The sequence below is a fragment of the Bacillus sp. HNG genome (genome assembly GCF_003400205.1).
Taxonomy (GTDB): domain Bacteria; phylum Bacillota; class Bacilli; order Bacillales; family Bacillaceae_L; genus Ferdinandcohnia.
In genome coordinates this window covers 1-43,680 of record NZ_QUQV01000024.1, presented here as the reverse complement: position 1 = coordinate 43,680, position 43,680 = coordinate 1, and the positions used below count along the sequence as shown (strand labels likewise).

Genomic DNA, 43,680 nt, shown 5'->3' with positions numbered 1-43,680 from the left:
AAATCTAGCCCTATTCAAAAAAATGTAAATGGATAGGTCTATTTGTCATGTTTTCTTTTAATCCCCCAGCCACTAAAATATATATTATAAAACTTTATGGAATAACCACTTGACTAAACGTAAGAAATGTTTGTTTGAAAATAGGATTTCGCAAAAATGGCTGATTAGTACAGATTATTTTTAGAAATTTATCGGGTTGTATATGCTACGGAAGCATATTTAATTTATCGGAATAACGTTTTTCATTAAACGGAACTTGATTTTTTAAGATATCGTACATTTCTTCAACAAGTACCCTGCCTATCATTTCTTTAGATTCTATATCGGAGTAACCCATATCCATTAACCGTTCCATCGTTTCTTTTGTAATCTTTGGATCATTTATTTGGATTTGGTTATCTACAATTTCAAGGATTTTAGACTTTAATTTCAAATTGGCCAATTCTACCACTCCTCCAGTATTTCATCGTTACTCTTCTAGGACGAGACTTTCCACATCCTACAATTTTGTTATTTTAAAACTAATTTGGCTACTGCTTCGCAGTGAACCGTGTGTGGGAACATATCCACTGGTTGTACTTCAGTCGTTTCATATCCACCATCTTCTAGTATCCGTAGGTCCCTTGCAAGTGTTGCTGGGTTACAGGAAACGTACACGACTTTCCGTGGTTTCATTTTTAAAATGGTTTGTAATAATGCAGCATCACAGCCCTTACGTGGAGGGTCAACGACGATCACATCCGCTTTAACCCCATCCTTATACCAGTTCGGGATGACAACCTCAGCTTCTCCAACTGCAAATTCTGCATTATGAATATTATTTAGTGCAGCGTTACGCTTCGCATCTTCAATCGCTTCTGGAACAATTTCGACACCGTATACCTTTTTGGCTTTTTGAGCTAGAAACAACGAGATTGTCCCTATCCCACAATAAGCATCAATAACAGTTTCTTTACCCGTTAACTCCGCATATTCCAATGCTTTATCATAAAGCACTTTTGTTTGCTCCGGATTAACCTGATAAAAAGACCGAGCAGAAATGGCAAATTTGATATCACCAATATTATCGTAAATATACTCTTCGCCCCAAAGGACATTTGTTTCATGACCAAATATCACATTCGTCTGTTTGGGGTTGATATTTTGCACGATTGATTTAACTCCGGGTAACTCGGTGGTAATATCCGAGATGATATTATTTTTATGTGGGAGATCCTTCGTTCTCGTGATCAGAACGACCATTATTTCACCTGAGACAAGACCATAGCGTGCCATGATATGGCGAAGTGTACCCTTGTTGTTTTTTTCATCATAGGCTTGAATCCCATACTTCTCCAAGATTGTTTTTACGGTTTGCACAACCAAATCGTTCTTTTCTTGTTGGATAAGGCATGCTTCCATATCAATAATTTCATGGCTTCGCTGCTGGTAAAATCCTGCTACAAGTCCACCTTCCCTATCTGCTACAGGAACCTGTGCCTTATTCCGATAACGCCAAGGATTTTCCATTCCAAGAACTGGATGAACCTTGATATTTTGGAGCTTTCCAATTCGAGTCAACACTTGCTGGACCTGTTTGTGTTTTGCCACCAACTGACCCTCATAACTTAAATGCTGGAGTTGACAACCTCCGCATTCTTTATATATCGGACAAGGGGCATCGATTCGAAATTTGCTTTTCTCATAGAGCTCGATTAGCCGACCAAAGCCATAGTTTTTCTGCACCTTGATGACTTTGATTTTCGCTTTCTCGTCAGGAAGGCCATTTGGTACAAAAATCGGAAAGCCCTCAATTTTCGCCACGCCCGCCCCATCATGAGTAAGATCCTCAAATGTGACATCATAATATGTGTTTTTTTCAACTGGTGGTTTCAGTTTTGTCATTATGTATTCTTCCTTTGCGTTCAAAATGCTGAACTGATTGTAACATACTGGAGGGTAGTTGTGCCAACCGCTTCGTTATCTTCTAGCAGATACCCCATTTAAGTAATTTTCTTTCATCACAGGATACACTTTAGCCTTGATAAGTAAAACAAAGATAATAAAAGGAACACAAATTATCAGCCCTAGTAAAACAATTGGACATAAATAAACGAACCAATTATAATCGCAATTGAATAAAGAACCGGGATTAGATATACAGGTAAAAAGAGAATATTTACATATACTAACGTAAGGTATTTAGTCTTTTCAATTTTGGAGCCTGCACTCCTACTCTTTTGCTTACACACTTTTATTTCGTTTATTGTCATTTTCACAATATCTACAAACATATTAAGTGTCATTCTATCTACCTCCTTTTCAAAGAATAGATCCTCTATAACATTGTCTTTTCTACAATCTATATAAATATGATTATGGAAACCTCTCATACAGGGCTACAAATTAATAAATTCTATTATAACCTTCTTTTTCCATTATCAATATTGCTTGGTAAAAAGCAAAAAAACCTGACCTAAAGGCCAGATTTTTCTCTACTTACTCTTTATCCATTTTCTCTGCTTTTTCTTTCGATACCAATACATTAATATGCTGATACAAATTCACAAATTCGCCAGGTAGTAAGCCACCATATTCTCCATCCAGATTGATCTGCATCTTTTCTGTTGGGTTTACCTTAACGCGATTTGCTTTTGTGTAAATCACATGCGGGTCATTGATATGCTCTCCGCGTATCGCAAGTGTCGCCACCTTGATGAAATCGGCTAAGTTTGCCTTTTTTAAAATTAACAAATCAAACAATCCATCATTGAGCGATGAATCTGGTGCTAGCTTTTCAAAACCTCCAACAGAATTGGTTAAGGAAACGAGGAATAACATGATCTCGCCCTCATACAGCTTTCCATCATACTCAATGCTAACCTCGGTTGGACGTATAGACGGAAGCATCTCCATCCCTTTTAAATAATACGCAAGCTGTCCTAGCATCGTTTTCAGCTTACTTGGCACCTCATAAGTTAACTCGGTTAACCTTCCTCCGCCGGCAATATTGATAAAATATTTATCATTTATCCGACCTATATCAATCGGAACAGAGTTTCCTTCAATAATTACATCACAAGCACCCTCAATATTTCGAGGCACCCCAATTGCACGGGCAAAGTCGTTAGTTGTACCAACTGGAATAATACCTAAAGTTGGGCGGTATTCCTGTTCGGCCAGACCATTAACAACTTCATTGATCGTCCCATCTCCACCGGCAGCTATAACAAGGTCATACTTCCTTTCAACTGCGATTCGTGCAGCATTGGTTGCATCCCCCGCTCCAGTTGTCGCATGGCATGAGGTTTCATATCCTGCTCTTTCTAATTTCTCTAATACCTCAGGCAAATGCCGTTTGAACAACTCTCTTCCTGAGGTTGGGTTATATATAATACGTGCCCTCTTCATTCTCATCATCCTAAATAAGATAATCAATATCTATGTTACATGATAGCCTATCCAATCGATTTAATCAATTTTGACCTTAGCAAAAAAATCCATTTTTTCACAGTTGTCTCTTATTTCATATATATTCATAAATAGGGTACCCAGCTTGCCCAAATTCTTTTATTTAAAAATGCGCTTGGCCAAAACCAAAACGCACAATTTCCTTCATTCCTACATTTTTTCAACAAGGTTCACAGTCACCAGGTCACTATTAAAAATGGATAACTTATAGGTTCCTTCCCCTAGCTTTTTTGTGCCTCTGTACAATTTTTCTGTCGCGCTTTCCTCATAAACTTCGTCAATCTCGCCTCGTTCCGTTGTATCGATGGTATCCCATGCCATATTTCCGTTACCTAGCTCATTTTTAGAAATCGCAGATAAGAGAATGTTACTTTTTTCACTTACATGAACCGATACATTTGACGCTCCATCTACAACCCAGTTATTTTCAAGGGAACCAGGATAGAGTGAAACATGGTTATCTTGGCCACGAACCTCTAGATGTATTGAAATAGGCACAATAATCGTAGGCTCCATTGTCGTGTATGTAGAAAATGGCCCTGCCTGGTCAGCTGGCTCCTTCAAGGTCACGTACATTGTATCACCAACAGCTTTCGTAAATATATAATCACTTGTTTCCGAAATGATCGGATCAGCTTTTGGGTGAACCGTTGCCTGGTAAACTCCAAACACATGTAATTCATTTTTGGTGGAGCCTTCAATTTTACTAGTTACCCCATTCGTTTCAAGGACAACTCGTTTGATGTCACCTGATAACTTTTCCTCTACAACTGGCAAATCCATTGAACGATGCTCTGCCCCAATCACACCTTCAACCTTATCAACCAAACCTACCGATGACAACAGAGTAAATCCAATCCCAATCGTTCCAATAATCCCTACGAACATAATACTTAAAAAGTCATATTTTACTATCGGATTTTCCTGTTTTGACAAAAAGAGATATACGACAATCTCAATTCCTAAGACGATTAGTATGATTGGCCACCATACAAGGAGTGGCTCCATCATTGGCATTCCCTTAATTTGTGATACAAAAAGGAGAACACCAAGTAAAATCAAAGATAATCCCATCGACACAGAACCAACGCGCCATTTTCTCATTACGCATTCTCCTTCCGTTTTTTACTGCCTACCATGAGCTTCAAGCCACCACCGATTAATAGGATGCAGATGATTGTGCCCTGGAAGTACGTGTAGTAAAAGTATTGGATATCAAAATGAAATACTTTCGCAACCATGGGGCCAACCGTTGGTAAAACTACATTAACAAGCAAATAGTAAAGTCCTAATGCAATTAGCCCAAATCCAACCCATTTTTGGTGGTTTACAATGTAGGAGACCACGGGAACATCCTCAATCTCCTCTTCACCATGCTTTGACACCTTCTGAAGGGCATCGAAAAAGCTATAAAACCAAATGATTGGGATTAAAAACAGGAATAAGGAAAGGCGAAGCACATCTAAAATATAAATTGCGAATAGAAAGGCTGCCATCAGCTGTATTCCCCGTTTTTGTAAACCAAGATACAAGTGCCCAGCCCCTGGGAATATCGCAAGAACCGTTGCGAGCGTTTTGCTTTTACGTCCTTGCTCCCGTCTCGTTTCTTCGAAATCTTCTAAAATTGTCTTATCGACCAATTCTTCTCCACGCTGTTTCTTACTTACAAGCTGAACTGCATCAAACATGTTATATACCCAAATAACTGGGAGAATACCAAGAAACACCATGAATGCCCCTTGATCCGTAAATACCGAAATAAATACAACCATCGTTCCTAACCCAAAAAAACCAATTAGAAAAGTTAAACCACGGTTAATCAAGCCTAGCTGAAAATGCCCCAATCCTGGGATAAATGAAAGGATAATCGTATAGAAACGATCTGAGTCATCAGTTCGAACTGAAACGACTTGCCCTTCTTCTGTTTGGATCACTTGCTGATGTTGATTTTGCTTGTTATTTCGCAAAAGGAAGATAATCATATCGAGCACATTGATTACTCCAACGAAAAATGCAAATATCAGTCCAACGAAAAATGGCTCCTCATACCCTACCATAAACGTTCCGAAGATTCCTATTAAAATTGAGCCAACCGTTCCTGCTCCATAGAGAAACCCTCTTATTTTTCGATTCACATAAAAATGGCCAACACCTGGAATAAATGATAGAAAAAATGCAAGCACTGGATTATAACTCATTTTTCTCCCTCCTCATGTTTTGTTTCGATTATGTCAAACAGCGATAATGCTTTTTCCATTAAATGATTTGAAACAGATTGTTTTTGCTCTGAAAAATTAGATGTTTCAACTACACCGATAATTCCTGTCATACTCTGGAATACCCCGGTGGACATCAAGGTTAAGGTAACAACTGCAGCAATTCCATAATGAAAAATCGGACTTCGTAAAACCGACTCTTTTTGTTTTCCTTTTCTTACCGGAAGCTTTGTGACCACCTCATCTGTAAAGCGATCATTTTCAAGGTTAGGTATCTCCTTAGCATGGTCTTCTATTAACTCCATATAGATTTCTAAACATTGGTCACAGGAAAATAGGTGATTTTCGAGTTCTTCCCGCTTTGGTTCTTCTAGGTGATCCTTTATATACAACAACCACTCTTCATCGCTGAAATGCCTCATTTAAAAATCATCCTCCTTCCAATGTTTCTTCATCCAATTTCGGGCTCGATACAGCTTTGTTTCCACCGTTTTTGGCTCCACCTGCTGTTCCTGAGCAATTTGTTTATAGCTTTTTTCTTCTATGTAGTAGGCCTCAATCACCTTGCGATAATTCACTGGCATATCCTGTAGCCGATTTTTAACCAGTTCTCTTTGTTCCTTTCGTAAAAGTGGGACCACGACATTTTCCTCTGACGGAGAGAGTGCATGAAGAACTTCCGGCTCAAGAATCATTTCTTGTTGCCGCTGTTTTTTCCGTTTCACATCTATTGCATGGTTCACTGCAATCCGTGTAATCCATGCCTTAAAGCCCTGAGCACTGTATTGGGGGAGTGCATAATAGATTTTAAGAAATATTTCCTGAGACGCATCTTCGGCATCCTTTTCATGACGTAGAACCGGATAAATGGCTTTAAATACTAGATTCTTATATTTTTCAATGAATAAGCGAAAGGCATGCTCATCGCCTGCTTTTGCCTTCTCAATCAAAACCTCATCTTGAATCGCACTCTCCCCCTTTCTCTTCTGTCTACCCATATAGACGAACTTACACCTACTATACCCTACAGTTTTTCGAAAAAAATAGTTAAAAAGTTTTTAAGCATAAAAAAGACCCTCTAGAAAGAAGGTCTGCAAAACAAATTATTTATTTCGATGAACGATTTTATAAATTAAGGCTGCGATCAAGGTTGATGGTAAATTTATAGGGTTTCCTTGAAGATTGAATTGTAGTTGCTGTTCTTCAAAGGACATCTCTTCGTACGTTTCATTATGTGTTTTTTTCGTTTTCTTGAATTCTTCCTTCGTTGCCGCTATGTTTCGGTACTGAATCGGAATCATTACTAATACATAAAGAAGAAGAACGCCACCGATCACATAAAAAAGATAACCATCTTCCATTATCATTTCCCCCTTGGTATAAAAATCATATACCTAATTTACGAATAGCACCCTAAGAAGGTTTCATATAATGTCGTTTTTTTAATTTAAACACTCTTCTCTTCCAACCGCCATATTCAAACAAAAAATGACAAATTTATAAGGGAATAATAAGATATTATGTTAAAATATGTATGAGCTGGAGATTTTCATCACAGGAGGAGAGCCATACAATGAATAATTATAGAAAAAACTTAATCTCAATACTGACGGTAATTTTTGTGATTTTTTTGGTAGCTTGTCAAGACTCATCTGAGAAATCAAGTTCCGAGTTAGACAAACCATCTCAAGATAAGCAGACATCTCAAAACAATAATGACAATACTTCTAATGCGGCTTCAACAGAAACTACCTCAAAGACTGACAACATTGAAAAAGACCCCATTGATACAAGCAAAAATGATACAAACGAAAAAGGAGAAACAACAAACAATATACCCGAAAAAGAAGCAAAACTATCTTTAAATGCGACTGCAAGCTTGAAGGATGAGTATCTCAATAAATTAAATGATATTAAAACTGAAACCGATGCAATGGAAGCAACAGATACTTCAACCTTCGCTTTAAAAAAAGTGGAAAACGATCGATGGGAAGCTTGGGATGAATTGTTGAATGAAGTTTATGGAGTCCTAAAGGGGCAACTTACAGCAGAAGAGATGGATCAATTGAGAAATGAGCAACGTGATTGGATAAAATATAGAGATAATAATGCATTACAAGCATCGCAAAAATACAAGGGCGGTACTCAGGAACATTTAGAATATGTAGCTGTACTAGCGGATCTTACAGAAGTAAGATGCTATGAATTAGTTGAAGATTATATGTAAGTGATGAAAGGCATTGCTAGTCAGCAATGCCTTTGTGCTACCGCATATATAAAGTTACTACACTATTTTTGCATAGATACATGTATTTCTTAATTCATTTGTTTCAGGAGACACATCGTCATTTTTTAATATCGCTTCCAACGTAAAGCCTAACTTTTGCGGGATTGCTCTACTCTTCCTATTTTTTTCATCACACCTTATTTCAACTCTTCTCGCATTCAACTCATTGAAAGCAAAATCAGCAATACCCTTAACCGCTTCTGTCATGTATCCTTTTCCACTAAAACGACTATCAATCCAGTATCCTATTTCAAACTTAGGGACAGCCCAATCAATCCTATGTAATCCAGAAGATGCAACGAATTCTCCTGTTTCTTTTAAAAATACTAGTAATCTTAGATCCTCTCTTTTTAAAAAGGATAAATGTGATTCTCTAATATTCAATTCAACATCTTGTTCCGATTGCTCTTTTTGAGCGAAAGGCATCCACGGTTTAAGCTCATTTATCGAAACCTTAATGGCATCATGTACAACTTTCCCGTCTCCCGGTTTCGGCATTCGAATGATTAGTCTTTCAGTGGTAAATTCTTCTGGAAACTCTATAAGCATTGGGTTCATTCTTTTCTCTCCCTTTCCAAAATTAACCTTTTTGGTATCATACGTTTTTTTACCGTTAAAATCAATAATAAAAAGAGACCCACTCTTTTGTAGGTCCCCTTTTGCAATTACAGCTTATTCATTTCTTCAACAAGGATTTTGTTAACCATTTGTGGGTTAGCTTGTCCTTTTGTTTGTTTCATAACTTGACCGACTAGGAAGCCGATTGCTTTTCCTTTTCCGCTCTTATAATCATCAACAGATTGTGGGTTGTTTGCGATAACCTCAACGATGATCTTTGTTAGCGCACCTTCATCCGAAATCTGAACGAGTCCTTTTTCCTTCACGATTGCTTCGGCATCTCCGCCTTTTTCAATTAATTCTTTAAAGACCGTTTTCGCAATCTTGGAAGAAATTGTTCCGTTCTCGATTAGCTTGATCATGCCTGCAAGACTCGCTGGAGTTAAGGCAATTTCATGTAGTTCCTTCTGCTCTGCATTCAGGTAACCAGAAACCTCACCCATAATCCAGTTGGATGCTTGCTTTGCATCTGCACCGTTCGCAACTGTTTCTTCAAAGAAATCTGAAGTTTCTTTCGTAACAGTAAGTACAGCTGCATCATATTCCGGCAGACCAAGTTCTTCGATATAACGTTTTTTACGAGCGTCTGGAAGCTCAGGAATTTCAGCACGAACTCTTTCCATCCATTCATCGTCAATATATAGTTCCACTAAGTCCGGTTCAGGGAAGTAACGGTAATCATCAGAACCTTCCTTAACACGCATTAAAATAGTTGATTTTGACGATTCATCATATCGGCGTGTTTCCTGCTCAATCACGCCACCTGCAGATAATACTTCTGCTTGGCGAATTTCCTCATACTCAAGACCATTTTTAACAAATGCGAATGAGTTCAGGTTCTTTAACTCTGTCTTTGTTCCAAACTCTTTTTGACCGACAGGACGCAATGAGATGTTGGCATCACAACGGAGTGAGCCTTCCTCCATTTTACAGTCAGACACACCTGTATATTGGATGATCGATTTTAATTTTTCCAAATAAGCATATGCTTCTTCAGGCGTACGAATGTCTGGCTCTGATACGATTTCAATCAACGGTGTTCCTTGACGGTTCAAGTCGACCAATGAGTAGCCTCGACCAGAGTGAGTAAGTTTACCGGCATCTTCTTCTAGGTGAAGACGAGTAATCCCTATCTTTTTCTTTTCACCGTTCACTTCAATTTCAATCCAGCCATGCTCACCAATTGGCTTATCAAATTGAGAGATTTGGTAGGCCTTTGGATTATCCGGATAGAAATAGTTTTTACGGTCAAATTTTGTTTCCTGATTAATCTCACAGTTTAAAGCCATGGCAGCCTTCATTGCCCACTCAACGGCTTTTTTATTAATGACTGGAAGAACACCTGGGTATCCTAATTCAACGACACTCGTTAATGTATTTGGAGCAGCCCCGAATTCGTTTGGCGCGCTTGAAAATATTTTTGATTCGGTTTTAAGTTCGACGTGAACCTCCAACCCGATAACTGTTTCAAACTTCATTTTTATTTTCCCCCCTTACAGTTGTGGTTTTTGTTTATGATGATCGGTTGCTTTTTCGAACGCATCTGCAACTCGATAAATGGTGCTTTCATCAAAATGCTTTCCAATAATTTGGAGTCCTAGTGGTAATCCATTTGAAAAACCACATGGAACTGATATTCCAGGTACACCCGCTAGGTTCACTGGGATGGTTAGAATATCATTGGCATACATAGTAAGTGGGTCATCCATGTTTTCACCAATCTTAAATGCTGGTGTTGGTGTGGTAGGTCCAATGATTACATCGTATTTTTCAAATACATCTTCAAAGTCCTTCTTGATTAATGTACGAACTTTCTGCGCTTTTTTATAGTAAGCATCATAATACCCTGAGCTGAGCGCAAACGTTCCAAGCATGATACGACGTTTTACCTCGTCCCCAAAGCCTTCGCTTCTTGTTTGCTTGTACATTTCAATCAGATTTTCGGCATTGTCTGTGCGGTATCCATAACGAACCCCGTCAAAACGCGCAAGGTTTGCAGATGCCTCTGATGATGATAGTAAGTAATAAGTAGCAAGTGCATATTTAGAATGCGGAAGGGATACTTCTTCCCATGTTGCACCAAGTCCTTCAAGAACTTTTAAGGCATCCAGAACAGATTGACGAACTTCCTCAGTTACACCCTCACCAAGATATTCCTTTGGCACAGCGATTTTTAGACCCTTAACATCACCTGTGAGTGCTGATACATAGTTTGGTACGTCCACATTAGCAGAAGTTGCATCCATTGGATCAACCCCAGAAATCGCCTGTAAAAGATAAGCATTGTCCTCAACTGTGCGTGTAAGTGGACCAATTTGGTCTAATGACGATGCAAAAGCAATTAAGCCAAAACGTGATACTCTTCCGTATGTAGGTTTCAAACCAACCACACCACAGAATGCTGCAGGTTGACGAATGGAACCACCTGTATCGGAACCAAGTGAGAATAAGACCTCTCCTGCCGCAACAGCTGCTGCCGAACCACCACTAGACCCTCCTGGAACACGTTCGAGATCCCATGGGTTTTTTGTTGCCTTGAATCCAGAGTTTTCATTTGATGAACCCATTGCAAATTCGTCCATGTTCAGCTTACCGACCGTAACCGTTTGAGCCATCTGAAGCTTTTGGACAGCTGTTGCATCATAAATAGGATCAAAGTTTTCGAGAATTTTACTTGCTGCCGTGGTACGAAGTCCTTTTGTGACGATATTGTCTTTCACACCGATTGGCATACCAAATAGTAGCCCCAGCTCATCGCTGTTTCCAAGCGCTTCATCTAATTGCTTTGCATATCCTCTTGCATTTTCTTCATTTAATGTTAAAAAAGCTTGTACCTTTTCGTCAACCGCGGTGATTCGCTTAAATGATTCGTCCACAAGGTCTGATACTGAAATTTCTTTTTTATGTAAAAGTGAATGTAATTCTGAAACTTTATGATCAAAAAGTGACAACCTTTCTCCCCCCTTTATTCAATGATCGCTGGTACGCGGAATTGTCCGTCCTTTGCATCTGGTGCATTTTTTAATACCTCTTCAACAGGTAAACCTTCTTTTGCGACATCTTCACGCATCACATTTTTCACAGACAGAACATGTGAAGTTGGCTCCACATTTTCTGTATCTAATTCATTTAATTGCTCAGCAAACGAAATAATCCCATCCAGCTGTTGTTGGAACATCTTTGCTTCATCTTCCGTTACAGCTAAACGTGCTAAGTTTGCAACATGTTTTACTTCTTCAATCGAAATCCTCGACATTTCCCTTCACCTCCACCGTCCATACAATATACTGATAATATCAAAAATTACAGGCGTTCGGCAACACTTCCTCCCTCATTCTTCCCGAATTCGAAAAGAACCAACGCGAAAAATTAGGTCGGGCAGATTATTTTTCTTTTCGGTAAGGAATTTGTTATAGTAAGATTGCAATTATTGGATGTGGAGGGATAGAAATGGAAAGAATTACTTCTGTCGAACAATTTAATGAGATTATTCAATCTGAAGGGGCCATTATAAAATTCGATACAACTTGGTGTCCGGATTGCCGACGCCTAGAAGCGTTCATTGGTGAAATTCTTGAAACGCATAACAGTGTTCCTTGGTACAGCATGGACAAGGACGAGTTCCCTGAAATCGCTGAAAAATATAATGTCATGGGAATCCCAAGTCTCCTTTATTATAAAGGTGGAGAAAAGCTTGGCCACTTACATAGTGCGAATGCGAAAACTCCTGAGCAAGTAAATGAATACCTTGAAGGATTAGGGATCTAATATCGTTATAGAAATGCCGTTACTTGTTTGTTGATAATGAGTAACGGCTTAATTTATATGGGTTACATTTCAAATAACGTCTTTTCTCTCTTACATTTGGGCTCTCGTGTAGTTTTTCGAACTTAGGGTGTCCGAATTATCCTCGTATTTGGACTCATGTCAGGGATTTCTTGCTCGTCGTTTCAAAGTCAATGTCGCTTTTGGACTCACAACCTTGATTTTTTCGCTTGACTGTCCAATTCAGCCTTACATTTTGACCCATTAACCAGCTTTTCTCAAAGAACTGTCCAATTCAGCCTCACATTTTGACTCACGACCTTAATTTCCTCGCCAGACTATCTTATACATCAGTCATCTTTCAACCATAACTCAAAAATCCCTCATAATACTATGAGGGATTTTCAACTCAGTCTATGCGTTTTTCAGTTTATCTTTTACCTCGTCAAATTCATCTTGGATTTCTTGAGATGGTGCTTTTGTAACTAAGCTGACGACGATAATCGAAACTAGGGCAAGTAGGAAACCTGGAACGATTTCATACAAGCTAAATGGAATGACGGCTTCTTTTATAACCTCTCCAGCCTCATTCAATTTAGGTGTAGAAAGAATACTCCAGACAACGACTGTAACTGCTCCTACGATCATTCCGGCTAACGCTCCCCAACGATTCATCCGTTTCCAGAATAGGGAGAGAATGATAACAGGACCAAATGCAGCTCCAAACCCTGCCCATGCATAACCCACCAAATCTAATATTTTACTATCACGATCATAACCTAGGAAAATAGCAACTACGGCAATCACAAGAACAGCAATTCTACCAACCCACATTTCTTCTTTTGGACCCGCATTCTTTTTAAAGATTGCTTTATAGAAGTCCTGTGTCAGGGCACTTGAAGAAACAAGCAATTGAGAATCAACTGTACTCATGATCGCTGCAAGAATCGCAGCTAATAAGAATCCAGCCACCCATGGGTTAAATAATACTTGCGAAAATACGATGAATACCGTCTCTGCATTATCTAGTGGGGTATCAGCAAAGTACGCAATACCTGTAAAACCAATAAAGATTGCACCAAATAATGATAAGACCATCCATGTCATCCCGATAAAACGAGCTTTCGGAATTTCTTTTGTTGACTTAATCCCCATAAATCGAACAATAATATGTGGCTGCCCAAAATAACCTAGGCCCCATGCTAACAGTGAAATAATCCCTAATGTCGTCGCTCCAGACATGACATCTAAATAAGCTGGATCAATGGCCCCAATCTTATTTACTGTCTCTCCCCATCCACCTAATTCAAAGATAGTGACAATCGGAATAATGATTAATGCTAAGAACATCAAGATCCCTTGAACAAAATCGGTCCAGCTTGCAGCTAAGAAACCACCAAAGAATGTATAGGAAAGGATAACACCGGCCCCAACCCATAAGGCGAGTTCATAGTCCATCTTAAATGAGCTTTCTAAAAGAATTGCTCCACCGACAAGACTTGCAGAAGTATAGAAGGTAAAAAACACTAAGATAACAACCGCGGAAATAACACGTAGAAGTTTTGAATTGTCACGGAATCGGTTCTCAAAATAATCGGGTACCGTAATCGAGCCCTTTGATACCTCTGTATACACTCGGAATGGCTTCGCAATAAATTGCCAGTTCAAGTAAGCACCTATCGATAAACCAACGGCAAGCCAAATTTCGCCCATTCCACTAGCATACAATGCACCAGGCAAACCAAGCATGAGCCAACTACTCATATCAGACGATCCAGCACTTAATGCAGCAACTCCAGCACCTAGTCGTCTTCCTCCTAGTACATAGTCTGTTAGATTTTTTGTCATTCTTGCAGCCAGAATACCAATGACTAGCATCCCTACAAGATAAATAATAATGGCTGTTAACGTTTGTGGATTAATATCCATGTTTAGACATCCTCTCCTTTGTCAGTAAATAATGTGATTGCTGATAATACGATTAACGAAAGCATTGGCACGAACAACCAAAACCAGGTGGCACCTGTTAAACCATATTCCACACTTTCACCCCTCTTCTTGTTTTTTTCTATCCTTATGCAGCTATATACAATTTCATGATAATTCCTACTTTTCGATAATAACTGCACATCACAAAAATCACCAATTAATCGTAACACAATATCTTTTACTGAACAGATTGAATTTTTAGAATCCAAATTACTTATGTATAATTATTCATGTTTTTAGATTAAATTTGCAATATAAATCTAATAATCTAATATCTATTCATGAAAACTAATAAAATTAAATTGAGCTTTTTTCTAAAAAAAGCTATATATTTGTTATTTTTCAGAAATACTGAGAAAATAAGTAGTATAAAATTTTAAATTGGAAATGGGAGAATCAGGATGAACGTAAAAATTAATCGTAATGCGGCAAAAGTAATGCAGAAAATGCTCGAAAGTGACGAATCAGAAGGAAAAATGCTTCGTGTTATTATCACAGAACATCATGGTAACCACGCCCATTATGCCCTTCAATTTGATAACCCAACGGAGCACGACGAAATTGTTAAAACCGATAAAGGTGTTGAGGTCCTTCTTGATACGAGGGATGCAGAATTTTTAGATGGCATTTGGATCCAATTTTTCTACGTTCCTGAAGAACAATTTGTGATCACAAATCCGAAAAAAGGGCATCATCACCATTAAAAACAGCTAGAACCGGCGCGGAAATTTTCCACGCCTTTTTTGTTTGCTCTCATTCAGTCAAGAGACATTCCTACCAGTTTCAATGACGTTTTCATTATCATTTTCTATAAAATGTAAATAGTTTGTATATTTACTGTAAAACAAGTCTTTTACTGGATTGTCTGTTGTATATTGTATCTAGATTGGCAGCTTGGTCAGCCAATCAAAAAAATACTTATATTATCTGGAGGTAGAGTAACCAATGAAAAAAAACCTAATGTTTAAAATTGGAGCATCCCTACTAGCAATTTTCTTAATGACAGCATGTAGCAGTGAAGACACTGATACTGATCAAGAGCAGCCAGATACAGAACAAACCGATCAAACAGAAACAGAAGATGGAGCAGAAGAGGATACAGAATAAGCAAGTGAGTCCCTATTTAAATAACTCCCACTCTACGATAAGAGTGGGAGTTTCATTTTTACAGCATTTCTGAAGTTGTTTTTGCTTGCATATGCAGGATTAGGTAGTCTGGGCCTCCTGCTTTTGAGTCAGTTCCAGACATATTGAAGCCACCAAATGGTTGATAGCCAACAATGGCACCAGTACATCCACGATTGAAGTAAAGATTACCCACGTGGAAATCTTCCTTTGCTTTTTCGATATTAGCTCGGTTGTTTGAGATCACTGCACCTGTTAGTCCATACTCTGTGTTATTTGCAATGTCAATGGCATGATCGAAATCCCGTGCTTTACAGAATGCCACAACAGGGCCAAAGATTTCCTCTTTCATAATGCGCGCATCCTCGGCTACATCAGCGAAGATTGTTGGTTGGATGAACCAGCCTTTAGAGTCGTCCCCTTCTCCGCCATGAAGAAGTTTCCCTTCGTTCTTTCCAATTTCAACATAGCCCATAATCTTGTCATACGCACCTTGGTCATTTACAGGTCCCATATATGTTGCCTTTTGTGTAGGGTCACCTACTGTTAATTCTTTTGTTAACTCAACTGCACGATTTAGAACCTCATCATATACATCTTCCACTACAACTGCTCGTGAACATGCTGAACATTTTTGTCCAGAGAATCCAAATGCAGATGCAACAATTGATCTAGCCGCAAGTTCTAAATCTGCTTCCTTATCAACAACAATGGTATCCTTACCGCCCATCTCAGCAATGACGCGTTTTAACCAGATTTGGCCTTCATTTAATTTAGCAGCTCGCTCGTAGATTCGTAGACCAACATCACGTGAACCTGTAAAACTAATAAAGCGAGTTTTCGCGTGATCAACTAAGTAGTCACCAACTTCAGAACCACTTCCTGGGATATAGTTAACAACCCCTGCAGGTAATCCTGCTTCTTCAAGAACCTCCATGAATTTCGCAGCAATAACTGGAGTTGTACTAGCTGGTTTAAGTAATACCGTGTTACCTGAAACTAAGGCAGCCGTTGTCATGCCCGCCATAATTGCAAATGCGAAGTTCCAAGGCGATATGACAACCCCAACACCTAGTGGGATGTAGGTAAAACGATTATGCTCAATTGGACGGCTTTCTACTGGAATGCCATCCTTTAATTTCAACATTTGACGTCCATAGTACTCCATGAAGTCAATTGCTTCTGCAGTATCTGCGTCCGCTTCATTCCATGGTTTACCCGCTTCTTTTACAAGAATTGCAGAAAACTCATGTTTGCGACGACGTACAATCGCTGCAGCTTTAAAAAGAATATTAGCACGCATTTCTGGGCTTGATTTTCTCCATGTTTGGAAAGTTTCAAACGCAACCTGCATGGCCTTTTCAGCTAACTCGCGATTAGCTTTTGAAACTCGACCCACAACCTCTTCCTTGTTTGCAGGATTAACAGAGACGATTTTATCTTCGGTTGAAATGCGTTCACCACCAATGATTAAATCATAATCATTGCCTAAATATGCTTCAACAGTTTTAAGGCCGGCCTCAAACGCTTTCTTATTTTCATCAATTGAAAAATTCGTAAATGGTTCATGTTTATATGGTACTACCATTCTACTCCGCCTCCCTTATAGTCTTAAAATGTAACAATATCATTCTACTAAAATAAAGCGCTTTCTTCAAATGATATTCTGCCCTTATGGTAATTCGATAATTTTCGAGTAGTTTCAATAAATGACGACTACAAAACGAAAAAACAAGACCTACCGCAAATGGGTAGATCTTGTTTCATAGTTTAATTATAAACATGGACAATCGGTTCACTTTCACCTGCATCCCGAACGATGACACTTTCTGCACCACTTTCAGATTCGATATAAACCTGAAGTGATATATAGTTATCAAAGTGCTCCATAATGAGGCCTGTTACATATTGTGTAAATCCTATTACCTCGGCTTTTCCATAGAATTGCATCGGAATGGTTAACGTTAGCTCCTTTAATTCTTCATCCTTGTAAAAGCCTTTTCCGACAACTGCTGTGAAATTCGGGAAAAAATCTGCAATTGCATCTGAAAAGTTTTGGACCATTAAGGCATCCTCAGGATAATTGCTTTTTGCATCGTTTGATGGGAAGAAGTAATACTTTTCATTAATCGTTTCCCATTTCCCTATTTTGGAGGAATTCGCGTCTACTTTTGCCTTCATTATAAAATTACCCGGAGCAACGGAACTAGCCGCCTCCTGTTTAAATAATGCAACCACGATAGGAATATCGCGAATACTTTCATATTCTTTTTGGGTTCGAATTCGGTTAATAATCTCCTCGGCTGCTTTTTTACCTTCTCTTTCAATATCAGTATCTGAAATTTTTATATCTCTTGGATAGCCACCCATCGCGGCTGGGAGATTATAATAGTGATGAGAGTTCATCCCTATCCCAATCATAATCCCGCCAACCTCTAATTTATCCTCGTTATTTTTAATTAAATAATTCTGCTCCGTAATTGCCCCAATATAAATCGGGCTCTTCTGCATCGCCGCTTCATATCCAGGATCCTCATTTGATGTATCAAAAATCGGGTTTAGCCCTTCGTTTGGCAATGTTTTTGGGTTTTTCGGGTTTTTTGCCACTTCATACGCTTTTTGCTGAGCATCGGATCGTTTTCTTTTTAACCAATCTTGTACCGTATTTTTTTCTAAATACTGACCTTCCTGAAAAAAGTATTTATCCGATGGGAATGAATCCTGAGCGATTCGCATCAACCCCGTCTCAAATTCATCAATATCCAAACGATTGTTAATATATGCTGAGACAATCCCTCGTGCTTTGCCTGTTTTATAAGGGATGACCGCCTTATAGTAGGAATCTGAAATATTATATCTAGGTATAATCGCCTTTTCCGCTTTTTTGTCTGAATCCTGAACGACCTCTGTCTCTTGTCCAAATTTCGGTGCACATCCAGATAAAAGAAGCAGCATCGCCAAACCTAGAATGTATAGGTTTCTCACGTTCGAACACCTCTTACTTCCTTAGTTCTTGTACCAGTCTGTCCTCGTCCCAAATCTCAATTTGCAAGTCTTGCGCTTTTGTAAGCTTTGATCCTGCTGCTTCACCTGCAACTAAAAGATCTGTGCTTTTACTTACGCTACCTGTCACTTTTCCTCCAAGGGCCTCAATTTCTGCCTTTGCTTCATTTCTAGTTAATTGCTCAAGCTTACCTGTGAGGACGATGGTCTTTCCAGCAAAGTAGGAATCACTATCCTCCACTGATACAAGCTTAGGGCCTTTATACTCCATATTTATTCCATATTCACGCAGTTCATTCAAAAGTTCATGAACCTCTGGTTGCTCGAAATAGGTGACAACTGCATCTGCCATTTTTTCACCAATTTCGTTAATGGATGTCAGTTCTTCCCGAGTTGAAATTTGTAGCTTCTCCATTGTTTCAAAATGCTGTGCCAAGGTCTTTGCAGCCTTTGCCCCGACATGGCGAATTCCTAAACCAAATAAAAGCTTTTCTAAAGAATTTGATTTCGATACCTCAATAGCCGCTAGCAAGTTATCAGCTGATTTTTCACCCATACGCTCAAGATTGATTAGCTGTTCCTTTGTCAATGTGTAGATATCAGCTACATCGGTGATTAATTTTTCATCAAACAATTGTGAAATAACCTTTTCTCCTAGACCGTCAATATTCATCGCATTACGAGATACGAAATGAATCAAGCCTTCCCTAATCTGGGCAGGGCATTTCGGGTTAATACAGCGTAAAGCGACCTCTTCGTCTAAGCGGACTAACTCACTATCACAGTCAGGACAATGTGTCGGCATGAAGAATTCTAGCTCTTCACCACTCCGTTTTTCAACAAGAACATTCACAACCTCCGGAATGATGTCTCCCGCTTTTTTCACAACAACATAGTCCCCAATTCGGATATCCTTTTCCCGGATTAAATCCTCATTATGAAGGGATGCCCGCTGAACAGTTGTACCCGCAACACGAACAGGCTCTAAGATGGCTGTTGGCGTAATGACTCCCGTTCTCCCCACACTTAATTCGATATCAATTAATTTTGTAACAACCTCTTCTGCCGGAAACTTATAGGCGATCGCCCAACGTGGACTTTTTGCTGTAAAACCGAGCTCATCCTGTTGGTCGAATGAATCAACCTTTATTACAATTCCATCAATATCATACGCAAGGGATGGACGCTTTTCTGTCCATTCTGAGATGTATTCAAGAACTTCCTCGATAGTCGCACATTTTCTGCGTTCTGGATTTGTTTTAAAGCCTACTTCATCAAGCATATCAAGCCCTTCACTATGTGAATCAACGCCTAAATTCGTAGTGTCCGCAATAGCATATAAAAAGATATCGAGATTCCGACTTGCGGCAGTTTTTGGGTCAAGCTGCCTTAATGAACCTGCTGCTGCATTCCGTGGATTAGCAAATGGTTCCTCCTCGTTTTCAAGTTTTGCAGCATTTAGCTTTTCAAATGACTTTCTAGGCATGAACGCCTCCCCGCGCACCTCAATATCAAGTGGCTTCTTTAAACGAAGAGGAATAGAACGAATGGTCTTTAAGTTAACGGTAATGTCTTCTCCAATTGTTCCATCACCACGTGTTGACCCTTGGACAAAGCGCCCTTGTTCATAGCGAAGTGACACTGCAAGACCATCAATCTTTAGCTCACACACATAGGAAATTGAATCACCAACTGCCTGTCTGGCACGACGGTCAAAATCACGTAAATCCTGCTCATTGAAGGCATTTCCTAGACTTAGCATCGGAATACGATGCTCTACTTTTTGAAAGGATTCAAGAACCTGTCCACCGACGCGGACTGTAGGAGAATCCCCCGTCTTCAATTCCGGAAAATCCTCCTCAAGCTGAATCAATTCCCGCATTAACCGATCATATTCCGCATCCGGTACAGAAGGCTTATCCAACACGTGGTATTCATAATTGTACTGATTTAAAAGCTCATGTAGTTCATGAACTCTGGTTTGTGCTGCTGTTGTGTCCATTCACCCTATCCTCTCTTTCATCAAATTCGCCTTGGCGTATTTGCGCCCAGATTTTTTCGAGCTTGCTCGAAAAGTTTCCTTTGAAAATCTGTGGCATCCGCCGGAGGCTTTAATTTTAATCAGCAGAAGTTTAGGACTTTTGCTGTTTAAAGTTAAGACTTTGTAATTGGAGCAAATTTTGCAAGCAATCGTTTGATTCCTGTTGGACTAGGGAATGCAATGTCCAATTCCTTTGATTCCCCTTCTCCTTTTACACTAACAACCGTACCAATTCCCCATTTTTTATGTTCAGCCTTGTCGCCAACCTTCCAGCCTATTTCATCTCCACCCGTTGACTGTGCAATTGGTTTTGAGAAAACTCTTCGTTCAGGTTGTCTAGTAGGTGAAGATGAGGAGGAAAACGGAGTACGCATTTGCTGTTTACGTTGTGCCCCCAAATCTTCAAGAAGATCTTCCGGAATTTCCGCAATAAATCGTGATACAGGATTCATTGAAGTCCGACCATATAAAGTTCTCATTTGAGCATTCGATATATATAGCTCTTCTTCTGCCCTTGTGATCCCTACATAAGCAAGTCGGCGCTCTTCCTCCATTTCAGCCTCTTCCATTAGGGAGCGACTGTGTGGAAATACTCCTTCTTCCATTCCCATTAAAAAGACAACTGGGAACTCAAGTCCTTTTGCTGAGTGCAAGGTCATGAGAACAACTGCATTATTTTTATCATTTTCATCTTCTTCAAGCTTATCAATGTCTGCTACCAATGCTAAATCGGTTAAGAACGCCACGAGGCTCTTATCATCGTTTGCCTTCTCAAAATTTTGGGTAACAGATAAAAATTCTTCGATGTTTTCGATTCGACTTTGAGATTCAAGTGTTTTTTCTGTCTTTAATGCTTCTAAGTAACCGGTTTTCTCTAACACACTTTCAACCAATTCAGTCACTGATAAATAATCCTGCATTTGGTCCCAATTATTAATTAAATCGCGAAACTCACGTAACGAATTGGTTATTTTCGCGCTTAAACCAATTTGCTCAACCTCTTGCAATGCTTGGAAAATAGAAAGGTCCTGGGCAATTGCATAGTTAGCAATTTTATCAATAGAGGTCGCACCAATTCCACGCTTCGGCACATTAATAATTCTCGTTAAACTAATATCATCATCTGGATTTGCAATAACGCGTAAGTACGCCAAAATATCCTTGATTTCTTTGCGGTCATAGAACTTAATACCACCGACGATTTGGTAGTTGATATTTGATTTGAGTAAAACTTCCTCCATTACACGGGATTGTGCGTTGGTTCGATATAAAATCGCGATATCTTTATAGGAACGTTTTCCGCCATCTACAAGCTCACGTATTTTTCCTGCCACAAACTGGGCTTCTCCTGACTCGCTGTCCGCACGGTAATAAAAAATCTTATTCCCTTCATCATTTTCAGTCCAAAGATTTTTTGCTTTACGATTCATATTGTTTTGAATGACTTTGTTTGCGGCCTTTAGGATTCGTTGCGTTGAACGATAATTTTGTTCAAGAAGAATCACTTTTGCATTTTTGTAGTCTTTTTCAAATGAAAGGATATTGGCAATATCCGCGCCACGCCAACGATAGATTGACTGATCAGAATCACCTACTACACATAAGTTCTTAAAACGTGATGCAAGGAGCTTAACAAGGATATACTGGGCGCGGTTTGTATCCTGATACTCGTCCACATGAATATATTGAAACTTACGTTGATAGAATTCGAGCACTTCCGGAACCCGCTTGAAAAGTTGAATCGTCGTCATAATGAGGTCATCAAAATCGAGTGCCTGGTTTTTGCGAAGTCTTTTTTGATACAACTTATAGACATCACTTACGATTTGCTCGTACATACCACCCGCTGTTTTCTCATAGTCCTCAGGTGTTTGCAATTCATTTTTGGCACTGCTAATTGTACCCAGAATCGAACGTGGATCAAATTTCTTCGGATCGATGTTTTTCTCTTTTAAAATATTTTTGATAACCGAAAGCTGGTCGGTTGTGTCCAAAATTGAAAAATTACGATTGAACCCCAAACGGTCGATATCTCTTCGTAAAATTCGAACGCACATAGAGTGGAACGTTGAAATCCAAATGTCCTCAGCTGCACCGCCTAAGATCCCTTGAACACGCTCCTTCATTTCTCTTGCTGCCTTGTTTGTGAAGGTAATCGCTAAAATATTCCAAGGCGCTACTTGCTTTTCCACCATTAAATATGCAATACGGTGTGTCAGAACCCGTGTCTTTCCACTTCCCGCACCTGCCATTATTAGGAGTGGACCATCAGTTGCTTTAACAGCTTCTTGCTGTTGTTCGTTTAATCCTGCTAATAATTTATTGCTGATAAATTGCAATTTCTTCACCGTCCTATAATCAAATACGCCTTGGCGTATTTGCGCCCAGATTTTTTTGAGCTCGCTCAAAAAACTTCCACTAAAAAATCTGAGGCATCCGCCGGAGGCTATAACTTTATTCAGAGGGAGATAACTCCATCTGAATAAAGTTATATCGTACATACGTTCTATTTTAGCCGATTTTTAACTAAATTTCCACGTTTATCCCTTAACAGCATGTACTGTTTTTAAGGCTTTATTTATATCTTCATAAATAATATTTCCAACGACAACGGTGTCTGCTCGCTCGGCCATTTCTTTTGCCTGTTCAGGTGTCTTGATCCCACCGCCATAAAACAGTTTTGTTGTTTGTAGGTTATTTTTAACGGACTCGACGATATCCTTATCGCCATAGGTCCCGCTATATTCTAGGTAAAAAATAGGGAGCGAAAACATTTTTTCCGCCATTGTCGCATAGGCTACAATATCATCCTTGCTTAAGGCTGTATTGGCACCCGTTTGCTTAGCAGCCTTGCAGTCTTCGTTGAGGATGCAGTATCCCTGCATAATCATTTCATCCCAATTCATAACATCTCCATATTCCTTAACTGCCTCATGGTGCAGGCCCATCATCCATCTTGTGTCGCTGCAATTCAAAACAGTTGGAATAAAATATAAATCAAAGCCAGGTGTGACTGACTCTATGTTCGAAATTTCTAAAACCACAGGGACAGTATAGCGTCGGATTCGAGACATTAGCTGAAGGACATTGTCTAGTGTCACTCCGTCAGTTCCGCCCACGATAATCGCATCTGTACCAGATTCACAAATTGCATCTAAATGTTCCTCGCTGATTTCCTTATTCGGATCCAGCTTAAAAACATGTCTCCATTCTCTAAAATCATACATGAAGATCCTCCATTCATCATTCCATTCCTCCATTATAACAAAACTACACGCATCTATTAATACCTAGGTGTATTTCATTAAAAATGAGTTTTTATGGGTGATTTTCAGGAGAAAAACATTATTAGATACGACTTTTGGATAATGCTGGTAACACCCTTGTCTTAAACAATGTTTATGAACACGCCTTTGGATATTGTTGGTAATACCCTTAACTTAAACATCAAATATGACTACACTTTTGGTTAATACTGGCAATACCCTTAACTTAAACATCAAATATCACCATACTTTTGGATAAAAACGGTAATACCCTTGTTATAATCCTCACTTATGCACTGAAATTTTCATCAATTTGGTAATTATTCTCCAAATATAACAGCTTATTTGAATAATATCGAAAATACCTTAACAAAAGCAAAAAAAACCTCTTATACCCTTCTAGTTATAAAAGAAAAAAGCCGAAACCCCAAGGTTCCGACTTCCCTATCTTTATTGTTTTTCCACTTCTTTTACACGGTCTAATGCCATTTGATAGGCATCATTCCCATAGTTCAAGCATCGCTTGACACGAGAAATCGTTGCTGTACTAGCTCCTGTTTCCGTTTCAATCTTATGGTACGTGTTACCCTCTTGAAGCATTCTTGCAACTTCAAGGCGTTGAGCCAATGATTGAATTTCATTTACAGTACATAAATCATCAAAGAATCGATAGCACTCTTCAAGATCTTTTAGTGAAAGGACTGCATTAAATAATTGATCAAGTTCTTTCCCACGTAATTTATCAATTTGCATATAGATTGTATCTCCCTTTTTAAGATGTTCTTCTACTAATTACCAAACGAAACGGCGCCTGCGATTCCTGGTGATGTTGGAATAATATTAATCCACGTTTTTCCTGGAACAAAACCTTGTTCTTTGCCATTCACAAAAGGAACAATTCGTCCATCAACATTTCTCCATTCGATTTCTTGCGCTTTACCTTTTTGAAGTAAATAGCCTTTACCTCCAGAGGTCACATCGATGGCACGTCTACCATAATCATCAATAAGGCGATGATTCATTTCAACAATTAACACATTATCGAGTAGCACTGGCGTATTCGTTTCTCGGTCCACTGTTTGATCGCCACCACTATAACGCTCATACTTGCCTTTTTCTTGATTATAATCATAGACAGCAGCAAAAATATCTCTTGATGAATAGGACACTCGAACATGTTCAGCTTGTGTTCCTTCAATTCCATTTACTTCGTCTTCAGATAAAAATACAAAGCTTGGAACCTCTTCTTCCATTGAATATCCTTGTTTATCTGCCCCTTTTACGATATTTTCAAAGGAAATATATGAGTTATGGGGAGCAACATTATGGTCAGCTCTCCAAAACAGACTACCATCATAGACCATACCATTTATGTTGTCGACCTTGCCGCTGTTCAATATTTGTTGGGCCTCAGGACTCCATCCATGTGCTACATATAGGGCATCAAAGCCTTTGCTCAACTCAATATAATAATCTCTCGCACTACGAACAGGTCCAATAATTTCGGGTTTTTCACTTTGGAACACCGCGAGGAAGCGCGTAACATCGCCCTCAGCTAACACTTCATAGACAACATCTGCCATGTGTAAACCGGATTGGGGCCTTGCTTGCGGATGATTATTAACCATTACCGCAAACGGACGATTGTTTACGTCATCATTTGTCTCCATCCCCGTTAATGGGAAAACATGTTCAAACTCTTGGCTTGGTCCTTCTTTAGCAACCGGCTCGGTTTGTTTTGGTTCATGCTCATCCTGCTGTTTTGAAGCTTCTTCTTTATTACTACATGCTGCGGATAGAAGTAATAGGGCAATTCCTAGAATGTATAAAGTCTTTTTCATTATCGAGCACACAACCTTTGTTAAGATTAAATCACAAGCGCCTTAGCGTATTTTGATAAATCCTTTTATATTTTAACGCATTATTGACGGAAAGAGTACTATTTTATTCATGACATCATAAATCCCTTGAGGTGTGATGCGAATATATGGCAAATGGGTAGACGATAAAAACGTTAATGTATAGATTGGATCACTATGACGATATCCGCGTTCCCGCACTAAACGAACAAATTCTTTTTCAAGCGAGCTTAATTCTATTACCGATTTTGATGATGTCACTCCACCTATATCTAACGGGATTTCGTGTAGTATGGTACCACCCTCCGTTAAAACAATACCACCGCCCATTTCTTTCATTCGATTAAAGGCAAGAAGCATATCCTTTTTATTTTTACCAATTAATACAAAATCACCCGTATTTGAAAAAGAACTTGCAAATCCTGAAATACGGTTCGCAAAACCTTTTACAATTGTATTTACACGCCATTTTCCTTCTCTGTCCACAAGCATCAGGAAGCTCTCATCATGATCCATTGAAATCTCATCATAAGACGCATCGATGGAAATGGAATATGGCTTCATTATCACTGCATTTTCCATCTTCATTCCAAATGGCATGGAAAATTGGAGATCATCTAACGTTAACTCCCAGTTTGTAGCAAGATTTGAAAAACCTTCGCTCTTCCATGGAAATTCCGGAAACGCATTCTGGTCTTTATTATCTCGTTTCAACCAAACTCCTTTAGAAAGAACGGATTCAGGAGTCGGATTGTCTTTTGCAGATAAAATATTGAGGTTTGCGATTCTTCCCGTTGCAATCATACCATGGAGATTCTCGATATTATAATGTCTTGCCACATTAATCGTCGCCATATTGTACGCATCGATAATGGGAACGCCTTTCTCGATGGCAATTTTAATCATATAATCAATGATTCCCTGCTCGTAAAACGCAGGTGGCGAACCATCGGTCGTGAAGATGAAATGATCATACTGATCAATGCCCATTTCATGAATTTCGTCTAAAATCTTGGGTAGGTCCGGACGAATCGATGAGTAGCGTAGCGAAGTGGTGTACCCTTGTAGTAGACGATTTAACACGTCGGTTCCTGTCATTGATTCATGATCGCTATCAGCACCTAATAGCATCAATTTTGCTAAAGTTTTTTCCGAAGCTCCCGGAAAGTGTCCTTCGACCTTTTTTCCAATCCTTTTCGTTTCTTGAATCCAATGTAGCATAAGGTCATCGCCATCAAGTAGCTTTGGCCATCCTGTCAATTCTCCACCTTGAACAACAGAGTCATGCTCAATCCAGCTTAGTACATTCCCATTCGAAAAAGCTTGTTCCTCATGATGAATTTCAGTCTGAGGGTCATATCGGCACCACCAGTACATGGTGACAGGAAGTTTCTTCATTTCTTCTATAAAAGAAAACGCTTTCTTTTTTGTCGTTTGTAACGCTAGTACTAAGTTGTCATTGATGATTGTTGTTGTCCCTGTTTGGGATGCATATTGAGCAAATGAGTGGGGATTATATAAATGAAAAGAATGTGCATGAGGTTCAATATAACCTGGCACAACGAATTTCCCATCACACTCTACAATTTCACAGTCGATGAGTTTTGATGGTAACTGCTGACCAACATACACGATGCGATCCTGGTAAATCCAAATATGTGCGGTAATCCATTTTCTTAATAGTTGATTTAAGTATGTGACATTTTTTAATAGAATCGTTGGTGATTTTTTTCCATCTATGACAGCAACATGTTCTCGAAGTTGCTTATTTTTCCAGCGGTAACGTTGCCCAACCATTAACCATCTCTCCTATCTCAGCTTAAAAGCCCCATGGAAGCGCTTTACATTATAGTACCATATTAATCGATTTACTGCATTAAAGACTTTGTGAAAATTTGTAAAAATTTTAAGTTGATTTGTAAAGATGTGTAAGGAGGTTATCAAATGAAACCAAATATCGGGATGATTAATGCGTTAATTCGCATCACTTGTGGATTTACGATGCTGGCATGGGCTACAGCAAAAATGGTTAAACGCCCATGGCGTGAGAGTTTTATTGTGGTTGCAATGCTTGGGGGAATGAAGGTCGCCGAGGGGATAACCCGTTTTTGCCCGCTTACAGCTCTCTTTAATGAATATGTTGAAAGAAAGCAAGAAGAGCCAGAGCCACAAAAGCAGCTTCCTCCAGTAAATCCATCTTAACAAGGTAAGAGGGCGTCCCTCTTACCTTTTTGCGTTTGAATTTAGGGTAATTACGCGTTAATTATACGAATTGCGCTTTAGCATCGGTCATTGCACGATAAGCTAGAGCCTTATTCCCAATATCTTTTCGGTAAAATAGATTTGTGCACTGGATTTTTCTTGCTTCCTGGTAGACGATATTTTGCGCTTCTTCAAGGTTTTCACCACTTGCAACTACTGTTAAAACCCTTCCGCCATTCGTAACAAATTGGCCATTCACGATATCTGTTCCAGCATGGAACACGGTGATTTTTTCCTCTATATTATTTAGTCCTTCAATGACTGCCCCTTTTTCATAGCTTTCTGGATAGCCTTTTGAAGCAAGCACGACACCTAGTGTTGCTTGGTTAGACCACTCAAGAGCAATCTCCTTTTGCTCAAGCAGTCCTTTGATTACATCAATAAGATCAGACTCTAAACGAGGAAGAACTACCTGTGTTTCAGGGTCACCAAAACGAGCATTGTATTCGATGACCTTTGGTCCATTTGCCGTTAAAATTAACCCCGCATAAAGAATGCCTGTAAAGCTTCTTCCTTCAGTTTCCATCGCTTTTACAGTTGGATTAATGATCGTTTTAATCGCTGTTTGAACAACTTCCTCTGAAATTTGCGGAACAGGGGAATAGGCGCCCATTCCTCCGGTGTTAGGACCTTCATCATTGTCAAAGGCACGCTTATGGTCCTGCGAAATAACCATTGGATAAGCCTTTTTTCCGTCCACAAAAGCCATTAATGAGAATTCTTCTCCTTCTAGAAACTCCTCAATAACAACCTGAGCACTTGCTTCTCCAAATTTATTCGCCTCAAGCATGTCATACACGCTTGATAAGGCTTCATCTAAGGTAAGAGCAACTGTCACACCTTTACCGGCAGCTAGACCATCCGCTTTAATTACGATTGGGGCACCTTTTTCTAGGATATATTGTTTGGCATCTTCGTAAGATGTGAATGTTTCGTATTCAGCAGTTGGAATCTTGTATTTTTTCATAATTTCCTTCGCAAACGATTTACTACCTTCAAGCTGAGCCGCTTCTTTTGTTGGTCCAAAAATAGCTAAGCCTTCTGCCTGAAATCGATTGACAATCCCATTGATTAATGGAACCTCCGGACCGACAAGGGTAAGTTCAACTTGTTCTTTCTTCACAAACTCAATTAGATTTTCAAAATCATTTTCATCGATATTGACTAGGGTAGCAATATCCTGCATACCTGGATTACCTGGTGCAGCATAAACTGTTTCTACTTTAGGACTACGGGCAATCTTCCAGGCCAGCGTATGTTCACGACCACCACGACCAACGATTAGTACTTTCATTTATTCACCCCATTTACTAGTGTAGAGCAGTTGATTTCCGCTACTGGCACTTGCTTTCCGCGGGCGGTCCGGGAGCCTCCTCGGGCCTACATGATGTAGGTCACGAAGCCGTTGCCACAGGATGTGGCGCTTTTAGGCTTCGAACATTAATTGCTCCTGCAGGGTCTCCCCTGGCCTCGCTTTTCCCGCAGGAAATTGAATAGGCTTCCTGGAAACTACACCGCACGAAGAAAATGCGTGCATTTTCAAGGATCTCGTGCCACACACTCCAATCAACTAAAATTTACCAGTTTTCTTCAAAACCATTTAATGTTTAAAATGACGTACTCCGGTAAAGACCATTGCGATTCCGTATTCGTCTGCTTTTTGAATGGACTCTTCGTCACGAATCGATCCACCTGGTTGGATGATGGCTGTAATACCTGCTTTTGCTGCGGCTTCTACTGTGTCACCCATTGGGAAGAAGGCATCTGATGCAAGTGCCGATCCTTTTGCCTTTTCACCCGCTTGATTAATTGCGATATTCGCTGACCCTACACGGTTCATTTGACCTGCGCCTATTCCTATTGTCATATCGTCTTTTGTTAAGACAATTGCATTTGATTTCACGTGTTTTACAACCTTCCAGCCAAGCTTTAAATCAGCCCACTCTTGCTCGGTTGGTTCACGCTTTGTCGGAATAGAAATAGTTGCATCATCTAAACCATATGCATCTTCATCCTGGACAAGCAGTCCACCACGAACGGACACAAGCTTCTTCTCCACCTTCTTGTCATCTGAAAAATCAACAGTTAGGAGACGTAAGTTTTTCTTTGAAGAAAGTATCTCAAAAGCTTCCTTGCTAAATGATGGGGCAATAATAATTTCTAAGAAAATTTCTCGCAATTTATGAGCAGTTTGCGCGTCAACTTCACGGTTAACCGCAATAATTCCACCAAAAATAGATGTAGAATCTGCTTCATATGCTTTTTGATAAGCTTCCTCTAATGTATTTCCAACCCCTACTCCACAAGGGTTCATATGTTTAACTGCAACTGCAGCTGGCTCTTTGAACTCTTTGACGATTTGTAACGCGGCATCCGCGTCATTAATGTTATTGTAGGATAATTCTTTTCCGTGTAATTGGGTGGCTGACGCAATGGAAACAGGTGTACCTAATGGCTTTTTATAAAATGCTGCCTTTTGATGTGGGTTTTCTCCATAACGGAGGTCTTGTTTCTTTTCATACGTAACCGTTAAGGATTCTGGACTTTCCTCACCCGCTGCATTTGTTAAGAATTCAGCAATTACTGCATCATAAGCAGCTGTATGACGGAATACCTTTGCACCTAAGCGAAGCTTTGTTCGTGCTGTAACTTCACCCTTTTCTGTAATCTCTGCTAAAACATTGTCGTAATCCTGTGGGTCAACAACAACTGTTACATACTTGTGGTTTTTAGCTGCAGAACGAAGCATAGATGGTCCACCGATATCGATATTTTCAATTGCATCCGCAAACTGAACGTCTGGCTTCGCAATCGTTTGTTGGAATGGATATAGGTTTACAACTACTAAATCAATCGGTGTAATCTGATGTTCTTGAAGCTGTTTGACATGTTCTTCATTTTCTCGAACCGCAAGAAGTCCACCATGAATATTAGGATGAAGGGTTTTTACACGTCCATCCATGATTTCTGGAAAGCCAGTTACTTCTGAAATTCCGATCACTGTAAGTCCTGCCTCTTCAAGAGTACGTTTTGTACCTCCTGTTGAGATAACCTCAACCCCATTTTCAATTAATCCTTTCACAAATGGAACAAGACCTTGTTTATCTGAAACACTGACAAGTGCACGTTTAATTGTCACGTTAATCGCTCCTTACTGTAGATTTCCGCTCTTCGCTGTTACAAGAGACTGCAGGATTTGTGGATAAAATTCATGTTCGATATCATGTACTTTTTCTTCGATGCTCTCTAACGTATCCCCCGGTTCGATCGCCAACTCCCGCTGTGCAATGATTGGTCCCGTATCCATGCCCTCGTCCACATAATGAATCGTAACGCCTGTCATGTTGACACCTGCTCGATATGCCTGACCAATCGCATCTTTACCCGGAAATGTTGGCAATAATGACGGATGGATGTTCACGATTTTATTACGATACGCCTGTAAAAGTGTATTACCAATTAATCTCATATATCCAGCTAACACTATTAATTCTACATTTTTCGCACGTAGTTTTTCTACAATTTCCGCTTCAAACAATGATTTTTCTGGATATTCTTTTGGTGAAAAAACAAAGGTCTCCACCCATTCCTTTGAAGCACGCTCAATCACCTTCGCACCAGGCTTATCACAAACTACTAATTCAATTTTTGCCGCAAGTCTTCCTTCCTTAATCGAATCCATTATGGCTTGAAAATTTGTGCCACTGCCCGATGCAAAAACTGCTATTTTTTTCATACAAGTGCTCCTCCACCAAAGGTCACACCGTTTCCTTCTTTCATACGTCCAATAATAAATGCCTTTTCTCCTTGCTCTTCAAGAAGGTGAATTACATCATGTAGAATCGCTTCTTCAACAGCAAGGACCATCCCAATTCCCATGTTAAAAATATTAAACATTTCTTTTCGATTGAGGTTACCAGTCTCTTGAAGTAGGTCAAAAATGGGTGGAATTGGCCATGAGCCGTAGTCAATCTCTGCTCCCACACCATCTGGTAGCATCCGAGGAATATTTTCAATAAAACCTCCACCGGTAATATGGGACATTCCCTTAATTTCAAATGTCTCCATTGCTTTTAACAAGGATTTCACATAAATTTTTGTGGGCTGTAGAAGTTCTTCCCCTAATGGACGACCGATTTCTCCATAGTTTTTCGCAAGATCTAGCCCGCCATCCTCAAGCAATACCTTACGTACAAGTGAATAGCCGTTGCTGTGAAGGCCACTAGAAGATAGACCGATTAAAACATCTCCAGGCTTAATCGAAGCACCCGTTACAAGCTTGGATTTTTCAGCAACACCTACTGAAAAGCCTGCAAGATCATATTCATTCTCATTATACATCCCTGGCATTTCCGCTGTCTCACCGCCAATTAACGCACAACCCGCTTGTTCACAGCCATCTGCAATCCCCTTTACAATCTGTTCGATTTTTTCAGGCTTTGCTTTCCCGCATGCGATATAATCTAAAAAGTATAAGGGCTCAGCTCCTTGAACCACAATATCATTCACACACATTGCAACTGCATCGATCCCAATCGTATCGTGCTTATCCATCATAAAGGCCAACATGAGCTTCGTGCCGACACCGTCTGTGCCCGAAACTAAAACAGGCTCTTTCACATTGACTTTTGAAAGATCAAACATGCCACCAAAGCTACCAAGTCCACCCATCACTTCAGGTCGAACGGTTTTTGCGACATGCTTTTTCATTCTAGAAACAGCTTCATAGCCTGCTTCAATATCTACTCCAGCTTGCTTATAAGCATTTGCCATGTTCTGAACACCTCTACTTTAATTTAGCAATCAAATACGCCAAGGCGTATTTGCTGCCCGATTTTTTTAGGTCCACACGAGGTGGGTCACAAAGACGTTGCCACAGGAAGTGGCGCTCTTAGTCTTTGATCCTAGGCTCGAAAAAATTCCTTTGAAAAATCGTGGCATCCGCCGGCGTTTTAACTTAATTCAGCTGAAGGCTGAATTAAGTTAAAACTTTCTCATGTGGTAATACCGTATCTGGGAAGATTTCGGTTGGATATTTTCCTGTAAAGCAAGCCATACATTGTCCGCGCGTTTCTCCTTCAAACGGTCTGCCAATTGCTTTTACTAACCCTTCCGGACTTAGAAACGTTAATGTATCTGCTCCAATAAGTTCACGGATTTCTTCAACTGAATGTGAAGAAGCAATCAACTCCTCATGTGTTGAGGTATCAATTCCGTAGAAGCACGGATTCTTCATTGGCGGTGAACTAATGCAAACATGCACTTCCGTTGCCCCTGCTTCACGAAGCATGTTGACAATTCGTCGGCTTGTAGTCCCACGTACAATTGAATCATCCACCATAACAACACGTTTTCCTTCAACAACACCACGAACAGCCGAGAGCTTCATTTTTACCCCTTGTTCCCGCAGTGATTGGGAAGGTTTTATAAAAGTTCTACCTACATAACGATTTTTAATGAGACCAAGTTCATACGGAATTCCTGACTGCTCTGCATAACCGATAGCAGCTGAAATACTTGAATCAGGTACTCCTGTTATGACATCGGCTTCAATTGGTGCTTCCAGGGCAAGCTGTTTGCCTAAATTTTTACGAGCGGTATGAACATTGATACCATTAATATTGCTATCAGGACGAGAAAAATAAATATATTCCATGCTGCACATCGCGCGATTGGTCATTAATGAGAAACGTTCCGAATGAATTCCTTCATCGTTAATGACAATTAGTTCACCTGGCTCAACGTCTCTTTCAAACTTTGCTCCTACAATGTCAAATGCACAAGTCTCAGAAGCTACTACCCAAGCATCACCGAGTCTACCAAGTGATAATGGACGAAGACCATTTGGATCAAGGGCAACTATCATTTTCTTTTCGGTCATTATCAAAAAGGCATAGGCCCCTTTTAACATCGTTAAAGCATTTTTAACGCGGTCCTTGATTTTTGTATAACCGCTTTTTCTCGTTAAATGAGCGAGAACCTCAGTGTCGGAAGTTGTTTGAAAAATACTCCCTTGGTTTTCCAATTGATGCTTTAGGTCATTTGCATTTACAAGATTTCCATTATGGGCAATAGCAAGCCCACCTACTTGAGAATTGAAGAGGAGGGGCTGAACATTTTGAATGCCTCCGCCCCCTGCTGTTGCATAACGAACATGCCCAATGGCTGCTTTACCTTGTAGTTGTTCAAGTTCGCCATTGCCAAATACTTCGTTTACAAGGCCTTCCCCTTTTACAATGCGAAGCTTTTCACCATTGCTGACAACAATGCCGGCACCCTCTTGACCACGATGCTGTAAACTGTGTAATCCATAGTACGTAATTTGAGCTGCGTCTGGGTGACCCCAGATACCAAATACACCACATTCCTCGTTTAGGCCTTTGAGTTCAGCAAGCATGGGATAGCTCCTTTCCAAATACGTTCTAATTCATCAACTGCTAGATTCATAATCTCTTTACCAGTTTGATCTTCAATGACAAACGTCCCATCAGCTGTCACTTCTCCGACAAGGTTTGCTTTCACAAGCTGTTCGAATTTATCTTTGTTTTCTTTTTTCACAGATACGATAAAACGAGACTGTGTTTCACTGAATAATTCAGTTACTGCATCGCCTTTGATTTGTACCTTAACACCTAAGCCTTTTGCACCGAAGGCCTTTTCCGCTAATGCAACCGCAAAGCCCCCCTCTGCTACATCATGTGCAGAAGCAATTACACCTGCGCGAATTGCAGTTAATACTTGTTTTTGTCTTCTTTTTTCAATCTCTAAATCTAGTTCAGGAACTGGACCAAAAATTTCTCCATGGATTAATTTTTGAAGTTCACTGCCTGCGAATTCTTCTTTCGCCTCACCAATGACATAAACAAGATCGCCTGCTTTTTTAAATTCCTGAGTCGTAATATGGGAAACATCATCAATCAAACCAACCATACCAATAACTGGAGTGGGGTAGATTGCTTCACCGTTCGTCTCATTATAAAGAGACACGTTTCCACCAATAACCGGCGTATTTAACACACGGCAAGCTTCACTTATTCCATCTGCGGCTTTTTCGATTTGCCAAAAAATTTCTGGCTTTTCTGGATTACCAAAGTTTAAATTATCTGTAATCGCAAGTGGTGCACCACCTGAGCAAACGATATTTCTTGCTGCTTCACTTACTGCGATTTGTCCACCAACCTCTGGATCTAAATAAAGATATCTTGAGTTACAGTCTGTTGTCATTGCCAGTGCTTTCTGAGTATCACGGATTCTTACAACAGCAGCATCTGAGCCTGGAGCAACCACTGTATTTGTACGAACCATGTAATCATATTGGTCATAGACCCATTCCTTACTTGCAATGGTAGGTTGCGCAAGCAAATCTAGAAGGGTTTGCTCTACATTTTCAAGCTTAGGAGCTTCAATCTTCATTTCTTTAAATTCACGATAGGATGCGGGTTCACTAGAAGGCTTATGATAGACCGGTGCATCTTCCGCCAGAGCATCAACCGGAACATCTGCAATGACCTCACCTTTATGAATTAAGCGAAGCTGCTTGTCATCTGTTACCTTTCCAATTGCAACCGCTTCAAGATCATATTTTTTCACGATATCTTGAATTTCTTGCTCTCGGCCTTTTTCTACCACGATTAACATACGTTCCTGTGATTCAGAAAGCATCATTTCATAGCCTGTCATTCCTGTTTCACGTTGTGGGACAAGGTCAAGGTTCATTTCGATTCCTGAGCCAGCTTTACTTGCCATTTCTGCTGAAGAGCTCGTTAAACCTGCTGCACCCATGTCTTGAATTCCAACTAAAGCATCCGATTTCACGAGTTCTAAGCAAGCTTCAAGCAATAATTTTTCCATAAAAGGATCCCCAACCTGTACTGCTGGGCGCTTTGCATCGGAGTTCTCAGTCAGTTCCTCAGACGCAAAGGTTGCGCCGTGGATTCCGTCACGACCTGTTTTAGCCCCAACATACATGACTGTATTGCCAACACCTTTTGCTTGGCCTTTTTGAATATCTTCGTGGTTGATTAATCCAACACACATTGCGTTTACAAGTGGATTTCCTTCATAGGAAGAGTCAAACTGGACTTCCCCACCAACTGTAGGAATTCCAATACAATTTCCATAACCAGCGATCCCTGCCACTACTTCTTCAAACAAGTATTTCACTCTTGGTGAAGTTAATTCACCAAAACGAAGGGAGTTTAATAGTGCAATTGGTCTTGCTCCCATTGAAAACACATCACGGATAATCCCGCCCACACCTGTCGCTGCCCCTTGGTAGGGCTCAACTGCTGATGGGTGGTTATGACTTTCAATTTTAAAAACAACTGCTTGATTGTCGCCAATATCAACGATTCCGGCACCTTCACCAGGACCTTGGAGAACACGTTCTCCCGTTGTTGGGAACTTTCGTAACACAGGCTTTGAGTTTTTATAGCTACAATGCTCAGACCACATAACAGAGAACAACCCCGTCTCCGTGTAGTTTGGAAGTCTACCTAAAATCTTTTCGACTAACTCAAACTCTGAATCACTTAAACCCATTTCACTATATACTTTTTCATCCTTAATTTGCTTCGGACTTGGTTCAAGAAGTAACGACATTTGCTGCTAACCTCCAATTTTTCACAATTGATTGAAATAGCTTAATTCCATCTGCACTACCTAATAAATCCTCCACCGCTCTCTCTGGGTGAGGCATCATTCCAAGTACATTTCCTCGTTCATTTGTAATACCTGCGATATCTGCAATACTTCCATTTGGGTTTGTTCCGTCATACGTGAATGCGATTTGATTGTTCGCACGTAATTTAGCAAGTGTTTCTTCATCACAATAATAGTTCCCTTCACCATGAGCGATTGGGACTGTGATTACTTCACCCGCTTCATATTCAGATGTAAACATCGATTTATTGTTTTCAACGCGTAGTTCAACCGGACGGCACATAAACTTTAACTTTTCATTACGGCGCATCGCACCCGGTAAAAGGCCTGCTTCTAATAAAATTTGGAATCCATTACATACACCAAGAACTGGCTTACCAGCCTCCGCTGCTTTTATAACTTCATCCATCACATTTGAAAAACGAGCAAGTGCCCCTGTGCGTAGGTAATCTCCATAAGAGAATCCTCCAGGAAGTAAAATACCATCGAACTCATCAAGATTTGTAGCATTATGCCATACATACTCGACTTCTTCACCAAGCGCATCCTTTATGGCATGAAACATATCAACATCGCAGTTAGAGCCTGGAAACACAATTACGGCAAATTTCACTGTGTGACAACCTCCTCAACTTCATAACGGTAGTCCTCGATTACTGTGTTTGCTAACAGCTTTTCACAAATTTCCTTCACTGTCTTATCAAGGTCAACTACGGATTCGTCAATCGTTAGCTCCATATATTTTCCAATACGAACATCCTGAACTTCCTTATAATTCAATTGGTGCAAGGACCCCTTAACAGCAGTTCCTTGTGGATCTAATACACTTTCTCGTAACGTCACATAAACCTTTACTTTGTACATCATGCAATTCGTCCTCCTAGTCGGTTTAAAATTTCCGTATAAGCATCCGTTAAATTGCCAAGGTCTCTACGGAATACATCCTTATCAAATTTTTCATTCGTTTCAACATCCCAAAAACGGCAAGTATCAGGTGAAATTTCATCTGCTAACAGTATCTCTCCGTCTTTCGTTACACCGAATTCAAGTTTAAAATCTACTAATCTGATTTGAAGGTCTAAAAAGAATGTACGTAATACGTCATTAATCTTAAGTGCCTGTTCTTTGAGTTCCTGTACTTGCTCCTTTGTTGCAAGCTCTAGAACATCAATGTGATCCTCGTTCACAAGCGGATCACCGAGGTCATCATTTTTAAAATAAAATTCAACAATTGGTCTTTTTAAGTTTGTTCCTTCTTCAATACCTACTCGTTTTGAAAAACTTCCCGCAACCACATTTCGAACCACAACCTCGAGTGGAATGATTGATACTCGTTTAACGAGTTGTTCATTTTGCGAAAGCTTACCGATAAAATGTGTTCTGATTCCTGCAATATGAAGCTTTGAAAATAGCATGCTTGTAATCTCGTTATTCAGGCGACCCTTACCAACGATCTGCGCTTTCTTTTCTCCATTAAAAGCTGTGGCATCATCCTTGTATTCCACTAATACGATAGATTCTTCAGCAGTTTGATAAATTTTCTTAGCCTTTCCTTCATACAGCAAACTAAGCTTATTTACGTCCATTTAGGACTCCCCCTCAAAAATTCAGATTAGTGACAGACGGTTATAAACCTAAGCGTTCAAAAATCATATCGACATGCTTAAGGTGGTAGTTATAATCAAAACAGTCATCAATTTGGGCTGGAGTTAATCGGCTCGTAATCTTTTCCTCAGCCTCAATTAACTCACGGAACGGAACTTGTTTTTCCCATGCCTCCATTGCTTTTGGCTGGACCGTATCATATGCCTCTTCTCGTGTTAAACCTGAGTCAATTAACGCTAAAAGAACGCGCTGTGAGTAGATCAAACCAAGTGTACGATCCATATTGCGTTTCATGTTCTCAGGAAATACCGTTAAATTCTTCACAATGTTTCCAAAGCGGTTTAGCATATAATTCAACGCAATCGTCACGTCCGGTAAAATGATACGCTCTGCTGAGGAATGCGAAATATCACGCTCATGCCAGAGTGGAACATTTTCATAGGCTGTCATCATATACCCACGTATCACACGAGCTATTCCTGTCATATTTTCTGATCCAATCGGATTTCGTTTATGTGGCATTGCAGATGAACCTTTTTGGCCCTTTGCGAAAAACTCTTCCACTTCTCTTGTTTCACTCTTTTGCAAGCCACGAATTTCAACTGCAAATTTTTCAATCGAAGTTGCTATGAGAGCCAATGTTGACATATATGCCGCATGACGATCTCGCTGTAAGGTCTGTGTAGATATCGGTGCAGGAGAAATACCTAGCTTTTCACAAACATACTTTTCAACAAACGGGTCAATATTCGCATAGGTACCTACCGCTCCTGAAATTTTTCCAAACTGAACGCCATCAGCCGCTACCTTGAAACGCTCTACATTTCGCTTCATTTCTTCATGCCACAAAGCAAGTTTTAAGCCAAATGTCGTTGGCTCTGCATGAACACCATGAGTACGTCCCATCATAACGGTGTATTTATGTTCCTTCGCTTTTTCAGCTAAAATAGTGATAAAGTTTTCAATATCCTTTAGTAGGATGTCATTTGCTTGTTTAAGTAAATAAGATAAGGCAGTGTCAACAACATCTGTAGACGTTAATCCGTAATGGACCCATTTTCTTTCGTCACCTAACGTTTCAGAAACGGCACGTGTAAACGCCACAACATCATGTCTTGTATCTTCCTCAATTTCATTAATTCGCTCGACATCAAAGGATGCATTTTCTCGGATAAGGGCAACATCTTCTTTCGGAATCTCACCCAACTCTGCCCAAGCCTCACAAGCTAAAATTTCAACCTCAAGCCAAGCACGGAACCGATTCTCTTCCGTCCAAATGGAACCCATTTCCTCACGTGTGTAACGTTCTATCATGTAATTTCCCCCTCAATTTAAGCACGGATAAATTGTGAATCATTCCAGATTTGTAAGGAGTTTGACTTTTCAAGAGCCACATCAACTGTATTTCCTAAGACGGTAACATGCCCCATCTTTCTCTTCACTTTTGCTTCTTTCTTTCCATATAAGTGAACCTTCACATTAGATAAAAGGGATACTTTTTCAAGTAAAGGCTGTAGATGCTCACCTAAAATATTGGTCATGACAACAGGTTGTAAGAGGGTTGTTTCTCCAAGCGGCCAATTGCAAACCGAGCGAACATGCTGCTCAAATTGAGACGTCTCACATGCATCGATTGAATAATGACCAGAGTTATGTGGACGCGGCGCTAACTCATTAATGTAGATTTCCCCATCTTCAGTCACAAACATTTCAACCGCTAATGTTCCAACCAATTGCAATTCAGAAGCTAGTTTCATCGCCATTTCTTTTGCTTTGGCTACTGTTTTTTCTGAGATTCTTGCCGGAACGATGGATTGATGCAGGATATTATCAACATGAATATTCTCTGCAACCGGAAACGTTTTAGCCTCGCCTGCCGGGTTTCTTGTAACGATTACAGATATTTCTTTTTCAAAAGGCACCCATGCTTCTAAAATGCACATTCCAGACACCAATAGTCTGGATGCCTCTTTGACATCCGCTCTCTTTCTCAATACAAACTGACCTTTTCCGTCATAGCCACCACGACATGTCTTTAAAACGGATGGAACACCGATTGTCTCAACAGCCTCAGCTAATTGCTCTTCATTTTCAATGAGAAGAAACGGAGCCACACGTAAACCAATCTCATGAATCGCACTCTTTTCTGTACCACGATCCTGGGTTATTTTTAATAAATGACTACCCTGAGGTAAATTCGCATTTTCCTCAAGCCATGTTAAAGCCTCATAATCTATATTTTCAAATTCATAAGTGATTACATCACTCACGCTTGCTAACTGTTTAATTGCTTCAAGATCATCGTATTTCGCGGTTATTTCGATATCCGCAACCTGCCCACATGGTGAATTTGGTGTTGGGTCTAGTACAGCAACGAAAAATCCCATTTCCTTTGCCGATATGGCCATCATCCGACCAAGCTGTCCTCCACCAATAATCCCAATTGTTTGCCCTGGTAAAATTCGATTATTCAAGCTCATCACTACTTTCTAGTACTTGAATCTTTCTAGTTTCCCTTATTTCAACTAGCTTCTGATCCCATTCTTGATTGGATGTTCCAAGAATGGAAGCTGCCAATAATCCCGCATTTGTTGCACCTGCTTTACCAATTGCAACTGTGGCAACCGGCACTCCACCAGGCATTTGAACAATGGATAAAAGAGAATCGAGTCCATTTAATGCTCTTGATTGAATTGGAACTCCGATAACAGGTAAAGTTGTTTTCGCCGCAACCATTCCTGGTAAATGCGCGGCACCACCTGCTCCCGCAATAATAACCTTAATGCCCCGTTCCTTCGCTGTTTCCGCATATTCAAACATTAAATCTGGTGTACGATGAGCAGATACGACCTTTTTTTCATAAGGAATTCCAATCTCACCAAGTACATTGCAAGCTTCCTTCATCGTTTCCCAATCTGAACTACTTCCCATTATTACACCAACTACTGGATTCATAAGATCCTCCTTTATTGATAAGCACAAGGCGCCCTCACATCGGCTTAGACCAGAGATCCGATGGCGCCTGGAGCTAGACTTAGAAAATAAAAAATGCCCAGACAGGACTGATTTCCGAAAAGGGGAAAGCAATCCTACCTGGGCATTCCATGTCAAGAATAGGTAAAATTATACTTTTCCCTCATAGTCCAATAATTTACGGTTATCGGGTAGAAACTTATGGGCCATATTCCCAAGATTATATGAGGTATTTTATCTAACCTAATCTTAACAACAGTTTTATTGGGTTGTCAATTAATATCGAACATTTTATCTAATCATTATTTTGAACGTTCGTGTTTTACTGCAATTTACCTTCAAAAACAATCTTTCTTCCGCATGGTTCAACGACAATCTCCCCATTACGCTTAACCTCCTGAAACACAGGTTCCTCCATTCTTCTAACAGGAAAATACCCTTCAGCCTGCATTCGCTCAAGGCATTGGTCAATCGTCTCATTTTCTTTGACTTCAAATTTTTGCTTCTTAGGTTTACTCATGATTCAAGCTTCCCTCTCCTTACAGCCTTTACCCAAAATCCGCCGTGAATGGACTTTGGTTCATATGCAACGACAAATGCCTTCGGATCCACATCTGTAATGGTTTTATATAATTTCATCTCATATTTACGAGGAGTTAAGATCGTCATTGACAATCGGTCACCTTCTCTTCCCTGGGACATCCAGGTCGTAACCCCATACCCCTCATCACGCAACAGCTTTGGCAAATCCATTTCATATTCCTTTGTAATCACACTCACGGTAATATACCCAAGTGCGAGCTTTTCTTCAATCTTCATTCCTACAATTACACCAATTCCATATCCAACTGCATAAGCAACTAAGTTTTGGATCTGATTTAAATTATCAAGCACCAAACCAAGCCCTACGACATAAATGACAACCTCAACTGTACTAATTAACGCAGCCAAATAGCGCTGCCCCTTCATCGTCAGGATCATCCGAATTGTAAAAAAAGAAACATATACAATATTAATGACTAAAATAATCAGAACCATGACATACGCATTTGCTAACAATTTAACTCCCCCTTAGGAATGATTCCTTCACTTAGCTTACCAAAGTATTCATTGTACTAAACATTTTCCCTAAAGGATACTCCTCCAAACATAATATCATGATTTTATTTATAGGCACATACCAACCCCTTATGCCATATTCTATGATACGGAATGACGTAACTTAAAGGAGGAACAGCCCATGAAAATGGACCAATTTAAAAATATGAATGAATGGCGAAAGCAATGGGACCATTTTTTTGGTGATGAATTCTGGAGCGGATTCACTCCATTTTTCGATAATGCCCATTCTCAGCTAAACATTTACCAAGGTGAAAATGAGCTCCTAGTTGTATTGAGCCTACCAGGACTCGCTAAGGTAGAGGATGTTGACATCTATGTCAAACATCAAACCCTAGAAGTAAAAGGAAAAATCAATTTGAACTTTAATGGTTTTGATATCCTTCAAGAAGGCATTTTTCAAGGAAATTTCGAACGAGAAATTCAACTCCCCTACACTGTAAAAGAAGACCGGATAAAAGCAACCTACAAGAGAGGACTTCTATTCGTTCACCTCCATAAACAAATACCGGACGACTCTAGAAAAAAAGTGGAAGTAATCGATCGAGATAATAAATGAATGAATGCGAAAGTCCCTCACATACTTGTGGGGGACTTTTATTTCGGATTAGTTGGCTTATTTAATTTGTTTACATAAATAATAAGGACAATCGAACCAATCGTAATGATAGCACCAAACAGCAATCCAAAAAGCTCACTTACAAACTCAAGTCCAAATGGTAATAAAATTGTTAGCAGACCAACGATGATCGTAAATAAGCCAACCACTTTAGCTAGCTTCTCTTTATCACCTTTGTATGTTTCCTCATTATAACCCGCAATAAGCGATAGCTGCTTCTTTTTCCAAATCAGAAAGCCCAATAAGATACATAACAGACCTGCAAAAAAACATGTAATGAATCCGGCTAGCATGGGAACCCCTCTTTCTAAGTGTCTGTTCTATATGTAATTATACGAAGTGGGTGATGGATTGGTTTCATAAATGGTGTTTGGAATATATAGAATCCGGGCGTTGTGGGAGGTTGATATACCAATTGTGGTGTTTGCGGGATTGGAGTTACCTGATTTTTTGCCTATATTAATCTAAAAAAGCTTGTGTATGGCTTCTGTTACCTATTTCTTCATCTAATCCATAAATCTGTAACGAATTGGCACTTTTCGTTCCCTTTCCTTCATTACAATCATAAAAATGGAACGATTCCACACTTTACATTACTCTTTCCCATATAACAACTACCTACTAGCCATGTTCTGCTAACCATAATCCGCCAAAAAAACAATATAAAAAAAGACCAACCATATTGGCTGATCTTGTGTGTGCCTAGCGACGTCCTACTCTCACAGGGACAAAGTCCCAACTACCATCGGCGCTGAAGAGCTTAACTTCCGTGTTCGGTATGGGAACGGGTGTGACCTCTTCGCTATCGCCACTAGACTATGT

The 43,680-nt window shown here is 39.8% G+C and carries 43 protein-coding genes, 1 rRNA gene and 1 riboswitch; of the genes, 6 read left to right on the top strand and 38 right to left on the bottom strand.

Features of this window, described 5'->3' with window-relative positions; translation table 11 throughout:
* Positions 1 to 205: 205 nt before the first annotated feature.
* The 9 genes from DZB84_RS23015 to DZB84_RS22975 form a co-directional block, all read right to left on the bottom strand.
* Entirely contained in the window at positions 206 to 451 is a 246-nt protein-coding gene (locus DZB84_RS23015; RefSeq protein WP_223254538.1) for a hypothetical protein, read from the bottom strand.
* Between the two features lie 59 nt (positions 452 to 510).
* Positions 511 to 1,884 carry a 23S rRNA (uracil(1939)-C(5))-methyltransferase RlmD gene (gene rlmD / locus DZB84_RS23010; protein WP_116354640.1) on the bottom strand — a complete coding sequence of 458 codons (1,374 nt, stop codon included), beginning with the start codon at positions 1,882 to 1,884 and terminating at the stop codon, positions 511 to 513.
* 182 nt (positions 1,885 to 2,066) lie between these two features.
* Positions 2,067 to 2,285 carry a hypothetical protein gene (locus DZB84_RS23005; RefSeq protein ID WP_116354639.1) on the bottom strand — a complete coding sequence of 73 codons (219 nt, stop codon included), beginning with the start codon at positions 2,283 to 2,285 and terminating at the stop codon, positions 2,067 to 2,069.
* Positions 2,286 to 2,478: 193 nt separating this feature from the next.
* Positions 2,479 to 3,390 carry a diacylglycerol kinase gene (locus tag DZB84_RS23000; protein ID WP_116354638.1) on the bottom strand — a complete coding sequence of 304 codons (912 nt, stop codon included), beginning with the start codon at positions 3,388 to 3,390 and terminating at the stop codon, positions 2,479 to 2,481.
* A gap of 210 nt (positions 3,391 to 3,600) precedes the next feature.
* Positions 3,601 to 4,554, bottom strand: coding sequence for a hypothetical protein (locus DZB84_RS22995; RefSeq protein ID WP_116354637.1), 954 nt, complete (start codon positions 4,552 to 4,554; stop codon positions 3,601 to 3,603).
* Positions 4,554 to 5,648 (bottom strand): hypothetical protein, encoded by a 1,095-nt coding sequence (locus tag DZB84_RS22990; RefSeq protein ID WP_116354636.1) that lies wholly within the window; start codon positions 5,646 to 5,648, stop codon positions 4,554 to 4,556. Before DZB84_RS22990 ends, DZB84_RS22995 begins: the two co-directional genes overlap by 1 nt.
* Entirely contained in the window at positions 5,645 to 6,088 is a 444-nt protein-coding gene (locus DZB84_RS22985) for an anti-sigma factor (RefSeq protein WP_116354635.1), read from the bottom strand. The genes DZB84_RS22990 and DZB84_RS22985 overlap by 4 nt, the downstream gene beginning before the upstream one ends.
* Positions 6,089 to 6,664, bottom strand: coding sequence for an RNA polymerase sigma factor (locus tag DZB84_RS22980; protein ID WP_189655347.1), 576 nt, complete (start codon positions 6,662 to 6,664; stop codon positions 6,089 to 6,091). It abuts the gene before it with no gap.
* A gap of 105 nt (positions 6,665 to 6,769) precedes the next feature.
* Complete coding sequence (locus DZB84_RS22975) at positions 6,770 to 7,027, bottom strand: DUF3949 domain-containing protein (protein WP_116354634.1); 258 nt, start codon at positions 7,025 to 7,027, stop codon at positions 6,770 to 6,772.
* Positions 7,028 to 7,239: 212 nt separating this feature from the next.
* Here DZB84_RS22975 and DZB84_RS22970 point away from each other — a divergent pair, with 212 nt between their 5' ends.
* A complete protein-coding gene (locus DZB84_RS22970; protein ID WP_116354633.1) occupies positions 7,240 to 7,893 on the top strand; it encodes a lysozyme inhibitor LprI family protein in 654 nt (217 codons plus the stop codon).
* 57 nt (positions 7,894 to 7,950) lie between these two features.
* Here the strand turns inward: DZB84_RS22970 and DZB84_RS22965 are convergent, their stop codons facing one another.
* The 4 genes from DZB84_RS22965 to gatC all read right to left on the bottom strand — a co-directional run bounded on the left by DZB84_RS22965 (position 7,951) and on the right by gatC (position 11,827).
* Positions 7,951 to 8,511, bottom strand: a complete 561-nt coding sequence (locus DZB84_RS22965; RefSeq protein ID WP_116354632.1) for a GNAT family N-acetyltransferase — start codon at positions 8,509 to 8,511, stop codon at positions 7,951 to 7,953.
* Positions 8,512 to 8,618: 107 nt separating this feature from the next.
* On the bottom strand, positions 8,619 to 10,049 hold the full coding sequence (gene gatB, locus DZB84_RS22960; protein ID WP_116354631.1) for an Asp-tRNA(Asn)/Glu-tRNA(Gln) amidotransferase subunit GatB: 1,431 nt from the start codon (positions 10,047 to 10,049) through the stop codon (positions 8,619 to 8,621).
* A 15-nt stretch (positions 10,050 to 10,064) separates the two neighbouring features.
* Positions 10,065 to 11,522: an Asp-tRNA(Asn)/Glu-tRNA(Gln) amidotransferase subunit GatA gene (gatA, locus tag DZB84_RS22955; protein WP_116354630.1), complete on the bottom strand. Its 1,458-nt coding sequence runs from the start codon at positions 11,520 to 11,522 to the stop codon at positions 10,065 to 10,067.
* Between the two features lie 14 nt (positions 11,523 to 11,536).
* Positions 11,537 to 11,827, bottom strand: coding sequence for an Asp-tRNA(Asn)/Glu-tRNA(Gln) amidotransferase subunit GatC (gene gatC, locus DZB84_RS22950; RefSeq protein WP_116354629.1), 291 nt, complete (start codon positions 11,825 to 11,827; stop codon positions 11,537 to 11,539).
* Positions 11,828 to 12,021: 194 nt separating this feature from the next.
* Here gatC and DZB84_RS22945 point away from each other — a divergent pair, with 194 nt between their 5' ends.
* On the top strand, positions 12,022 to 12,339 hold the full coding sequence (locus tag DZB84_RS22945) for a thioredoxin family protein (RefSeq protein WP_116354628.1): 318 nt from the start codon (positions 12,022 to 12,024) through the stop codon (positions 12,337 to 12,339).
* A 411-nt stretch (positions 12,340 to 12,750) separates the two neighbouring features.
* On the opposite strand, the gene putP is transcribed toward DZB84_RS22945, so the two are convergent.
* Positions 12,751 to 14,265, bottom strand: coding sequence for a sodium/proline symporter PutP (putP, locus tag DZB84_RS22940; protein WP_116354627.1), 1,515 nt, complete (start codon positions 14,263 to 14,265; stop codon positions 12,751 to 12,753).
* Between the two features lie 461 nt (positions 14,266 to 14,726).
* Here putP and DZB84_RS22935 point away from each other — a divergent pair, with 461 nt between their 5' ends.
* Together DZB84_RS22935 and DZB84_RS25085 are read left to right on the top strand one after the other, a co-directional pair.
* Entirely contained in the window at positions 14,727 to 15,029 is a 303-nt protein-coding gene (locus DZB84_RS22935) for an iron-sulfur cluster assembly accessory protein (protein WP_116354626.1), read from the top strand.
* A gap of 241 nt (positions 15,030 to 15,270) precedes the next feature.
* Positions 15,271 to 15,432, top strand: coding sequence for a hypothetical protein (locus DZB84_RS25085; RefSeq protein WP_189655346.1), 162 nt, complete (start codon positions 15,271 to 15,273; stop codon positions 15,430 to 15,432).
* A gap of 58 nt (positions 15,433 to 15,490) precedes the next feature.
* Here the strand turns inward: DZB84_RS25085 and pruA are convergent, their stop codons facing one another.
* The 8 genes from pruA to DZB84_RS22895 form a co-directional block, all read right to left on the bottom strand.
* On the bottom strand, positions 15,491 to 17,038 hold the full coding sequence (gene pruA / locus DZB84_RS22930) for an L-glutamate gamma-semialdehyde dehydrogenase (protein ID WP_116354625.1): 1,548 nt from the start codon (positions 17,036 to 17,038) through the stop codon (positions 15,491 to 15,493).
* Between the two features lie 182 nt (positions 17,039 to 17,220).
* Entirely contained in the window at positions 17,221 to 18,435 is a 1,215-nt protein-coding gene (locus DZB84_RS22925) for a CamS family sex pheromone protein (protein ID WP_116354624.1), read from the bottom strand.
* Positions 18,436 to 18,448: 13 nt separating this feature from the next.
* Positions 18,449 to 20,455, bottom strand: coding sequence for an NAD-dependent DNA ligase LigA (ligA, locus tag DZB84_RS22920; RefSeq protein WP_116354623.1), 2,007 nt, complete (start codon positions 20,453 to 20,455; stop codon positions 18,449 to 18,451).
* A gap of 152 nt (positions 20,456 to 20,607) precedes the next feature.
* Positions 20,608 to 22,833, bottom strand: a complete 2,226-nt coding sequence (pcrA, locus tag DZB84_RS22915; protein WP_116354622.1) for a DNA helicase PcrA — start codon at positions 22,831 to 22,833, stop codon at positions 20,608 to 20,610.
* 201 nt (positions 22,834 to 23,034) lie between these two features.
* Positions 23,035 to 23,721, bottom strand: a complete 687-nt coding sequence (gene pcrB / locus DZB84_RS22910; protein ID WP_116354621.1) for a heptaprenylglyceryl phosphate synthase — start codon at positions 23,719 to 23,721, stop codon at positions 23,035 to 23,037.
* Between the two features lie 489 nt (positions 23,722 to 24,210).
* On the bottom strand, positions 24,211 to 24,513 hold the full coding sequence (locus tag DZB84_RS22905) for a YerC/YecD family TrpR-related protein (RefSeq protein WP_116354620.1): 303 nt from the start codon (positions 24,511 to 24,513) through the stop codon (positions 24,211 to 24,213).
* A gap of 35 nt (positions 24,514 to 24,548) precedes the next feature.
* On the bottom strand, positions 24,549 to 25,601 hold the full coding sequence (locus DZB84_RS22900) for a DUF3048 domain-containing protein (protein ID WP_116354619.1): 1,053 nt from the start codon (positions 25,599 to 25,601) through the stop codon (positions 24,549 to 24,551).
* A gap of 72 nt (positions 25,602 to 25,673) precedes the next feature.
* Positions 25,674 to 27,416 carry an adenine deaminase C-terminal domain-containing protein gene (locus tag DZB84_RS22895; RefSeq protein WP_116354618.1) on the bottom strand — a complete coding sequence of 581 codons (1,743 nt, stop codon included), beginning with the start codon at positions 27,414 to 27,416 and terminating at the stop codon, positions 25,674 to 25,676.
* Positions 27,417 to 27,563: 147 nt separating this feature from the next.
* Between DZB84_RS22895 and DZB84_RS22890 the strand changes: the two genes are divergently transcribed.
* Complete coding sequence (locus DZB84_RS22890) at positions 27,564 to 27,821, top strand: YgaP family membrane protein (protein WP_116354617.1); 258 nt, start codon at positions 27,564 to 27,566, stop codon at positions 27,819 to 27,821.
* Between the two features lie 61 nt (positions 27,822 to 27,882).
* Here the strand turns inward: DZB84_RS22890 and purD are convergent, their stop codons facing one another.
* The 14 genes from purD to DZB84_RS22820 form a co-directional block, all read right to left on the bottom strand.
* Positions 27,883 to 29,175: a phosphoribosylamine--glycine ligase gene (gene purD / locus DZB84_RS22885; RefSeq protein WP_116354616.1), complete on the bottom strand. Its 1,293-nt coding sequence runs from the start codon at positions 29,173 to 29,175 to the stop codon at positions 27,883 to 27,885.
* A 306-nt stretch (positions 29,176 to 29,481) separates the two neighbouring features.
* Positions 29,482 to 31,020, bottom strand: a complete 1,539-nt coding sequence (gene purH, locus DZB84_RS22880) for a bifunctional phosphoribosylaminoimidazolecarboxamide formyltransferase/IMP cyclohydrolase (protein ID WP_116354615.1) — start codon at positions 31,018 to 31,020, stop codon at positions 29,482 to 29,484.
* Between the two features lie 12 nt (positions 31,021 to 31,032).
* On the bottom strand, positions 31,033 to 31,617 hold the full coding sequence (gene purN, locus DZB84_RS22875; protein WP_116354614.1) for a phosphoribosylglycinamide formyltransferase: 585 nt from the start codon (positions 31,615 to 31,617) through the stop codon (positions 31,033 to 31,035).
* A complete protein-coding gene (purM, locus tag DZB84_RS22870) occupies positions 31,614 to 32,654 on the bottom strand; it encodes a phosphoribosylformylglycinamidine cyclo-ligase (RefSeq protein ID WP_116354613.1) in 1,041 nt (346 codons plus the stop codon). Before purM ends, purN begins: the two co-directional genes overlap by 4 nt.
* A gap of 205 nt (positions 32,655 to 32,859) precedes the next feature.
* Positions 32,860 to 34,278 carry an amidophosphoribosyltransferase gene (gene purF / locus DZB84_RS22865; protein WP_116354612.1) on the bottom strand — a complete coding sequence of 473 codons (1,419 nt, stop codon included), beginning with the start codon at positions 34,276 to 34,278 and terminating at the stop codon, positions 32,860 to 32,862.
* Positions 34,254 to 36,482 carry a phosphoribosylformylglycinamidine synthase subunit PurL gene (purL, locus tag DZB84_RS22860; protein ID WP_116354611.1) on the bottom strand — a complete coding sequence of 743 codons (2,229 nt, stop codon included), beginning with the start codon at positions 36,480 to 36,482 and terminating at the stop codon, positions 34,254 to 34,256. Before purL ends, purF begins: the two co-directional genes overlap by 25 nt.
* Positions 36,466 to 37,155, bottom strand: a complete 690-nt coding sequence (purQ, locus tag DZB84_RS22855; protein ID WP_116354610.1) for a phosphoribosylformylglycinamidine synthase subunit PurQ — start codon at positions 37,153 to 37,155, stop codon at positions 36,466 to 36,468. Before purQ ends, purL begins: the two co-directional genes overlap by 17 nt.
* Positions 37,152 to 37,406, bottom strand: coding sequence for a phosphoribosylformylglycinamidine synthase subunit PurS (gene purS, locus DZB84_RS22850; RefSeq protein ID WP_116354643.1), 255 nt, complete (start codon positions 37,404 to 37,406; stop codon positions 37,152 to 37,154). The genes purQ and purS overlap by 4 nt, the downstream gene beginning before the upstream one ends.
* Positions 37,406 to 38,128 (bottom strand): phosphoribosylaminoimidazolesuccinocarboxamide synthase, encoded by a 723-nt coding sequence (gene purC, locus DZB84_RS22845; RefSeq protein ID WP_116354609.1) that lies wholly within the window; start codon positions 38,126 to 38,128, stop codon positions 37,406 to 37,408. Before purC ends, purS begins: the two co-directional genes overlap by 1 nt.
* Positions 38,129 to 38,168: 40 nt before the next feature.
* Positions 38,169 to 39,461, bottom strand: coding sequence for an adenylosuccinate lyase (gene purB, locus DZB84_RS22840; RefSeq protein ID WP_116354608.1), 1,293 nt, complete (start codon positions 39,459 to 39,461; stop codon positions 38,169 to 38,171).
* Between the two features lie 17 nt (positions 39,462 to 39,478).
* The gene (purK, locus tag DZB84_RS22835; protein WP_116354642.1) at positions 39,479 to 40,621 is read right to left on the bottom strand and encodes a 5-(carboxyamino)imidazole ribonucleotide synthase; all 1,143 of its coding nucleotides are present in this window, start codon (positions 40,619 to 40,621) and stop codon (positions 39,479 to 39,481) included.
* The gene (gene purE, locus DZB84_RS22830) at positions 40,614 to 41,102 is read right to left on the bottom strand and encodes a 5-(carboxyamino)imidazole ribonucleotide mutase (RefSeq protein WP_116354607.1); all 489 of its coding nucleotides are present in this window, start codon (positions 41,100 to 41,102) and stop codon (positions 40,614 to 40,616) included. Before purE ends, purK begins: the two co-directional genes overlap by 8 nt.
* Before the next feature lie 164 nt (positions 41,103 to 41,266).
* A riboswitch (purine riboswitch) is annotated at positions 41,267 to 41,368 on the bottom strand.
* 74 nt (positions 41,369 to 41,442) lie between these two features.
* Positions 41,443 to 41,640 (bottom strand): NETI motif-containing protein, encoded by a 198-nt coding sequence (locus DZB84_RS22825; RefSeq protein WP_116354606.1) that lies wholly within the window; start codon positions 41,638 to 41,640, stop codon positions 41,443 to 41,445.
* Positions 41,637 to 42,179, bottom strand: a complete 543-nt coding sequence (locus DZB84_RS22820; protein WP_116354605.1) for a DUF2179 domain-containing protein — start codon at positions 42,177 to 42,179, stop codon at positions 41,637 to 41,639. The genes DZB84_RS22825 and DZB84_RS22820 overlap by 4 nt, the downstream gene beginning before the upstream one ends.
* Positions 42,180 to 42,360: 181 nt before the next feature.
* Between DZB84_RS22820 and DZB84_RS22815 the strand changes: the two genes are divergently transcribed.
* Positions 42,361 to 42,798 (top strand): Hsp20/alpha crystallin family protein, encoded by a 438-nt coding sequence (locus DZB84_RS22815; RefSeq protein ID WP_116354604.1) that lies wholly within the window; start codon positions 42,361 to 42,363, stop codon positions 42,796 to 42,798.
* Positions 42,799 to 42,836: 38 nt separating this feature from the next.
* Here DZB84_RS22815 and DZB84_RS22810 read toward each other — a convergent pair whose 3' ends face one another.
* Both DZB84_RS22810 and rrf read right to left on the bottom strand, forming a co-directional pair.
* Positions 42,837 to 43,151, bottom strand: a complete 315-nt coding sequence (locus DZB84_RS22810) for a DUF3784 domain-containing protein (RefSeq protein WP_116354603.1) — start codon at positions 43,149 to 43,151, stop codon at positions 42,837 to 42,839.
* A gap of 407 nt (positions 43,152 to 43,558) precedes the next feature.
* A 5S ribosomal RNA gene (rrf, locus tag DZB84_RS22805) occupies positions 43,559 to 43,674 on the bottom strand.
* Positions 43,675 to 43,680 lie beyond the last annotated feature (6 nt).

What these genes read in the sequence shown, in the direction of transcription:
- rlmD (WP_116354640.1), bottom strand. Translation starts at nt 1,884, where the DNA reads ATGACAAAACTGAAACCACCAGTTGAAAAAAACACATATTATGATGTC.
- DZB84_RS23005 (WP_116354639.1), bottom strand. Translation starts at nt 2,285, where the DNA reads ATGACACTTAATATGTTTGTAGATATTGTGAAAATGACAATAAACGAA.
- DZB84_RS23000 (WP_116354638.1), bottom strand. Translation starts at nt 3,390, where the DNA reads ATGAAGAGGGCACGTATTATATATAACCCAACCTCAGGAAGAGAGTTG.
- DZB84_RS22995 (WP_116354637.1), bottom strand. Translation starts at nt 4,554, where the DNA reads ATGAGAAAATGGCGCGTTGGTTCTGTGTCGATGGGATTATCTTTGATT.
- DZB84_RS22990 (WP_116354636.1), bottom strand. Translation starts at nt 5,648, where the DNA reads ATGAGTTATAATCCAGTGCTTGCATTTTTTCTATCATTTATTCCAGGT.
- DZB84_RS22985 (WP_116354635.1), bottom strand. Translation starts at nt 6,088, where the DNA reads ATGAGGCATTTCAGCGATGAAGAGTGGTTGTTGTATATAAAGGATCAC.
- DZB84_RS22980 (WP_189655347.1), bottom strand. Translation starts at nt 6,664, where the DNA reads ATGGGTAGACAGAAGAGAAAGGGGGAGAGTGCGATTCAAGATGAGGTT.
- DZB84_RS22975 (WP_116354634.1), bottom strand. Translation starts at nt 7,027, where the DNA reads ATGGAAGATGGTTATCTTTTTTATGTGATCGGTGGCGTTCTTCTTCTT.
- DZB84_RS22970 (WP_116354633.1), top strand. Translation starts at nt 7,240, where the DNA reads ATGAATAATTATAGAAAAAACTTAATCTCAATACTGACGGTAATTTTT.
- DZB84_RS22965 (WP_116354632.1), bottom strand. Translation starts at nt 8,511, where the DNA reads ATGAACCCAATGCTTATAGAGTTTCCAGAAGAATTTACCACTGAAAGA.
- gatB (WP_116354631.1), bottom strand. Translation starts at nt 10,049, where the DNA reads ATGAAGTTTGAAACAGTTATCGGGTTGGAGGTTCACGTCGAACTTAAA.
- gatC (WP_116354629.1), bottom strand. Translation starts at nt 11,827, where the DNA reads ATGTCGAGGATTTCGATTGAAGAAGTAAAACATGTTGCAAACTTAGCA.
- DZB84_RS22945 (WP_116354628.1), top strand. Translation starts at nt 12,022, where the DNA reads ATGGAAAGAATTACTTCTGTCGAACAATTTAATGAGATTATTCAATCT.
- putP (WP_116354627.1), bottom strand. Translation starts at nt 14,265, where the DNA reads ATGGATATTAATCCACAAACGTTAACAGCCATTATTATTTATCTTGTA.
- DZB84_RS22935 (WP_116354626.1), top strand. Translation starts at nt 14,727, where the DNA reads ATGAACGTAAAAATTAATCGTAATGCGGCAAAAGTAATGCAGAAAATG.
- DZB84_RS25085 (WP_189655346.1), top strand. Translation starts at nt 15,271, where the DNA reads ATGAAAAAAAACCTAATGTTTAAAATTGGAGCATCCCTACTAGCAATT.
- pruA (WP_116354625.1), bottom strand. Translation starts at nt 17,038, where the DNA reads ATGGTAGTACCATATAAACATGAACCATTTACGAATTTTTCAATTGAT.
- ligA (WP_116354623.1), bottom strand. Translation starts at nt 20,455, where the DNA reads ATGGACACAACAGCAGCACAAACCAGAGTTCATGAACTACATGAGCTT.
- pcrB (WP_116354621.1), bottom strand. Translation starts at nt 23,721, where the DNA reads ATGTATGATTTTAGAGAATGGAGACATGTTTTTAAGCTGGATCCGAAT.
- DZB84_RS22905 (WP_116354620.1), bottom strand. Translation starts at nt 24,513, where the DNA reads ATGCAAATTGATAAATTACGTGGGAAAGAACTTGATCAATTATTTAAT.
- DZB84_RS22900 (WP_116354619.1), bottom strand. Translation starts at nt 25,601, where the DNA reads ATGAAAAAGACTTTATACATTCTAGGAATTGCCCTATTACTTCTATCC.
- DZB84_RS22895 (WP_116354618.1), bottom strand. Translation starts at nt 27,416, where the DNA reads ATGGTTGGGCAACGTTACCGCTGGAAAAATAAGCAACTTCGAGAACAT.
- DZB84_RS22890 (WP_116354617.1), top strand. Translation starts at nt 27,564, where the DNA reads ATGAAACCAAATATCGGGATGATTAATGCGTTAATTCGCATCACTTGT.
- purD (WP_116354616.1), bottom strand. Translation starts at nt 29,175, where the DNA reads ATGAAAGTACTAATCGTTGGTCGTGGTGGTCGTGAACATACGCTGGCC.
- purN (WP_116354614.1), bottom strand. Translation starts at nt 31,617, where the DNA reads ATGAAAAAAATAGCAGTTTTTGCATCGGGCAGTGGCACAAATTTTCAA.
- purM (WP_116354613.1), bottom strand. Translation starts at nt 32,654, where the DNA reads ATGGCAAATGCTTATAAGCAAGCTGGAGTAGATATTGAAGCAGGCTAT.
- purF (WP_116354612.1), bottom strand. Translation starts at nt 34,278, where the DNA reads ATGCTTGCTGAACTCAAAGGCCTAAACGAGGAATGTGGTGTATTTGGT.
- purL (WP_116354611.1), bottom strand. Translation starts at nt 36,482, where the DNA reads ATGTCGTTACTTCTTGAACCAAGTCCGAAGCAAATTAAGGATGAAAAA.
- purS (WP_116354643.1), bottom strand. Translation starts at nt 37,406, where the DNA reads ATGTACAAAGTAAAGGTTTATGTGACGTTACGAGAAAGTGTATTAGAT.
- purC (WP_116354609.1), bottom strand. Translation starts at nt 38,128, where the DNA reads ATGGACGTAAATAAGCTTAGTTTGCTGTATGAAGGAAAGGCTAAGAAA.
- purB (WP_116354608.1), bottom strand. Translation starts at nt 39,461, where the DNA reads ATGATAGAACGTTACACACGTGAGGAAATGGGTTCCATTTGGACGGAA.
- purE (WP_116354607.1), bottom strand. Translation starts at nt 41,102, where the DNA reads ATGAATCCAGTAGTTGGTGTAATAATGGGAAGTAGTTCAGATTGGGAA.
- DZB84_RS22825 (WP_116354606.1), bottom strand. Translation starts at nt 41,640, where the DNA reads ATGAGTAAACCTAAGAAGCAAAAATTTGAAGTCAAAGAAAATGAGACG.
- DZB84_RS22815 (WP_116354604.1), top strand. Translation starts at nt 42,361, where the DNA reads ATGAAAATGGACCAATTTAAAAATATGAATGAATGGCGAAAGCAATGG.
- DZB84_RS22810 (WP_116354603.1), bottom strand. Translation starts at nt 43,151, where the DNA reads ATGCTAGCCGGATTCATTACATGTTTTTTTGCAGGTCTGTTATGTATC.